Genomic DNA, 51,472 nt, shown 5'->3' on the forward strand with positions numbered 1-51,472 from the left:
AAAACTTCTTCGAGCTGGCGGTGGCGGCGGCCATCAGCCTGTTCGGCCTGGGCTCCGGGGCGGCGCTCGCCACCGTCGTCGGCGTGCTGGTCGAGGTGCCGGTGATGCTGTCGGTGGTGAAGATCGTCAAGGCGACCAAGCCCTGGTACGAGGGGCGGGCCGGCGCCTGATGGCCCGGCTCCGCTATGGGACCATCACCGGAGAGTGTCGGCATGTCTGAGCATGATAGCGAGAACGGCGCAGGCTTCCCAAGCCTGGACGAGCCCTATTTCGAGGCGCCGGACCTTGGCAAGCTGACGCCTGGGCATGTGTCCACCCACCCGCCACGCATCCTGCTGCTCTACGGCTCCCTGCGCGAGCGTTCGTACAGCCGCTTCCTCACCGAGGAGGCTGCGCGTCTGCTCCAGCGCATGGGGGCGGAGACGCGCATCTTCGATCCGCGCGACCTGCCGCTGCCGGACAGCGTGCCGGCCGACCACCCCAAGGTGGCCGAACTGCGCGCGCTGTCGCAATGGTCGGAGGGGCAGGTCTGGGTCAGCCCGGAGCGCCACGGCACCATCACCGGCATTCTGAAATGCCAGATCGACTGGCTGCCGCTGGAGAGCGGCGGGGTCCGGCCGACGCAGGGGCGCACGCTGGCCGTGATGCAGGTGTCGGGCGGGTCGCAGTCGTTCAACGCGGTCAACGCGATGCGGGTGCTGGGGCGCTGGATGCGCATGGTGACCATCCCGAACCAGTCGTCGGTGGCCAAGGCGTTTCAGGAGTTCGACGAGGCCGGCCGGATGAAGCCGTCGCCCTACTACGACCGCGTGGTGGACGTGATGGAGGAGTTGGTGAAGTTCACTCTGCTGGTGCGCGACCGCAACGACTATCTGACCGACCGCTACAGCGAGCGCCGGGAGGCCGGACGGGCCGTGGCCGGCGAAGCGCAGGCCCTCGTTGCTGCCGCCATGAGCGGAGAACGCACCGCGTGACATTGGGAAGCGTGGCGCTTCATGGTTGGGACGCTTGGCGGGCTCGCCACGTCGACACCAGGAAGGTCGCCACCGTCCCGGCGAGGTTCACCGCCAGCTCCGCATGCCGTGCCGACGGGCGGACCGCTTTGCGTCCACGGCCGTGGGCATCGCTCAGCTTGTTGCGGATGCTGGCCAAGCTGTTCACGACGTTCTGGCAGTTGCCGAGGATGGTTTTGAACACTTCCTCGGTGTGCTGGTCCGGGGCGAGCTGGAGGTGCTCGGCGGCCGTCCGGTAAAGCTTCGGCAACTCGTCCCGATCGCTGTAAGTGCCGCCGGCATCCTCAATGATGTGCTTGCAGACGGTCTCCAGCAGCGTCCGGGCCGAGGTGATCGCTCCCTCCGGATGGGTTGTCCGCCGCTGCAGCGCCCGGGTCCAGGCTTCGTGCACGCTGGCCTCGTCGAAGGCGGCAAGTGTTTCTGAGATGAGAGGGTCGGCCGGCGCCCCGGCGGAGCCGCTGATGGCTTTGACGGTGAACACTGGATAGCCCGATATGGAACTGGTCTCGGCCAGATGGAAGCCATCGCGTTGCAGGAGAGGATTCAGAATGGCAACCAGCCGGCGCTGCTCATCCTCCTCCCGGGTTCGTGGATGAAGCAGAGCCTCCAGGAAACGGAAGAACCGGCGTTGCGAGCAGGTATAGGCACCAACGGCCTCCAGGGCCTCATCGTTGTCCATGTCTGCGTTTCGGTGCATGTGGCGCTCAAGGTCATCCTGCACCGTTCCACCGGAATAGAGACGGGACGGCAGGCGGTCAATCGGCCAGATGTCCCGCAGGAACTCGAATATTGGCACATGGCCGGAAAGGTCGAATGGGATAAGCGCCCGGCCGATCGATCGCCGAAGGAGTTCGGAGATCAACCGCTCGCCAGCCTCCTCAACCCGCCCCACGGCCTCTTCCAGCTCATAGTTCGGGCCATCCTGTAAAAGCTGGTACGCAAGCTGAAGCAAACGCTCACGTGATAATCCGCTGATCCGCCCCTGCACATAGTTGCGCTTGCTGGCGAACGCCTCCTCGCGGTCGCCGGACGCGAGCCCCAGTCCCTCACACACCACCGGCAGGATGTTGGCGCTGGTCGGATACAGGGCTTCGACGATGGCACTGCGCAGCGGAGCAAGCGGGGCGGAGGGAGGCGGTGGCATCAGGACAGTCCAACCGTGAGGGGAATACGAAGCTTAAGCTGAAGCCATGCTACCAACAACGCCGAGGTATCAGCCCGTCATGACCGTGTCGCTTGGGAGATACGGTGAAGACGCTCGGGCTGCTCCCCTGACCACGGGATTGACTGTCACTGTTATGGAATGCTTTGCAGGCCTTTGAGCGATTTGGGCGGACGGCCGCGCCGGCGAGGCGCTTCCGGTGCAGGGAGCGGCCGATCTTCCAAAAGACCCTGTGCGACGGCCTGACCCAACAGGTTCTGAACCGACGAGACCGACCAGCGCGTTTCCCCGCGGGGCGTCCGGCAGTGCAGCTCTTCAAGATGCCGGGCAATGTTGGTCAGGGTTGGGTTGTCCAGCGTCTTTACCGCCGAAGCGACCAGGGTGACGAGGTCGTCGCTGTCCCGCCGCCGCGGCGTACGCTCCAGCACCCGGTCGTCCACGAACCCGTCCCGCGCGAGGCGACGCACGGCACGCGCCAGGGCCGGCCCGGTCCAGGGGCCACCGTCGGGGCGCCGCGAGCCATTTCTGGCCAGGCTGCGGGCCACGGTTGCCCAGGAATAGCCGGGCCGCATCGCGCGGACGTGCGGCAGAATGTCGTCAGCCACCCGCAGCACATCGGCGTCGCGCCGCGCCTCGCGGGCGTCGTTGACGGCGCGCACCGCCGCCGCGGAACGGAAGCGCAGGCCCGGATTGCCGCCGATCCGGCCACGCTCCCTGGCGGCCTTCAGCCCGGCCTTGGTGCGCTCACGAATGAGCGCGCGTTCGAACTCGGCCACCGCGCCCAGGATCTGCAAGGTGAAGCGGCCCTGCGGGCTGGTGGTGTCGATGGGATCGCCCAGCGAGCGAAAGCCCGCCCCTTGGGCGTCGAGCGCCTCAATGATCTCCAGGAGATGGGCGAGCGAACGGGCCAGCCGGTCGATGCGCACGACGACCAGCACGTCGCCGGCACGGCAGCGCGCGATGGCACGCTTCAGCTCCGGGCGCGACCGGTCGCCGCCGGACCCATGCTCCCGGTGAATCGTTGAGCAACCGGCCGCCTTCAGCGCGTCGAGCTGCGGGTCGGTGGTTTGCTCGTCGGTCGACACGCGGGCGTACCCGATCAGGGCCATGGACCTCTCCCAGCGCAGCGGTCCGGAAACGGTGCACGCCGCCGAATTTTACCCGATTAAGCTTCAGACACCCTCGCCAAGCGTCCGCCTGGGGTATTTTACCAAATATGCAGACGGTACGTAACGGCCGTTTGGTAAAATATATAGGCGTTATGGGCCGCCGTGCGCTCCGCTGATCGCCCGGAGCCGGCAGCCGGCACGAGACAAGATGCCAAGCCGCGCCGGCCTTCCTGACCGGCGGGACATCAGGCAAGGAAGGCCCGACAGGCGGACCGCGTTTTGATCTGTCTTCCTGAAAGGACGTCGGCTTTTCAACGACATGGGGCGATGCCCCCGCGCGCCGACGGGGAGCTTTTCGCATGAACCGCCCACATTTCGCACGATCCGGTCTGCAAAACGGGGCCAAGCAGGGCGTTGGAACCCCTGGAATCCGGCTTTTCGCACGAACCACCCGACAACGACAAACGACACCCGGGCGGAGGCTGCGAAAATCCGGCCTCTAAGCTGTAGCAGCAAGCCATGACAAACGGCAGCAAACGCTCTGTTTAGTATCATCTTTGAACAAAATCGATCAGAATCAACAACTTATCAGAACAGGGATAGAGTGGATGGAGTGCGAAAATCAGAAAGGGAGTCAGCACTTCCCCGGTGTTGTCAGGTTGCTGCCGGGGAAGGGAGGGCAGATCTCACCGATGGCATGGTTCTCCGCACCATGCCTGTTCTGAAGGTTCTTCGATCACGCCGACGCATTTCACCGCATATAGGAGTCGTATCCGTCGAGGAGCACAGCGACACGGAGACAAAAGGAAGGAAACATGAGAGCGACACGACGCGCCGTTCTGTATGGTGTTATGGCCGGGGCCGCCCTGATGACGCCGCGGCGCATCCTGGCACAGAGCGCAGAAACACCGGTTCGACGCATTCCATCCACGGGAGAGGCCATTCCTCCTGTGGGCCTGGGCACCTGGATCACGTTCAACGTCGGCGACGATTCTGAACTGCGCGCGGAATGCGCAGCGGTCATGCAGGCCTTCTTCGAGATGGGGGGCCGGATGATCGACTCCTCGCCCATGTACGGTTCCTCCCAGGCGGTGGTCGGGGATGGCCTCCGGAAGCTGGGGCACCCCCCTACCCTTTTCGCAGCGGACAAGGTCTGGATTTCTTCGGGCACGCGCGGGCCGTCGCAGATCGAAGAGTCGCGCCGCTTGTGGGACGTTCCGCGCTTCGACCTGCTTCAGGTGCACAACCTGCTGTCCTGGGAGGAGCATCTCAAGACGCTGTTCCTCATGAAGACAGCAGGTCAGCTCCGCTACGTCGGCATCACGACATCGGAAGGGCGGCGCCACGACCTGTTCGAAGAGATCATGCGGAGGCAGCCTCTCGATTTCGTGCAGCTTTCATACAACATCGTCGACCGCGAAGTGGAGGAGCGCATCCTGCCATTGGCGGCGGACCGCGGGATGGGCGTCATCGTCAACCGTCCGTTTCAGCAGGGCGTGCTGCTCCGCCGGCTGTCGGGCCATCCCCTGCCCTCCTGGGCCGCCGACATCGGGGCTTCCAGCTGGGCGCAGTTCGTCCTGAAGTTCATCATTTCCCATCCCGCCGTGACCGTGGCCATCCCGGCGACCAGCCAAGTCGCGCATGTGCGCGAGAACATGGCCGCGATGACCGGGCCGATGCCCGATGCCGCGATGCGACGGCGCATGGCCGATCATGTAAGGGCCCTCTGATGCCGGAATGGTGGACCTATTCGGCCGAAGACTTTTTGCTCTTCAGCCCGCGCACCTACTGGCGGCTGATCGAGCGGCACAACGAGGCGCTCTGGCCGGCGCATGTCCTGATGCTGCTGCTCGGCGCCGCCATTCTTCTGTGGCTCATCCGGCCTCGCCCCTGGTCGCATCGTGTGATCGCAGGAACCCTGACCGTCCTGTGGGTGTGGGTGGCCTGGGGCTTCCTATGGGAACGCTACGCCACCATCAACTGGGCCGCATCCTATGTGGCGCCGCTGTTCGCGCTTCAGGCTGTCCTGATGGCCCTGATCGGGAGCCGGCTCCGCTGGTCACTCTCATGGGCCGGTCGGGCGCCCGTGGGGCTTGCGCTGTTCTTCTATGCGCTCGCCCTGCACCCGCTTGCGGCGTTCCTCAGCGGACGGTCCCTGCGCGAAGCCGAGGTCATTGGCATCACACCGGACCCGACTGCGATCGCTACCATCGGCCTGGTCATGATGGCGGATGGACGATGGTCGTGGTTGCTGCTCGCCGTGCCGATGGCGTGGTGCCTCGCCAGTTGGGCGACCCTGCACAGCATGGGCGCACCGGAACAATGGGTGCTTCTTGGGGCGATGCTGTTTGCCCTCGTTCCGATCGCACGTCGGCGTACGGCCCGACCGGCGTCGGTGGAGCATCCTTGACGGATACCGTCGAGCAAAAGTTCCGGCTTATGCTCGACGGCAGGCGCCGCAACAGCACGCCCTTGCAGGCTCATGCATGCGAAGGCAAGCGGTCGTCCGGCCGCGCGGCGACATCTCCCGCCCTTCAAGGCGACAACGCACAAAGCCGCGCCGACCCTTGCTCCTGCACAGAAAAACCCGCGGGGTCCACGGATCTCGCGATCCAGCAGCCATACATAACCCCGCAAGCTTAGAAGCCCCGGTCCCAACAACGTCCCACGACCAAACATCCTGCAGGACGTGGCACATTGCGACGTCGCAACTCCGCTTTGGCCATCAGCGCTCCAAAACCTCACCGATCAGCCGGTGGAGGCGCCGCAGGCGTTCCACATGCTCATCCTCCAAAGGCACCTCTCGGAAACGCTCGACCTGCTGCTCGAACCGACCGACCACCTGCGAGAAACGCCGCACGGACGATCCTCCGGCATCCGCGTTGCGCGTGACGGACGGTGAAGCGGGCTTCGGTCGGTCGTTTCCACCGGCCTGCGCATCGGCAGGGGGTTTGCCCTCGCCGCCTTTGTCATGAGACGTCGCGGCAGCCTCGAGTTCCAGCTTGGCTGCCCGCAGCTCGCGTACGGTGGCTCCTTCTTGGGCACGCTGCCACAACGCCAGCTGCTGCTCCGTCGGAGCGTCCGCGATTTCGAACAGGACCGACCGTGAAATGGTTCGACCGCTTTGCGTGAAGCCGTTGCGGATCTCCGTCGGCAAAGCGTGCACCGCCATCAGACGGCTGACCTCGGCCTTCGAGCGTCCGATCAGCCTTGCGACGTCGGCTTGCGTGGCTCCGTCCTTGGCAAGCAGTTTCGCTATTCCGTCCGCCAGCTCGAAGGGATCGAGATCCTGACGTTGGGTGTTCTCGATCAGCGCGATCTCATCCGGATCGCCTTTCGTGATCACCGCGTAGACCGACGCCCTTCCGGCGAGCCGGCAGGCCCTCCAACGGCGCTCACCCGCCACAATGATGTATTGTTCCGCCCCCTCTCCTTCCCGGACCAATATGGGTTGCAGTTGCCCCTTGGCGCCGATGCTGTCCGCAAGCAGCCGAAGGCCTTCTTCGTCGAACTGCTTGCGCGGCTGATCAGGGTTCGGATGCACCTGCTCCAGAGGCAGTTCCCGAACTTCGGGAAAATCCGACGGCTGGCCGAACAGGGCCGCGACGTTTGGGACCGCTCCGGCAGCGCTCCGGAAGAGTGCGGCGTTCGGCGCGCCGAACTGTTTACGCGGCGGCATGGGCGCCTCCGATGGCCGGCGGTTGACGAAGTTCAATCAAGCTGCCGACGATTTCACGGTATCCGTCGCCGCCGACGATCTTGGGTTCATGCTCGAAGGCCGACCTGCCTTCGAACACCGCTCGGGCAAAGACCGTGGAGCGCGAAATCGGCGAGAAGATCCGGGTGTGCTCGCCGAACTGCTCGCGCAGCAGGCGCAGGCTCTCCGAATCCTGCAGCGTTTGTGAATGCATGGTGGGCAAGACGCCGAAAACGGTCAGGTGCGGGTTCACGCTACGACGCACTTGGGTGATGGTGGTGAGCAGTTGCGGCACGCCCACCAGCGCCAGCATTTCGGTCTGGCAGGGGATGATGACATATTGGGCGGCCGTGAGGGCCGCGATCGTCAACGGCCCCCGATTGGGCGGGCAGTCGATGACGATGAAATCGTATCGCGCGCTGACGTTGACGTCGGGATGCTCCTTGTTGAGCGATGCCTTCAAGCGCATCGTGCCGTACGGTACGGTCAGCAGTTCGATCTCCGCCTCGCCGAGGGTGATCGTCGCCGGCACCACATGCAGAGGCAGTTCGCCGACGGTCTGTGCGACGTCCTCGACGTTCTTCTCGAGGCGCAGCACCTGGTAGAGCGTGGTACCGGCCTTCTCCTGCTTCATGCCGTCGATGCCGAGATGGACCGTCGCGTTGCCCTGGGGATCGGCGTCGATGAGCAGGACCCGATATCCCTCGTTTGCGAGAAGCCATGAGACGTTGACGGCGGTCGTCGTCTTGCCGACTCCCCCCTTCTGGTTCGCGACGGCGAGGACGGTTGCCCCCTGCCCGCTCGTCGCCAGTTCCGTCGCACCGCTGGACAGGAACGTGGAGACGATTTTCGGCACCGGTTCGCGACCGCCTTCCCACCGGCTGATCCGTTGCCGGTCGTAGCTGCGGTGAAGCGCGGCATTGAGATGCTCCGCGAACTGTGCCTGTGTAAGGCCCCGAGCCTCACGATGATGTTTGAGGGATTCTCCGGCTGTCGTCATGACGGCGTTCCCCTGGCCCACGGTTGCTGCTGAGCTTCAGCGTGGCAGGGAGACGGAATACTGTCAACAAAAAGGGTATTCTCAGCGAGAAATGTCTACATCATCGTCAACATCCTATGGAGCGATGGCGTCTGAGACGGACGGTGCCGATTGCTGATGCGGCGCAATCAGACACAGTTGCGATGTCGCAACCGAGTGCATTCTCGAACACACCAGATGCTTGACGCCAATGCGACGCGCCCGGACACAGTTGCGATGTCGCAACCGGCCCAGGACGCGTGGGTGCTCGAAACCGCCCGGACCTCCATGCTGAAATCCCCCTGACCACGCGGGACCTCCGCCGTGGAAGACACGGCAGGGGCGGGAGAAAAGCAGCATGTTCGACCGGTATCGTGGGACGAGGCGGCGCACTGATCCCCTGAGCGGTCTGAACGACCAGCAGCGCGAGGCGGCCACGGCGCTGGACGGCGCCTTGCTGGTGCTCGCCGGAGCCGGCACCGGCAAGACGAAAACCCTGACCGCCCGCATCGCCCATCTGATCGCGCAGCGGCGCGCACGCCCCTATCAGGTCCTGGCGCTGACCTTCACCAACGACGCCGCGGAGGTCATGAAGGACCGGCTGTCGGAGATGATCGGCGAGGAACGCGCGAGCCAGATCTGGGTCGGCACCTTTCATTCCATCGCCCGCCGCCTGCTGGCCGAGCGCCCCTGGCTCGCCGGCCTCGCCAAAGGGTTCGAGATCGCCGACGCCGCACAGTCGCGCAGAGCCGTCCGCATCGCGATGGAAGACGCCGGCATCGAGGGTCACGACGACCGCGACGCCGTGCAGGCCGCCGCGGCCGCCATCGCCACCATGAAGGACGAAGGGATCACGCCCGACGAGGCGTCCGTCGCCGGATGGATCGGAACGAAGTACGGGGGAGATGAGGTTCCGGAGGATGTCGCCACGGCCGCCCAGGTGTACGCGGCGTACCAGGCGATCCTGCGCGAGGACAATCTGGCGGACTTCGGCGATCTGCTGCTGTGGGTGGTCAAGGCGCTGGAGGGCGATGAAAGCTACCGGCGCGACGTCGCGGGCCGCTTCCGGTACATCCACATCGACGAGTACCAGGACACCAACGTCCAGCAGGCGCTGTTCGTTCATTTGCTCGGGCGGGATCACCGCAACGTCTGCGCCGTCGGCGACGATTCCCAGTCGCTGTACGCGTGGCGTGGGGCCGATGTCGGCAACATCCTGGGCTTCCCCGACCAATGGACGCCCTGCCGCATGGTGCGGCTGGAGATCAACTACCGCTCGACACCGGTCATCCTCGCCTGCGCCAACGCCGTGATCGCCAACAACAAGCGCCGCTTCGCCAAGACCTTGCGGCCGGACCCCGCCCGCCGCCATGGCGGCCCCCCGGTCCGTGTGGTCGGCGCCGAGTCCCTTGAGGACGCCGCGGACTGGCTTGCCGACGACATCCGCCTGAGGCGGGCCGAGTGCGACGACGAACCCGGAACGCTGGTGCTGTACCGGGCGAACTGGTTGAGCCGGGTCGTCGAGGAGGCCTTGATCGATGCGGACCTCCCCTACACCGTCGTCGGGGATGTCGGCTTCTGGGGCCGTCTCGAGGTCCGCGACGCCCTCGCCTATCTGGCGCTCGCCGTGAATCCCGCCGACGCGGACGCCTGGGAGCGCATCGCGAATTTTCCGCCCCGCGGACTCGGCGACGTCGCCATGGAGCGCATCCGCGCCGCAGCCGGCGCCGGCGATCTGGTGGAGGCTGGGCGTCGCCTTGCCGACGCCGGGATGCTGCGGGGCGTCCAGGCGTCCGGCGCCCGCGCCCTCGCCGACGCCATGGCCGGGTGGCGGGACACGGCCTCCTCCGGCGGTTTCGCCGACCGCCTTCAAGGCCTTCTCGACGCCGCCGGCTACGAGGAACACTGGCGGGCCGCCGACGATCCGCGCGCGGACGAGCGCCTCGACAACGTGGCGGAGCTGCTGCAGGTGGCCAGGGAGGTCGGCAGTGCGGCCGCGCTGCACGAGCGGGCGCAACGGGCGGCCCAGGCCGAACGCGATGACGCGCCGGTGCGGCTGATGACCGTGCACGCCGCCAAGGGGCTCGAAGACGACGAGGCCTATCTCTTCGGTGTCGACGAGGGCATCTTTCCGTCGGCCCACGCCGTCCGCGCCGAAATGCACGATGGCGGCCGCGGCATCGAGGAGGAACGGAACGGCATGTATGTCGGCATGACCCGTCCGCACGAACGCCTGACGGTCGTCCACACCTCGACGGCCCCGAGCCGCTTCATCGACGAGATCCCCGGACAGGAGACGCTCCGCATCGAGGGACGGAGCTGGAGTCGGATGCGCCGGCGACGCCCTTCGGCCGACGCGCTCGCCGCGGCCCGGACCCTGGCCCGGACCCGGCGCCGGAGCATTCCAGCGGCAGTGCTGAATGACGCGGCGCTGCTCGCCGCCTGGACCTGCGAGGCGAATTCGGCGGCACCGGCGGAGCCCTGACGACCTCCCGGCCGGGGCTCATCGGTGCATCGAAGGGCGTGCTCCGAGCCGGGACGCCTGGAGTGTTGTCGCGCGACGGCGCGTTGACGCACGACCGTGCCCGGTCTATATAAGTGGGGACCTCCGATTTCATGGAAACATGAACGGAAGTCTCCAGCTCAAGGCGCGCCGAGGCCTCGGTCAACTACGCCCGGCGCGCCGCCTGCTGACCTCCCCACCGTCAGTTCGATAGGCGCTTCAGCCCTGCCCGGTCCAGTGCCGCGGCGATGAGATCGTCGGGCGGCCGTTGATGCGGGCCGATCGCCGCCATGAGGGATATCCGATCCCCGGCGGCGAGAGTACACACCTGCACGGATTTGCTGTCCCAGCGGCGCTCGGTCTCCTCGTCCGGCACGATCGTGCCTTCCGCCATCAGCACGATGGCTTGGCAGGAGGTGAGGCGGCTGGCGGTCTCCGGCGAACCGTCGATCGTCTTCAAAAGCTGCTTGAGCAGAATGTCGACTCCGAGGACGGGCGAGAGGCATGCGACGTCCGCCGCTCCCGTCCACCGGTCGCCGCGATCGATCCACGGACCAGGCCGCGTCCAGGCCAGAATGACGGCGATGCCCGATGCCCCGAGCGCGACGAAGCCGCGGTTCGATCCGTCGTAGCTGTTGAGTTCCCACACCGCGGTGTTGCAGGCCTGCAGCCCTTCCAGGAAGGGATTCATCCATTCCGGATCGTCGCAGGGAACGTCGGTGGCCAAGGCTGGCCGCTTGCCCTGCGCCTCGCAGATCCGGTCATGCTCCATCTGGGCGGCGGCCGACACGGCGACCACGGCGGTCATGGTCGCCTGGAGCTCGGGATCGACCCGGGCGATGGCGTCCCGCAGCTCGTCACGTTGCCGTTCGTCCGGGACCAGATCGAGGATCGCCGCCAGCTCGGCCACCGACAAGGGAGCCTCGAGATCGGGCGGCCGGTACTCGTCCGCGGGTGCGGGTGCGGGCGGCGGGATCGGTGGCCGTGGTGCCGCTGGGAACCGCTGCGGAGCGCCGGGGGACGCCGGCTGGGCCGGGACGACCGCCATCGCAGGCGCCGGCGGCAGAGGCGGCATCACCTTGTCCTCGCTCCGGGCAGCCTGGACCGGCGGCGGAGCGGGCAGGGCGGTCCCGAGACCGGCGAAGGGGGAGGGGAGGCCGTCGTCCGCCGGCGTCGGAGCTTCGTCGGCGTGATGCCGCCGGGCCCGCCGGTCGAGCCAGTGATCCAGCAAACGCGCGAAGACGGTCGGCAAGGGCAGAGCGACAAGGGTCGCCCAACACCACAGCAGAAGGGCAGGCCAGCTCAGCAGGAACAGGATCTGCGCCGGGGTGTGGAAACGGGCGCCGGCGAGGAAGGCGGCCCACACATAGGCATAGTGGCCGATGTTCAGGACGTCGAAGCCGCAGCCGATCCACAGCGCCGTTTTGAACGGCCATACCGTCAGCACGAGCCAGAGGAGCCAGCCGACCAGGCGCGAGCTTCCGGTCACGGAGCCACACCGCAGGACGCCCGGGCGAGAGCCCGAAGCTCGTCCGGGCCATGCAGATGGAAGGCGGCCCGAAGGACGCAATGGTCACCCTCGGGATCGAGACGCCAACCGCGCCGCGCCAAAGCGAACAGGCAGCCGCGATCGCCGGCGAGGAGCGCCAGGGCCTGCAGCGACGGCCGGTCCGGCATCGGCGGGTTGACGATGCGGGGAATTCCGGCGGCCGCTGAGCGCCATGCCGCAGACGAGATCCGGCCACCGTCCGGCAGTGTTCCCGATGGGCCTCCGGGCTGCCCCGCCAGAAGACCGTCGAGGTCACGGGCCGCGCCCGCGAGAATGCACGCGACGACCTGCCTACGGATCTGCCGCCGCCGGCTCCACATCAGCACCCAGAGCACACCGGTCAGCAGCGTTGCCACCGTAAGACGGCTTTCCGGCATTCGCTGTCCCTTTCCGCAGGCTCGAAACCGAAGTTCAAGGAACGGTACGATCGACCGTTTCCACAAATCGAGCACCGGCACGATGACCGAGCGGAAGACCAATGCTCCCTTCCTCATTCTGCCCCTGCTGGCCTTCGCCGCCGGCCTGATCCTGCTCAACGGGGTCCTCGAGCCATCCTGGATCGCATTCTGGATGATCATTCCGGCCATTCTCGCCGTCGTCGCCGCTTCCGGACTGGCGATGGGGTCGGGATCCGGCGCCCCCGTCGACGACGGCATCCCGGCCGATGATGCGGTGGAACGCGCGATTCCATCACCGGTGCCCGGGCCGAACTCATCCGGTTCCTCCCGACGTCTAGTCCGGCGAGGACGTGTCCTCCAACGGGCGGGATTGTGTCTCGCCGGATTCGGGCTGCTGTGGGGCGGCAGCCTCGGCGCTTGCGCGATTCTGCTGGCCCTTCTGGCGGGCATCCTGCACGAAACCGCTGTGCGCCGCCCGTGGCGCCGGCTCGCCAGGCGAAAGGCATCCGGGCGTTCGCAATCCCCGGCCTCCTAACACAAGAGCCGCTGTCCGGCGTCGACCGCCGGTTCCGCCGACCGTCGACCGGCCATGCCGAACAACGAGGCGAGCGGATTCAGGTCTTCCGACCGTTTCAGGTACATGCCGGCGAGCATCTGCGCGCGCGATGTTCGGATCTCATGCGCCGGACGATCGCCGGCGACCAGCGCGCACAGCGCCGCCCGGACTTCGCCGTGCCGGTCCACCGCCCGGCTCCACGAGACGTCCGACAGCCCCAGTCGCAGGGCGGCGATTCGCCCGACGATCCGAAGATCGTCCAGGTCGGCGGATTCCGGCCCGGATTTCCCGGTCCGATACTGCGCGAACAAGCTGGCGAAGGTGGGGCTGACGGAAGCGAGCAGGCGTCCGTTCCAGCGTGGAGGAGGCATGGCCGGCTTCTGCGATTCCGGAACGAACGGGAACAGGTCCGGGGACGCTCCGTCGTTCCCGCCCCCCTTCTCCCGGGTGGAGTTATCCACAGACCTGGACGCTACATCACCCGCATAGCCATACAGAATACCATCCTGCGGATGGTCTAAGCTTGTAGTGTTATGTGTCTCGTTGCTGGGATGCGCGCATATTGTTTTCTCGTCAAAAGCCTTGGAAACGATGGCTTCGGCAAGCGTTCTGGACCTCGTCTCGACCATCCGGATTTCGGTGTCGATCGCCGCGAGGCGGCCAAGATGCTCGGACTGCTCCTCCTCGTCGACCCTCGCATCGCGGCGCAGGATCGTCCTGGCCTCGGCGATCAGCGCGTCCGCGTGCCGTGCGTTGGCGGCCAGCTCGACGCACTCCGGCTCATCAGGTCCGGCGCCGGCGGCGGATGCGGCATCCTCGTGCTGGCGGGTCAGATCGGCCCGGCAACGGATGCCGGCGACGATGCTGCGCAGCGCCCGGCCGCGCTCGGCCTGGTGCCGGGCGACCTCGACCATGCGTCGATGAAGATCGACCAGGGGGGACAGGTCGAGCCCGTACAGCTCGACGATCCGGCCCGTACTGTCGCGCACGGGCTGACGCCGGTTGCCGGGACCGAGCTCCAGCTTCAGCGCGGAGGCCGCGCGCAGCCAGGCAAGGTGACGGTTCACCGTGGCGATCGACAGACCGGTGGCCTGGGCGATCCGCGCGTTGCCCGGCCAGACGACGGGGCGGCCGCCAGGGCGCCAGTCCTCGAGCCTGGTGTGGTCGAGCAGGAAGGTCAGCGTATCGAGAGCGCAGCGGGGGAAGGGCAGGTGACGTCCCGCGGCGCGGAGCGGTTCCAGCATTTGTTTTGGATGGGACAGCGAAGCAGGAAGCCCGCCGAACGAGGCGGCGGCGGCGGCGGCGCGGTAGTCGCCCGCACCGAAGCGCGCCCGGCCGGGAGGGGGCTTTCGGACGAAGGAAGATTCTTGCATGCACAACTCTCCCGTGGCGGGACCTTGTCCCGCGATCGGTGGAGCGCTCGGGCACAGAGGCAGCGTTACCGGAACCGTGAAATTCCAGTTGACGGGCACAAATGGCTGGTGCAGTGTCTAGGAGCTGATTACCTGACACTGCTGCCGGTCATGTGTTCATGTCGGCTCGTCCAAGCCCAGGCTCTCCGGAAGGGGGGCTTGGGCTTAGTCGTTTCTCGTGCGCGTTCGATTGGCCGTTGGCATGTCCTGTCCGATGGCGTGATCGGGCCTGCTGAAGACGCGCGCATGAATCGTCATGCAGACGCGCTTAAGGCGCGACCGTAATCAAAGGGGAGTTTGCGATCGACGAGCAGAGCCGTGGCGGGCGAATGTCAGCACCGCGTGAAACGACGAAGTTTCCGAACTGCCGGAAACCCTCGAAAGCTTCTGAATGGGTTGCTCGGAGAGAAGGGCGATTACACAGTCATTTGGGTTCTCCAGCCATTGCAGCTTCTGGTGACGGTCATCACCCGAATGCAACTATGGACTGGAGTCCCCACACAGCGCAAGCGTAAGAGTCTGTTCCGGCACCACCGCCTGGAATCCGCATGATCGGTTTCCCAGTTCAAGCGGAAAGCTCAGCCTGTCCCCCACTCGACAACGCCTTCCGCTCGCGCAAAAGCGATGTTTTCCGTCGCGGGCTCGCCGAAAGATCATGCCCTTTTTCCTCGAATCGGCCGGGCATTTCAAAGTCTCGAACATGTGCAACCGAATCAACGCAATCGTAGGGTTAGAAACCCTCGTGGGAGCGTGGGCGCTGGGGGACCGCTCCGACCAGGAGTCGCTTGCCTCGCCCGCCACTTGGTCCCTGCACCTCATAGCGGTGGCACCTGAACGCGCCACCGCCAAGCCCCTCTCGATCGACGCCATGGCATTGAATCACCGCAGGCTGGCCAGGACGCGGACGGGAGCGGCGCCATCCTGAGCGATGGACCCGGCGGACGAATTCGCCTCGGCGGCGGCGATCCGGACGCGCAGATCGGTGTAGCCGGATTGAACGGCGTTGGCGGCGAAGGTGATGGCGGCGACGGCGGCCAGAATGGCAATCGACTTCATGGTCAATCCTTTCAATTTGAGCGGCTGAGTGGCGGCTGGCTGTCCCGGTGCATCCTGTTGCACGACGCCGGGCGGCCTGTCTGACATCAACGATGCGCCACGCCCCCCGCCATTGCAAGAACTTTTTTCGCACTCCCCAAACAAATTATTCGCTTATATTTTAAATAAGCGGCCGTCGTCTTTGCTCAATGAAGATATTTACATGCGACATGACAGGACATTACATGAGTTATTCTATTATTCCGCCGCTCATCATCATGACATGACGGCGCATATCCTCCCGTCACGATGTATCGACATATCATGCTGACCGTTTCACAGTGGCCCGGCGGTTCGGCCGTTTTTTTGGGGGGGAGAATGGCGAATACATGAGGCCACAACGAATGCCGGCGGATGGACGAACAAGGACCGTGACGTGACTTATGATCAGAGGCCGACTCCGCGTTGCCGGGGCCCGACGGGCGGCAACCGGAAAAGCGACGTCGGCACCCTGCCGGCACCCTTCGGGCACCGACCTGGGGCACCACTGCCTCCGGCACCCTTCGGGCACCGGAGGCGACTGCGGCTATGGTTGGGCCTCAAACCTGCGCTGCCGGTGCCCGGAGGGTGCCGGCAAGCTGAAAGGGAACGCCAAATACTTGCGGCACCGAACGCAGCGTCCTGCCGGCGCCCTTCGGAACACCGGCAGGACGCGCCATAGGAAATCCGGACGCCCTCGGCACCCTTCGGGCGCCTGCGGGCATTCCTGGGCACCCTCTGGGCACCCAGGGACGGTGCAGGCCGCTGTCACCAAGCAGGCAAGGCATGCGCCGCCGACGCCCAACGGGTGAAGGCTGTGCGTGAAACGACTGAGGAGCGGCATGCGTCGCCATGGCCGGTATCGCCGACAGGAACGCGCGCCGCCGATCATGCGCTGCCGGTGCCCGGGAGGGTGCCGGCAGGAAGGATGAACGTCGGGACGGGCGTGCGACGCCGGCGCACCAGCAGACGCTTTTACCACCCCCCTTGCAGCACCCTTCGGGCGTCGCGCCGGGGAAACCGCCCCGCCTCCGGCACCCTTCGGGCACCGGAGGCGGGGACATTGAAGTCGGAGACAGGCCGACGGCACCGAAGGCACCGTCGGCCTGTCGGAGCATGCGTGGCCGATGGTCCGTCAGGGACCGTGCGTCGGCGCCCCATCGGCATGCCCGGGCACCACCACGAGGTGTTGGGCCAAGGCGTGGAACGCAACCCGATGGATCGGGGAGGCTATCGCCGCGGGGTCGATGCTCTCCGGTCTCCGGGCCGTCATGATGACGGGTCCGGCAAAACGCTCCACCTCGTTGGCCAAAGCAGCGGATCTGAGCAGATCTCCGTAGCCGGCCGGATAATCCGGCCGAAGCAGCAGAAGATCAGCCGCCTCCACCAGCAGCAATGCGCCGATCCGTTCGGCGCGGTCGATGAACGTCCGGAGATCCTGGTCGCGGAGCGTCCGCACCTGAGACGGCCCCAGTTCCACGACCGGCAGGCCATGGCGGTGGGCCAGGGCGCGCGCGCAGGTGCTCTTTCCGCTGCCGGCCGGACCGAGGAAGAGACAACGAGCAGAGCCGTGAAGCCACCGACGGCTCTCGAACCAGGGCTCGACCGCAGGCACCGTCCGCCAGCGGCTCTCGGAAAGTTTGTCCGGCAGGGGCCGCTGGGGGAGGGAGGCGGGATCGTGGAGCGCCAGCAGCCGTTCGGCACGCCCGAACAGCGACACGGCTTCCTCGTCGGCCCGGAGGTTGCGCCATTCCTTCGGCGAATGCCGGATATCGCTGAACTGACGGCCGAGATCGCCGAACGCCAACCGGTCCATCGACGTCGCCGCCCCGGCGCCGATCAGATCGCCCAGGCGGATGATCTCGGCGGCGAGATCGAGACTGGAGCGGCAATCCGCAAGGTCACCCATGCACGGCGGCTCGGCTGCGGCGCCGGAAGAATGCAGCGTCATCCTGCGGGGATCTCCTATTGGACGCGGGACGCCGAAACGGCAACGCCCCCTCGCCCCGATCATGCCGATGGCCCGGCCGGCCGGTCGAGCACGCCCATGAACGCCGTCGGCGACCTCGACCCGATGCCGCAACCTGGGCCGGCCGTTCGTGGAGGCTCGAATTGACGGCTTACCACCCGGTACCGTCGTGTGGAGCACACGCACGACGGAGACTCACAGGGCATGACCGACGGACTTCTCACCGAGGAGGAGGCACACACCGCAATCGCGGAGGACATTCTCGGCGCTGTCGAGCGCAACGCCACCGGGGAGTGGGTCATGCCTTGGGCCGGCTTTTCCGCCCGCCCGACCAACGCGTTCTCCGGCCGCCCCTTCAAGGGACAGAACACGCTCGCTCTGTGGGCGGCTGCGCGACGGAACGGCTACACGGCTCACCTCTGGGCGTCCCCGGAGGCATGGGAGCGGAACGGCGGCGTCATCCGGACCGGCGAAACCGGCACCCTCATCCTGGTCCCGATTTTCGATGAAGAGGCTCCGGCAGCGGCCTGGACCCGTGAGACGCCGGGCATCGCCAGGAAGCTTGGTCCCATCGGTGGGGATGCCCTGGGCGGGCAGCTCCGTCCGATGATCGGTTTCGAACGCCAGCGGTGGTTCAACGTTCACCAGGTCGACGGTGTGCCGATCGCGCCGCCGGCGGTGCCGTCACCGACGCAAGCCGCCCTGCAGCTGGAGGATGCGCTGCTGTCCTGGCGGCCTCTGCCGGACGATACCGTCGGCGGCCCCGCCCTCATCGAGGGGGGAGTCCGGGCGTTCTGGAACCCGGCGACCGACCGGGTCAACATGCCGCCGAAGGCCGCCTTCCAACCGCGCGGCGGGCTGAGCGGCTACGAATATTACGTGCTGACTTTCGCCCATGAATGCACGCACGCCACCGGGTCGGCATCCCGCCTTCGCCGCGACACGCTGCTCAACTACGGCAAGGGCAACAACCGCCCGAAGGAGGAGCTGGTGGCGGAGATCGGCGCGGCCTTCCTCTGCGCACAATTCGGCCTGCCGGCCCAACTTCTTTCCCACAACACGGCCTACATCGCGAGCTGGATGCAGCATCTCGGGACCCGCGGCAAACGGAAGAGCTTCTTCTGGGCGGTGGGGCAGGCGGAAAACGCCTGCGCCTACATCCTCCGCCGTGCCGGCGGCGGCGGCCATCGGCCTTTGGCCACCGCGGGAGCGTGACGGATGGAGAACGGAATCCACAGTCGGGAACGCAGCACCTTGCCGCCCGCCTTCCTTCAGTTGGCCGCCCAGGTGACGGCAACGGTCTTGCGCAGCCATCCCGGACCGGAGATCGGCACCTCGCCTGACAGCCGGATCGTCCGACTGACCCACGGTCCTCGGGCGCTTCCGCCGCCACCGCCGGCCGCTTGCGAGGGTGGGATGGCTCTCCACCTCGTCGACGTCGTTCTGCGAATGAACGGCGAGGACGCGCTCTACGGGATCGCCAATCTCGGCTGGCACAGATCCGCCCGGGACGTCCTCGACAGCGCCGTGGAGCATCTCCTCCAGAGCCTGCCCGTCCGGTTCGCCGGACCGGACGATCCGGTCGTGCAGCGGCGCATCGTCGGGCGGATCGATCTCTGCGACTGCTGCTACGGGACCGGGCGTCACCCCGTGTTCCAGCCGGACCGGCCGCCGGAGGCGTGCCTGCTGTGTTCGGGGACCGGCGAGAAGATCGTGCCCGACGACGTCTGGCGGTCGTTCCTGCGCAGCATGAGGCATGGGCACCATGATCCGGTCGGGGGAGACGCGCCCGCGCCGGTGCTCGAATGGCCGAGATGAGGAGCGGCATGCTGGTCGGCATGCGTTTTCCACCAGCGGAGTTGTCCTCATGACCGTCTCCACCTTTCCGATCGGACAGGCTTCACCGGTGTCGGCCGGCTTCTTCACCGGCCTTCCGCCTTCGGTCGAGACGGCGGCCCGTGCCGCCCATGCCCGCGCCTACGCGTCCGGCCGCACCCTCGGAGTGGATGAGGCCCATTGGAGGATCAAGGCCGAGCATTTCATCGCCGGCGTCGCGCTGCTGGCCGCGGAACGAAGCGACCGCGATGCCGGCGATGCGGACGACGGTCGGATCGCCGCGCTGATCGAGGGCATCGCGTCCGGCGCTTACAGCCTCGACGACCTCATCAAAGAAGGGCAGGCCCTTTCCTATTCCAAGACCGTGATCGATGGCCTTCAGCATGTCCTGCTTTTGCCGCTCGGTGAGCGCTCCGCGGTCATCGCCACCGCCATCTTCGCGTTGAAACACTCCTCCCGTGGTGGAGGCCATGCGCCGGCGACGGCATAGCTCTGCCGGTTCGGAGACTGCGTCCCCATGACCAGCCCTTCCGCCGCGCCGGGGCCGGACCGACACATGGCCCTCCTCACCTTTGCCGAAGGATGGTTGAGGATGGACGTGCTGATCGGGGGCTTGGCCACGTCCGAAGAAGCCGAATGGTTCGGCCGATCCGCTCGCGCTCTTCGCATCAGGCCCTCGCGGTGCGGTGTCGTGGCTGAGGTGGATCTTGGCGGCCGCTTGGTCGAGATCGATCCCGGCACGGTCCGCGTCAGCGCCATGGCGATCGATGAAGGTGCCCCGTTCGTACCCGACGACATCGAGACCTCGCCGGATGGCGGCGTGATCAGTCTTGCCTGGACAGCCGCCGATGCGTTCAACCGCCTGGGTGGCGCCGTCCGCCTCCTTCATAGACAGGCCGGCGTTGCGCCAGCCGTCCGAAACTGTCTTTCTAACCAGGATTACATCATGAAGCCGCAGCACCTCGTCACAACATCCGTCTGTCATGTGGCTGCCTTGGGCATCCCCTCCCGCATCGTGAAACTGGCCGAGGATGGGGACACTGACATGGCTACCCTGCGGGACCGGCTGCGTGCCGTATCGTCGGTCATCACTCTGCGCCCGGCGGACGCCGCTGAGGCTGAAGAGTAACGAGAACATACCCGATGCCGTTGTTCGACTTTATGGTTGTGGCCATTCTGCTGTTGCTGGTCGGCGTGAGCTATACCGTGTGGACGCTTTACCGTTGGCGCACAGGTGTGGGCATTACGGTTGCCGTCGTGCTCTGGTTTGCCCTGCTCGCATGGCCGCTTTTATCCAGCGTTGAGGGCGGCCCATGCCCACCGGGCCTGGACCCACTTACAAGCGGATGCACCACGACATTCAAGCCGCCAATGGCGGTTCGGTAAGGAGGGTTCGCCAATGCTCCGTCTGTTCCGACGCAACGAACAGAAACCTCCTGCCAGCATCGGCCCGCACGAGGGACGCGAGCTACAGCTCATGCTCGCCGGCATGAAGCCTCTGGCGCTCGTGTCCAATTCGTACAGGTGGAGCCCTTTCGACAAAGCTGTGGCCACGGGCCAATTGATCGCCGCTTCGGTGCAGGTCCCCATGCACCAGCTTCGCCGGGACCTGCTCGGGCGTCTCTTCGGACTTTTTGAGCCAGGACTGGCGGAGGTTCGGTTCTACGCGCTTCCGCAGCATGAAGCCCGGCTCAGGGCTCTGTGCGAGATCTACGCGCACCCGCGGCCTGCCTTCGGTGAATTCCAGCACGCCACCATCGGGTGGTTGCTCGGCTACACGGACGTCGAGATCGCCGCCTTCCTCGACCACTGGCAATGCCAGCCGATCGCCTGATCCTCAATTCAGAGTGGACCTGTTCCCAGGTCATCCGCTGCAACCCGACGAAGCCCCACCCTGATCACGCCGGACCGGCAAATCGGAGGGCCAGGGCATGCGCTCCAGCGCACCGCTCAAGTGTCTCCTCGATGCTGCCGGGCCGGGCAGAGATGGTGCCGATGCCGTCCAGATCGCCACCCGTTCCGACACCGGCGAGCATGCCCTGGGGCATCATGCTCACCAGTGAGGGACAGGCGCGTTCGGGAACCTCAAGGTACCAAATGCCGGTTGCCGCGTCGAAGCGTTGAGGGCCGCCCCACGGGTTGGCCAGCACGATCGGCCCGCCATTGTTCAGATGAACCGTGATCGCACCGTCCGGAGCCGTCTCGGCGCCGGCGACGTCGCCGCGCGACAGGGCGTAACCCACGGCCGTGGCCATCGCCGCTCCCGCCTGTTTGCGTGTCATCTCGCTTATGCCCTCGACGACCTTCTCGGTTTGCTGAAGGTGATGGGAGCTGAGGAAGCCAATCGCGAGGAGGGCTCCAAACAATGTACTCATCCCCATCAGGCACAGAACGGTGACCAGCTTCGAGGCAGCATCCAGAACAGGCCACGAGGTGCTGAAGCGCTTGGACATGCCGAACTCCGGTACGGTGCGTCGAAGCTGCAGCGTAGGGCCTGTGAAATGGCCGCTTCGAGCACCCACACGAGAAGGCACTCATGTGTCCGCGATTTTGCGCCGGCCGAGGTGCTCGCCCATGGGCGGCGATCGCCTGACCAGGGCCTGCTCGGCCTGCTCGAGGAGGCGTAGCTGGTCGATCGTGACGTAGAAGGCCAGGGTGCGGATCAGCCCTTCGATGTGGCGGTCGCCACCCCAGACGACGCCGCGGCGCCGGAGAAAATCGGCGCGAGCCGTGATCGACCCGAGGGTGCGGCCGGACCGGTCGAGCAGAAAAAGGGCGACGTCGACGGCGTCCGTCCGCCGAAACGCGACGTCGGCGATGCGGTCGCTGACCGCGTTGATCAGCGCTTCGGCGTCCAGCTCGATGCGATGATCATCCGGGCGGCCGTCGGGGTGCACATGCTCCATCCGGACATGCCGCCGGCCTTGCGGGAGCAGACTCAGAGAAAGATCGTCCAGCTCGGCCTCGGCCTGCTCGGTTGGGTGGTCGGGCATCGTAGCATCCGTGAAGGGTTGCGGAAACAGTTGGGTGGTGTGCGGCCCGAACGATGGGCCGAGCGGCAACCCGCGATCCGCCGCGMMCGCCGGCGCTCGCGGCGCGCCCGGGAAGAGCGCTATTCTCACGTCATGATCCCCCGTCATCGCATGCTCTCCGCCCATCTCATCGCCGCGGTGTGCGTGACCGCCGCCGCGTTGCCCTTCTCCTCGCGCGCGGGCGAACCGATCCGGCTCGTCCCGCGGGGAACTGCGGCGTCCGAGGACTCCGGAGTGCAGATCGGCCGCTGCGCGCCCATTCCCTTCGCCCCCCGCTCTGCGGCCCTTGATGGACAAGCCGAGACCATCCTGCAAGCCTGCGCCGACGCCTTGCACGGAACGACGCTCGATCTCGTCGTGCAGGCCTGGGCCATCCCCGTCCCGGACGCTCCGGACTACGCCGCCGGCCTCGCCGCTTCGCGGGCCGACGCGGTGAGGCGGTGGCTCACCAGCCACCGCGTGCCTCCGGCGCGCGTGACGGTCCGCGGGGAGGCCGGCGGCGTTCACCTCGCGCAGATCCGTTTGCGGCTGCCCGATCTGGACCGTGGGCGCCCCGGCCGCCGTTAGTTCTTTCATGCTCCCGGCGCTCCATTCCCGCGGGTGCCGTGGTACGCCGCTCTGAGACCCGCCGCGATTCCGCGGGCACCGGCCGCCGCGCCGGCGCCGGCCAGCCCGACGAGGCCACGCTGCGCGACGACGTCGGCCATCTGCTGTCCGCCTTTGGGCAGAGCGTTCAGAATGGCGCCGCTCATACCGCCCGTCGCGACATTGCCGGCGCTGTCGAAAATCGAATTGCGCGCGCCGCCGCCGAACAATTTCCCGTGGGCCATCCCCCCCGCTTTCGCCGCACCGGCCTGTCCCGCGGCGGTCACCATGGCGGCGCTGGTGGCGGAGTCCGTGACGCCCGCGATGTTGCTCGCGATGCGCGGAGCCGCGAGATGCAGCAGGACGGACACCAGCCCGACGATGAAGGTGTACCAATATTCCGGGTTGGTGACGTCGAGCAGCTTCTGCAACGCCTCGGGGGAAGGATCGCCGAGCGACACATTTTGAAACTGCGACTGCAGCATGGCCGATGTCGTGCCCATGGCCACCGCGGCGAACACGAGCGTAAAACCGCCGCCCAGCATGAACTTCAACGCTCCCCAGAGGTAGGATCGCGTCGTTCCCCAGGGAAGCCCGACGACGAGCAGCGGTCCGATCGCCGTCACGGCGGCCGTGTAGAAGATGACCTGCACCATGAACGCCATGAAGATGCCGAGGACGAAGCCGAACGGCGCGACGATCAACAGTGTGAGGATCAGGCGGGGAAGTGCCGCGATGTCGTACCAGGCGCCCGGAGCCCCCGCCCGTATCAGCTTCAGCACGAGCGGAAAGACCGTGCCCTCGACCTCGCGCCACAGAGCCGTGTACCAGGCGCTGTCACCAACCGGCGGCACGCTCGCCGTTCCGCCGAAGGCCGACTGCGCGGTGCCCAGCACGTAGGCGGCCACGCCCATGAAGGTTTGCTCGCCCGCCGTCACGATGTTGTCGAGTATCCACTGCGGCGCCGAGAGGATGCCGACCATCGCCAGCAGCCAGCCGACGCGGCCGAGGAACGTTTCCAGGAAGCGCGGGATCTGGCTCGGCTGGAGAAAGATCTGAACGGCGAACAGATAAATCCACAGGAGGCCGAGCATGCGTCCGAAGCTGGACGCCGGGCCGACGAGGTTCTTGAAACTCGCCTCACGGAACGTCCGGCTTGCCTTTTCGATGCGCTCGGTCAGGCCGCAGGCGATGCAGGACGGGTCGGAGCTCTGCGCCTGAGCGGTGTCGGGAAGCAGGATCACCAGCGCCACGAAAAAGGAGCAGGCGATGGCTGTGGCGAGGACCCGGTCATCGTTTTTCATGTCTGGCTTCCTTCGTCCGGCGGTGACGGGCGTGGATCGCGAATGCGGCGCACGGGCCGAATGATCCAGCGTTCGATGAAGGGCACGCGCAGCATGCCGCGGTCGACGGCGATGACGATGATGGTCAGCACCAGCAGCACGGCGAGCGTGATCGACGCCAGGTCGAAGATCCACTGCGCCATCCGGGTCAGACGGAGAAAACCGTCGGCGGGATCGAAAGGCCGGGGAATGGTGGTCGCGTCCATGGCGCCGTCATCCCACCAGTTGCCGGGTGAGATCCGCCACCAGCTGCGCATCGCCGGCCCTTTTGGCCGCCGCGAGGCGAAGCAGCAGATCCGCGCTGATCCCGACATCCTCGCAGAGGGCCGCGGCCTGCAGGCGATGCGCGTCGCGCCGACGGTCACGTTCGGCCTGCAGCTCGTCCATGGCCTTGCGCTGATCGTCGCGGGCCTGACGCAACGTCTCGCGGAACTGCGCCAGCTCATCCGCGAGTTTGCGCACGCGGCGGCTGGTGCGGTAAACGGCACGCTCGCGCCCGTCGGCCGGTTCGTCGCCGTCGAGATCGATTCCCATCACCCCCTTGTCTGCGTCTTCCTCGCGGTTCTTCGGTGGCCGGCCACGCCCCTGGCGCGGCCGGTCCATGAGCGTGCCGCCGCTCGGACGATCGTCCTCCTGGCCCGTCTCGTCGCCGTTGTTCCGGATGTCCATATCGCGGATGTCTCCTTGGTGCTGACCGATGCCCGGCCAGCCTACGGAGGTGTGCCCGGTGTTTTCGAGCACCGGCGGAACGCAGCGGGGCGCATCATCGGTTGGCGTTGATCCACGCGCTCATTTCCGCCCGGTCGAGACCATCCGGCACGGACAGGCCGCGACGCTGTGCAATTCTGCGCGCAAAGTTCATCTGATCGGCGCTGGGCGGCTGCCCCGGAAGCGCCCCTTCCACCGAACCGCGCCGCCGCTCCACCATGGGGTTCCGGTCCGGCGTGTCGCCGTCATGCCGGTTCCCGGACCGCCACCCGTCGCGCGGGGATTGCCCGCCATCGCCGCCGTCCAACGGTGTTGCCGAAAACCTCGCGGGAACTCCGGCATGATCGGCACGAGTGTTCTCATCCCCGAAGCCGTCGCCCAGCATCCGGCGCAGGCCGTCACGAAACTCGCGATCCTCCGGAGCGTTGCGCAGACGCCCGATCAGATGCGCAAGCAAGGGTCGGTCGTCCGGCCAGACCGCTCCTTCGAAACGCACAAGCCCCCCGGCTTTCGACCGTGCACGGTACCGCCGAACACGCGCGGCGTTCTTGGACAGAAACCGGTCGCCCATCACGCACCCCCGTTCCGCCAAGAACGCCACCACCGCATACCACTCCTCGGCCATCTCAAGGTCCCGGTCTGCGCGTCGCGATCCCCGTCCAGCGGCGGTGCCGATAGACTCGCCGCCGGCGCTTCCCCTCGGCCGGCTTCACCGGCACAATCGCTTTCGTTTCCGAAGCCGTCGCCCAGCATCCGGCGCAGGCCGTCACGAAACTCGCGATCCTCCGGAGCGTTGCGCAGGCGCCCGATCAGATGCGCAAGCAAGGGTCGGTCGTCCGGCCAAACCGCTCCTTCGAAACGTACAAGCCCCCCGGCTTTCATCCGTGTGCGGCATCGCCTGATGCGTGCGGCGTTCTTGGTCCGCGGCCGGTCGCCCATCACGCACCATGCCGATTGGTTTCAGGCCGACACGGTCCGCGGACCGCGCCTTTCCGGGGCGTCCATCGCACTCCGGCGGTCATCGGCGCCGACCGTGTATTACATGTCATACGGAAGCGAAATGGTGGCATGGGTGTCCTCCACGGTGAAACCTGGCCAGCCTACGGACATGCGACCTCCGTGTTCGAGCACCGGCGGTTTCGAACCGCATGCCGCATGTCGACGCCGAGCCGATGGCTACACCCAACGCCCGGCGGAACACGCCGTGATTTGCCTGTCATGACAGAGCCCAAAGAATTACCGGTAATGACATGATCGCCCCTTGAAGGGCCGTCATGTGTAATGTCAGGGAAGAGGTGTTTGCGCAATTAGCCATTGTCATACAAAGGCGCATTACCGGTAATGGCTTATCACATTACCGGTAATGTCACCGGTAATGGTTGGAAAGCGCGTGGGCGCCCACGTCCAAATTCTGGGCGCCCAACCCGTTTTTACTGGCGTGGGCGACGCATCGAGCAGCCACGGCACCAAGATGGCGAAGGGTAAGGACAACAGGCATGGTGACGTTCGCGAAGGCGTTGGCGCTGATCGGCGAAGCCGAATGGGACGACCGGCACCGGTCCGGGCGGCTGGACGAAGGCGACGCGGTGGAGCGCGGGCTGGCGACGGGACGCTACTTCAAGGTCGGTCTGCGATCCCTCCTGCTGCCGGCTCCCCGCGGCCGGAGCGGACCGCCACCGCGCGTCGAACCGCTCCACGTCCGGGTGTCGTCGGTGTCGAAGCGCCCGCCGTCGGGAAGCGGTGGCCTCTCACCGAAGGAGACGGAGGCACGCCGCGGCCGGGTCTATGTGAAGGCGAAGCGCGGACGGGTTCGTGACCTGCAGGCGGCGGGCGGCGCCTACGACCGCAAAGCGCGGAGCTGGTACGTTCCCGAGGCCCAGTTCGCCGCGGCGGCGCGGGCGCTGGGCCCGGCGATCCAGCGCAAGAGCGGCGGAGCGTCGCGAACCAGCCGCGGTCGGGTGCGCGCCGGAGCGGCGGCGTCGTTCCAGCGCTACGTCGAGCGCGCCGACCTGCCGCACGATGAGCGTGTTGCGGAATTGATGGCCGATGGCGACGGCGTGCTGATCAGCTTCGGCACCATCGGCGACGACGCCGACGAACGCGCCGCCTTCTGGGACGCGGTGGAGGCGCGGGAGCGCGTGGACGGTTGCGTTCAGAACCGCGCCATCATCGCCTTGCCCCACGAGCTGGACGGCGACGAGCTGGCGGCGCTCGCCCGCGACCTGATGCGGCCCCTCGCGGAGCGGGGGCTGCCCCATCACGCCGCGGTTCACCGCCCGGACGTCGAGGCCGGGTCCGATCCGCGCAACATTCATCTGCACGCGCTGTGGAGCGAACGTCCGGCGGAACGCACCGCCTCCCACTCCTGGACCTTCGCCGCGCGCAAGGACCGGACGGCGCGCGGGCCGTCCTGGGTCCGCGAATTGCGCGAGCGGTCGGCGGCGACGATCAACCGCCATCTCGACGCCGCCGACGAGCGGCGGCGGTCGGACGGACGGCCGCTTGTCGGCCGGCGGTTCGACGCCCGCTCCTACGCCGAGCGCGGCGAGGCGACCCTGCCCGGCGTGCATCTCGGACCGGGACGCTCGGCCCTGGAGCGGGCCGGCGTGCCGACGGCGGCCGGCGTGGTCAACGCGCTGCGCGCCGCGGTGAACGAGCGTGTCGAGACGGCGAGCCGCGCCAACGATCGGCGCGGCCGGGCGGCGATCCTGTCCGGGTCCCCCGGTGTGCCGGCGGAGGCGGCGGAACGTCTCGTCGGTGCGCTCGACCGCCTGGACGAGATCGAACGCCGCGCCGATCCGGCGCTTCGCGCGCGGCGGCGCGCGGCCTGGGCGCGCGCTGCTGCCACGTTCGCCGACGGCCGCCAGGAGCTGGCCGCATCCGCATTTTCCGAAGCGTCGCGGTTGCTCGGCCTTCTCGGGGATGACGCCCGCGCGCCCGACGCGGCGGAAGCTGCCGCGGCGGTGCGGGCCGCGGGCTGGACAGCGGCGCGCGCGGCGGCCGACCATGCCCGCCGGCGGGTCGAAGCGCACCACAACGAACGCGCCGCCGACGCGGATGCCCTTCGTGCCGGGCGGATGTCGCCGGCCGAGGCCATCGCCCGCGAAGGCGAGCGGCGCGGCGACGAGCGGGAGACCGCCCGGCTTCGCGTAGCGCTGCTGGAGATGATGGAGCCGGACGCCAACACTGCCCGCCGGCGGCGCGCGCGGCGCGATCTTGATCGGGCGGAGGAGCGGTGTGCCATGGTGGCGCGGATCTCCGGGCCGGAACCGCTTGAGCCCGCTGCCGTGCTGCGGGAGCTTGGCGCAACCCCAGCCGGTCCGGATGCGATGCCGGAACCGGTCCGGCGCCGCCGGTCCCGCGACGTGGAGCGATGAGCGGAAAAAAACGCATCGCCGGTGCTCGAAACCCGGCGACGCACCTCCGTAGGCTCTGGGGCACCTTCCATTCTTCTGCACAGGTGTCCCTCTCATGAACGAGCGTTTTCCTGATCGCCATGCGTCCATGGCCGCTCTGGTGATCCTGATCACCGTGGCTTTGCCGTCCGCGGCGTTCGCAGTGACCGCGGACCCGTTCGCACCGACGGTCAGCGCGGGCAATGCCGTCACAAACTTCGCGATCTGGGTGGTGCGGATGCTCGGGTTCGGCGGGCTCGTGGTCGCCGCGGTGAAGGCCTACTTCAAGAAATTCGATTTCGTTTTCCTGGCAAGCGTGGTGGCCGGAATCATGCTGGTCGCGTCGGCTCCGCTGCTGATCAACTATGTCTTCGGATTGGGCGGCTTGTCCGACGCGTCGTCGGTCGGCACCTACACGCCGATCAAGTAACGGCGATGGCCGCGGCCCGGCGCCTGACGACCCCGGTGTATACGGCGGTCGCCTATCCGCTCCACATGCTCTGGGTGCCCCTCCAGCTGTGGTGCCTGAACATCGTCGTCGGCACGGTTGCCGGGGTTGCCGTCGGCTTGGCCGACGCGCTGCTTCCGCCGCGACCGCCACATCGTCGCGGTGTGGCGCGCCCGCTTCGATCCCCGCGCGCCGATGTCTCCGGCCTCGCGCCCCCGCATGATCCTGATGCGGCGCGGACTCATAGGAGCCGATCCATGAGCGTCTCGCTGGCCGCCCTGGACGACCTGCTCCGCGGAGGGAGTTCCTGGTGGGAAGTTGCGGCGACCTGGGTGTCGGTCGTCGGCATCGCCGTCGGGTTGGGCATCGCCCTGGTGCCGCCTCTCGGGCGGCTGGCCGTGCCGCCGCTGCGGCGGACGAAGCTCAGCGAGTATGTGCTGTTCGACAAGATCCTGTCCGACGGCCGGACGCTGCGCAGCCGCAACGGCACGCTCAGCGTCGCGATCGAGCTTGCCGGCCTCGACTATTCCGGCGCCAACGAGGAGGTCCGCTACGAGCGGCGCGACCGGCGCCGGCAGATGTTCCAGCTCCTGTCCGAGATCGACGTGCATGTCCGCGTCTTCGACCTGCGGCAGCGCGTCCCGGCATCGCCGCCGCAGCGTAGGCCCGCCCGCGGCAACGCGGCGGGGCTGGCGCTGCGCAGCCGGGTGGTTGGGCGGTGGGAGGCGCAGTTCACGCGCGCCTACCGCAACCGCCACGTCGTCGTGCTCAGCGTGCGCGGCAACGGCGACGACGCGCGCGCCCGGCTCGAGCGCGCGCGCGCCCAAGTGTGGAAGGCGCTGGAGGATTTTCAGCCCATGGATCTGGGCGAGGCGGGCCTGGAGGAGGGAAGCCATCCGGCCAGAACCCTGCTCGAATTCTGGGGGCATCTGGTCAGCCGGGTGACGCGGCCGTCGCCGGTCGGGCGCCTGGACGTGGCGCGGCTGGTCGCGGTGGATTCGGTCGACCTGAACCCCGACAGCGGCCTGATGATCCATTCGCATGGCCAGAGCAAGGCTTACGCGCAGGTGATCACCCTCAGCAGCTGGGGCGGGGCGACGCCCGAGGAGTTGGTCGCTCGGCTGCAGGCGTTGGACGGCGAGCTGCTCGTGCTCAACGCCGCCTATGTGCATTCGGAGATGGGCGGGACGTTCACGCTGGACCAGCTCGAACGCGGCGCCGCCTCGACCTGGGTGTCCCAGCAGGCGGCGGCCGAGTTCCTGGAGGTCAAGGAAATGATCGCGCCGAATTCCCGGGAACGGGAGCGGCTGGTCCGCCATGCCCTGACCGTTTTCGCCTTCGGCGACAGCCCGGACGAAGCGGCCCGCGTCCAGAAGCAGGTTGAGGCGGTGTTCCAGACCTTCCATGCGGAAACCGTGGTCGAGCGGGACCTGGCCGGGGTGCTGTGGTGGTCGATGCTGCCCGGATGGGAAGACTGGAGCTTCATCCGCGAGGTTCGCGCCGTTTGCCAGAACGTCGCCGACCTCGTGGTCTTCGAAACGCCGAAGGCGGGGCTTCCCCGCTCGGGTTGGGGAAGCGGCGCCGGCGACAGCTGGATCTTGCGTGCTCTGACCGCGTCCGGAACGCCCTACTACGTCAACCTTCACGAGACGGCCAAGCGCGACGCGCTCGCCCACACCATCATCTTCGGGCGCACGGGGTCGGGCAAGACGACGGTGGCCGACCTTCTGGTGATCGGCGCCCTGGAGCACTTCCCGGGACTGATCGCCACCCTGTTCGATTCGCGGTTCGGCCAGTATGTCGCCACGACGATGTGCGGCGGGCGCTACGTCAGCTTGCTGTCGGATCGCCCGGGCGGGGAAACGGACGCGCAGCTTCAGCCGCTGCAGCGTCCGCCGACCACCGCGGTGCGCGCCCATCTGGCGAAGCTGTTCCGGCTGCTCACCGGCCTGTCGGACCCCGACAGCGAGCGGATGTACCAGAAGGCGGTCAACGCGCTCGTGCGCATGGAAAGCGCCGGCACGCCGATGGACGAACGGACTCTGGCCACGGTGGTGGAGGCGGGGTTCGATCCCGGCTCGCCGGCCTTCACCCAGATGCAGCGTTGGCTTCCCGGCGGGACCTACGGATCGGTGTTCTCGGGCACCGAGCGCGTGCCGATCGGTGAGAGCGACCTGCTCGCCTTCGACTTCACCACCGTCCTGAAGGACCCGGTGCTGGCGCCCCCGCTGGTCGAGGATGTGGCCTATCTGGTGACGGAGCGCGTGCGCCGGGAAGGCCGCGGCGGAATCATCCTGATCGACGAGACCGCGGCGCTGTGGAGCAGCGACGAATTCCTGAAGAACGGCATCGACTGGATGCAGCAGGTGCGAAAGGACTTCATCGCGGTGATGACGCTGTGGCAGCGGCCGTCGTCCCTGTCGGAGATCCACCCCAACCTGCCGAAGATCATGCGGTCGCAGACGGCGACATGGATCTTCCATCCCGACCGCGGGGCGAAGTACGCGGACTACGAGGAGTGGCTGACGCCGGAGGAGTTCGCCTTCGTGGACGGGTCGGACCGCAGCTACGACCACATGGAGCACCCGGTCCTTCTCAAGAAACCGAACGCCGGGGAATCGGCGGTGCTCGAATTCTCGACGGCCGCTCTGGGAGACTTGGCCTGCTGCTTCGCCTCCGACGTCGGGTGCGTCGAGCGGGCGCGGCATTTGAAGGACTGGGACCCGGTCGATTGGCGCGACGCGTATCTGGACGAATTCGGAACGGAGAGGGCGGCCTCATGACGGCGTGGTGGCGTAGAGCGGTCGGCGGTGCGGGCCGCCTGTTGATGCGGGCGGCCGGCGAGCCGCGGGGCGAAGTCGAGAAAGACCATGGCGGTGGGCCGCCCCAAAGCGGCATGGCGGGGGTCGGTCGGCGGGCCGTGCCGGCTCTGCTGCTCGGCGTCGGGGCAACGGCGCTTTTTGCGAAGCCGGCGCAGGCGGTGTGCTGCCCGCCGACCGTCTACGACCCGATGGTCGATGCGTCGGTTCAGGGCGTCAACGCGACCTTGAAGGGCGTGATCGACAAGCTGGCGGAAATCCGCGCCCTGCAGTCGCAGATGCTCGATGGCCAGGGGCGGGGCTCCAGCGTCGCCGACCTCGCGCCCGAGGTCCAGAGCATGTTGAAGAGCGTCCTGGGCGGGGCGGGCGCGGTAAGCCTGGGCGCGTTGGGTGGAACGGCGCGGACCGCGTCGGGCGCATCGATGCCGCTCAACCTGCAGCGTGGGCTGACGGCGTTTCAAGGCGAGCCCTCCACCGTCTTCAAGACTCCGGCGGATGGAGCCGTCCGTTCCCGCCAATGCTTCGCCCCGCCCGCCGGGTCCGACTTGGCGGGAATCGAACGGGTGCAGCGCCGACGGGTGGCCGAAGGGAGAAACGCGGCGTTCGACGGTCTGGGCACCGCCTATCACGGCATCGCCAGCAGTCAGGCCGGAAACGAGCGCTTGGCCCAGCTCAGCGACGGGATGAACAACGCGGCGAGCGAACGGGCGCAGAACGCGGCCATCGGAGCGGCGCTGATCGGGCTTTTGGAGGAAACGCAGGCGACGAACCGCCTGCTGGCGGCCCTGCTGCGGGTCCACGCCGCAGAGGCTCTGCGCCGGGAGGACATCGGGCCGGGCTACAAGCCCTTGTTGGAGGATGCGTGAATGCGACGCGCGCTGCTGGCGCTGAGCGCCCTGATCCTGGCCGGCTGCTCGTCCGGCGGGTCCGTCGACCTCCCCCGCCAGAGGATCGGCGGCGGTATGGATGATCGGCAACGCAGCCCCTGCGCCTGCGTCGAGTTGCCGTTGTCGCGGTCGCCGGCCGGGCTCCCGCCCGCGGCGTCCGCCGTCTGACGTCCGGAGATCCTCATGTTCGGCGCCGGTTCACGAAGCGATAGCGACCTCGTCGCGGTCGAGCGGGTGTGGGACAAGCACGACAGCGGCGACGGGATCGGCGTGATCGGCTGGGTCGCCCGCCTTCTCGGCATCCTGCTGTGCCTGTCGATGGCCCTGAACATCACGCTCGGCCAGGCGCTCGTCCGGCTCACGCCGCTGAAGGAGAAGATCCCCTACGCGATCACCGTCGCCCCAGCCATGGATGCGGTGGTCGAGGCGGCGCCCCTGCGGCGGCAGACCACCAGCTTCGCGGTCACCGAACGGGCGTGGGTCGCCCAGTATGTCCGCATCCGCGAGGGCGTGGTGGCCGACGAGGGGCTGATGAAGGTGCGGATGCGGCCGACGGACGGCTGGGTCGCCCGGCGGTCGACGACGGAGGTCTACGAGGGCTTCCGGGCGCGCAACCAGAAACTGGTGATCCAGGCCTTGGCGCGCGGGGCCGAACGCGCCGTCAAGATCGAGTCCATCAACCTGGCGTCTCCGGGGCTGTACTACGTCGACTTCACGGTGCGCGACACCGAGAAGGGCATGGAGCTGGGCACGCAGTCCCTGCGGGTGCTGCTCCGGATCGGCTATCCGGAGCTGGTGGAGCTGGACGGGACCATCGTGGAAGGCGAGGGGCTTCTGCCACAGGACAGCGACCTCGCCTTCGGATTTCGGGTGATTCAATATGACCTTTCGCGCCGTTCCTGACCGAGGGATGCCGGCAAGGCTCCGGCATGGCTTCGCACTCGGCCTCGCCGCCGTCCTGCTGGCCTCCTGGGCGCTTGCAGGCCTGGCCAACGCGCAGGCGGTGCCGCCGGGGCTGGCCACGCCGGACGGGGCGCCGCTTCCCGGGTTGATCGACAGCGTCGCGGAACCGGGAATAGCGCTGCCCAAGCCGAAGGCCGAACCCGCCGGATCGCCGGACGGCGGCCTCACCCTGCCGCGGCCCGCCGAACGCTCCGGAGGGGGTGCGACGGCGGCGGTGGCCCCCTCGACGCGGCAGCCGCGCGGCCTCGACGCCGACGCGCAGAACCGGGGCGACTATCCGGTGCTGCAGCGGTCGGGCGAGGCCGGGGCGGCGCCCGAGGGAACCGGGCCTTACCAGGAGGCGATCCTGCGGGGAGTCTCGCTCGGGCGCATCCAGCCGGCCTGGGACGACGCGGTGCCGGCGCCGGGGCAGATCGAGCCGGGCACCGTCCGCTTCGCTCACCGGGTCAACCGGGTCATGCCGCTGCGCCTGCGGCTGGGCATGACGACCTCCGTGGTGCTCCCGCCGTGCGAAACGATCAGCCGTGTCTCCCTTGCCGACGAGGAGAGCTTCCCGTGGGAGATCCCCGACGGGCATCCGAACCTGCTCCTCGTCCGGCCCGATCGGGCCGGCGTGGACACCGCGATGCAGGTGATCGCCCGCAGCGGCCGGCTCTACACCTTCTACCTGCGGTCGGAGACCGTGAAGGCCGCGCAGGTCACCGACCTGACGGCCTTCATCGACGACGACGCCTATTGCGCCCGCTCGGGGCGCACGGCGCACAGCCCGCTGAGCGTCGAGGTCGGACTCAACGGGGCAATGGGGGGAGGTTCCGTCCCGCCGCGCGGCGGCTACGACCGCGCCAGCCTGCGGCGGGAGGAGCGGGCCGAGGAGGGCGCTCCCGACGGCGGGGCGGGCGGGGGCGACTTCGCCACGGTGCATCCCTTCCGGGTCGAGGATCTGTCCTTCGACGACATCCGGGTGTTCGCTCCGGACGAGGCCTCGCGCGTGCTGGGTCCGCTGCGCGCCTTCCACGACGGTCGGCGGACCTTCCTCGACTACGGCGAGCGCCTGGGATCGACCCGCCTGCCGGCCGCCTTCCTGCTGGTCGGCGGCATCGACCAGCCGGTGGCCGTGCGCTGGGGCGGTTCGAAAGGCCAGATCCTGATCATCGACGCGGTCGGCGACCTGACGCTGAAATCCGGCGACCTCTATCTGTGCGTCCGCAACCGCTTCAAGCCGGCGGCGTCACCCGCCGCCACCGTGGACGCCGCCCTCGGCCGCGGGGGGAGCGCGCCATGAACGCCCCGGCGCCGTCCTGGCGCGCGCTCCTGGCCAGAACCTCTCCGCGGCGGCTCGGGCTGGCCGCCGGGCTGCTCGGTGCCCTGGCGGCCCTTGCCCTGTCGCTGGGCGGCGAGGGCGAGAAGCCCGCTCCGCCGCCCCCGCCGACGCCGCCACGGGCGGCGCCCGAACCGCTCGAGCTGTCCGCTCCTCCGGTCGCAGCCGCCCCGGCCCCTCCGCCGGCGCAGGAGCCGGCGCCGGCACCCGGGCGTCTGGTGTCCATTCCGTCGTCGGTCGAGACGATGCCGGGAATGGCCGCACCCATCGTCGTGCGCAACGTCGGCGGAACCGCGGTGGTGCTCGGTGAACTCGTCGTGACCGGCGGCGTGGCGACGGCGTCGGGATGCGGCGGCGCGCTCGAGCCCGGGGCCTCCTGCCGGATCGAGCTGGCCGCGACGGCCGCCGGCGCCGGCGCCGGCGAGGTGATTGGGGTGGGCTCCTCCGGCGTCGCGCTGCGCGTGCCCTACCGGGTCGCGGCCCCACCGGCCGATGCGGCGGCGCCGCGCGACCGCTACGCCGAGCTGGTGGAAGCGGCGCGCGCCGACCATCTCGCCGGGCTGGGGCGGAGCCGCATCGTGGACACGGCGGCGCCGCGAAGCGACGGCCGTCTGTCGCGCGGTCCGTCCATGTCGACGTCCGGGAAACCCGCAGGTGCGGCGTCGGAGGCGGCAAGCTACGGGGAAGATTATCCACGGGTGGTGTCCAGCCAACCGGTGGACCTCTCCCGGACGGTGCTCCAGGACACGCCGATCCCGCTCGTCCTCACACGGTCGGTGAACTCCCAGATCGGCGGGCCGGTCACCGCCATGGTCGAGCGCGATGTCTACGGCGCCGACGGAAAGACCGTGGTCATCCCCGCCGGCAGCACGATGCACGGGCGCTACGAGGGCATGCGTCGGGGCGAGACGCGGCTGCGCACGGAGTTCACCCGGTTGGTGCGGGCCGTCGACCACGCGCAGTTCGACCTGCGCGCCAGCCCTGCCGTCGGCGCCGACCTGATGGGCCGGGCCGGCCTCGTGGACGATCTCAACCAGCGCGTCGCCGAGCGGTACGGCGGGGCCGTGATCGCCGGGGCGATCGAGATCGCCGGCAGCGTCATCGAGCAGCGGTTGGCACGCCAGGGCGAGGGCACGGCCGATGGCCAGACGGTGGTGGTGGCGGGTGGCCAGGCCAACCGGAACGCCCAGTCGATCGCCCGCCTGCTGCTGGAGCGGAATCTCGACCTGACCGACGTCCACATCGTTCATGGGGGCTATCAGTTCCTGGTGTCGCCGTCGGTCGACCTGTGGCTGGCCCGCCCCGGCGAGCGGTCGGCGGACCAGGCTGTGCGCACCGCCGGGGCAGGAACCGCGACGGGCGCGGGCGCCGCTGCGACGACCAGGCCGGTCGCGCTGCCGCCGCCTCAGTGAGGAGAAGACCATGTCACAGCTCGTCCTTTTGCTCGCCGCCGTCACCGCCGCCACGCTCGTCCCGTCCGCCTCCCAGGCCCAACAGCGGACGTGGTTCGGGTGCGGTGACCAGATCGTCTACGAGAGCGGCGTGGCGCTCGGGCAGTCGCGGATCGTCGAGGCCGGGGCCGGCCGCACGGTGTGGAAGACGGCGTGCCAGGCCGACGGCCGACGGTTCGAGATCCGCCGGACGAAGGCGGGCTGTTCCTGGGTTCCCGACCCGGCGCAAGGGGTCGCCCGGCGCGAGGAGCGCGAGGTGTACCGCGACGCCGCCGGCGAGGAGATCGAGGTGAAGCCCTGTTCGCTGCGCGACGGCGCCGAGACGGTGCCGCTGCGGCTCACGGTGTCCGGTTGCCGGATGCGCAACGATTTCGAAGCCGGCGACACCATGGGGGAATCGCGGGCGGTCTTCAGCCCTCCGGAGGACGGCGGCGGCGCGGCCCCCCGTCTGGCGCAGGCCTGCGCCGAACGCCGCGACGCCCCGCTGGTCTGGAAGCACCGCGTGGAGACGTGCACCGCGCCGAAGGAGAGTGTCGTGGCCGGCGCTCCGGCGCTGAGCTGGACGCAGGTGACCGTCGAGTCCGATCCGCCGCGGGTCATCCGGTCCTGCCAGCCGCAGGGCGGCGGAACGCTGCGCACCACGACGGAGGGATGCGCGGGTGTGTATGTTCACGATCTGGCGAGCGCCACCTCCTACGGCACCCGCCGCTGGTATCAGGTGACGGTTGGAGAGGCCGGAGAGTCCTTCGCTGGTTGGGTCACCCGCTGCGTCCAGAGTCCGGACGAGTCCTACCAGCACCTGACCGTCAACACCGGCTGGCGCCATGATGACGCCGCGCGCACCAGCCTGCAGCTGTCGGACACGGTCGTCGACACCCCGACCGGACGGATCGTGCTGGAGACGGGCGTGGTGCGGGAGCGGGCCCGTCCTTACGCGCTTGAGGAGGACCCGGCGCCGCGGGCGGCAGGGGCGCCGGTGGCGATCGGCTGCGAGCGGTGGCAGGCGTGGCGCCGCATCGGCTTGGTCACCCGCGGCGACGGTTCGCGGATCGAGATCGACCGCGGGCCGTTGCCGGCCACCCGCGTCGCGGCCTGCGCCCCATGAGCGCCGTGCCGCCGATGAACGCCGCCCTGCGGGCCACGCTGGACCCGCTGGTGCCGCTGATCTACGGTCGCGACGACGTGGTGGAGGTCTCGCTGAACGGTCCCGGCGACCTCTGGGTCGAGATCGCCGGACGCGGCTACGTGCAAATGGATGGAGCCGGCCTCGATCTCGCCTGGAGCCGCGACCTCTGCGATCAGCTCAAGAACCTGTTCAAGCGGCCCTATGACCCGAACCGCTTCCCTCTGCTGGCTTCACCGCTTCCCGGCGGGCACCGCCTGCAGGCCGTGCTGGGGGCGAACACGCGCAGCGGCATGGTGCTGAGCATCCGCGTTCAGCGCCACAAGAGTTTCGATTTCAGCGACTTCGGTTTGCTGCCGGGCCGGCCGGTGGAGGGCGGGGCCGCCTACCGGGCGGCGCGGTTCGACAGCGGTCATCCGATCGGGACCGTCGAGGATCTGGAGGCGGTCGTGGCGGCCGAGCTGCCCGTGCTGGTGTCGGGTGGAACGAACAGCGGCAAGACCAACTTCCTGAAGCGACTGCTGCGGTGCGTCCGCTCCGACCGGCGCGTGGTGACGGTGGAGGATGTGGAGGAGCTGGTGGTGGCACAGCCGAACCAGGCCGGGCTCCTGGCGGAGGAATCGCAGACCGGGACCGCCGTCGAGCCGATGCATCTCCTGAAGGCGGTGCTCCGCCTCAACCCCAGCGTGGCGGTGCCGGGCGAACAGCAGCTCGAGAACACGCTGCCGAGCTACCGTCTGCTCAACACCGGCCACAGCGGCTGGATGTCGACCATCCACGCCGACAGCCCGCTGGACGCGCTGGAGGCGTGGCGCACGAACATGACCATGGCGCTGAAGTCGGCCGCCGCCGCCGATGCCGCGCTCCCCGTCCTGGTGCGCAAGATCGCCCGCATCGTGCAGCTTTCGGAGCAGCGCAAGGTGGTCGAGATCGTCCGGCCCGCCGATCTGCCCTGGCGGGAGTTGATCGGGCGTTCAGTGTAAAAAGGGCCTTTCACCGGCAGGCCGAAAAGTGTCCGTTTGCGAGCCCGCGGGTATCAGCAAGCACTCAGCGGACGTTGTCGCGGACGACGGCCATTCGGTCGGCAAAGCCTTGCATTTCATGCCCGTCACGCCCGATGAATTGGACCGGGTACCATCCCTTAATCGCTTCTCCGGTGATGTGAATACGTGTCCCTTCCGAAAGGCTCGCCATTTCGCTCGAAAGGTAGCTTGGCTGGGCGAGAATCTTCGCTTGGCGCATTATCCGCGCGTTTCCGAACGCCGCGGGCCTGACGGCTTGGGGTGGCGGCTCGGAGGCCTGTGGACAGACGGAAAGGGAAAGCACACGCATAAACCCGTTGATCTCGCGTCCTTGTCGACCACGGATAGTGACCGAGCACCATCCGTCTCCTGCGGCGCCGATGACGCGAAGGCTGACGCCTACCTGAAGCCGCACCAGCTGCTTGGAGCTGACGTCGCGGGCTGAATACATGCCATCTTCACGCGTAACGGTTGCGTTGCCGTACTGGCCCGGTGCGGTGGTGTGCGGGGAAGCGGTTTGCGAGGGTGTCAGGGCATCGGCCGGTTTGGCGAGTCTGTCGATCATGGCCTTCGCCTTCGCAGTGAAATGGCTCTTGGGGTAGGCCTTTAGGAAGTCTCGCAGAGGTCCCGCCCGCTTCTCGTTCTTCACCTTGTCCCAGGCCTTCGCTTCGGCCGGTTCAACCTCGCTCAATGCCGACGCGGGAGCCCAGCCGACAAGGTCCTTCTTCGCGACCTTCACCCATTTCCCGTCGTCGTGACGGACAGTCGCCTCTACGATGTCGTCCGCCTTCAATTGGCCAGTTCGTCGGGCTCCGGAAGACGGCCCATCTCGAAGCGTGACGGCGCTCCGCACGACGTAGGACCAGCTGCCGGTTTCGGTGTGGGCCGGCGACGTGGACGACGGCGGTTGCGATACCGTGGGAAGTTGGCCCGGCACGGATGGCGCCGGCTGTGTTGCAGGCGGGGGCGTGGCGGGTGCCGCCAAGCCAATCTTCGGTTTGGCCTCCAGCTCGTCGATCTTGAACCGCGCGATCTCGGCGAAGTTCCCCTTGGGATAGCGGTCTAGATAGGCTCGGAACGGTACGGGGCTGGCGCTGTCTTTGATGGAGTTCCAGTACGCAAGTTCAAATTGCCGCTCGTCGAAGCCGCCGGACTCCGCTGGCGGCTTCACATTGACCGTGAGGTTGAACACGAAGTCGCCCGTGAGAGAGGACGATTCCCAGGGTGTTTGCTTACCTCCCGTGCGCTGCACGACGTTGGCGCGGACTCGCTTGAACACTTCTTCGGCCTTGAGGTTGGGCTCACCCAAAGCCTTCAGCAACTCGCCGGTGTACAGGCCGTTGTCACCGTCGCCGTCGGCAGCCACCGAGCCTGGCGCGGTGGCGTAGGCGATCAGAGTGCCGCGGGCGGCGTCCATGGCCGCCAATCCGCGCAAACCACCGCGTAAGCGCCGTTCGAACGGGTTGTTGCGGCAGGCGTCGAGGATGACGACGTTCAACGCGTTGCCAGCGTCGCCCATCTGCTCGGTGACGAGATCGACGGGAACCGACGTCACACGCACTGCGGCCTCCGAAGCGATGTCCGCGTCGACCGGTACGAGGTAGTTCTGCCCCTTCACCTGCAGACCGTGGCCGGCGTAGTAGAACAGCCCAGCCCCGTCACCACGCAATGCCTCACCGAAGCTCAGGATAGCCTGCTGCATCCGCGGCAGCGTGGCATTGGTCACCAACGTGACCTCAAAGCCGAGCCGCTTCAAGGTTGTCGCCATGGCCTTGGCGTCGTTCACCGGGTTCCGCAGTGGCGATTCCTTGTAGTCTCCGTTTCCGATCACCAGCGCGATCCGCTTGTCCGCCAAAGCTGGAAGGGGCCAAAGAATGCAAAAGGTGGAAACGCACACCACAATGATCCGGCCCAGGAGCATGAAACACTCCGCAGTTGAAGCCAATGGCATGCCGCCTCAGTCTATGATTATTGGCCGTTCGCGACCGCGTGTTGAACGGAGCGGTGGTGACGCGCGATCCCTCTGACGTATAGGGCGCTTCGCCGTCGGAAGGCGACGGATCGCCGCTGATGGATGGAACCATTTCGGGCAAGGTCAATGATGAGCCGATCTGAGCCAGCCAGCAGTGACGGCGGCCCGAAGGCCGGCGTCCCCTTTCGCCACACTTACGTCGGCGATTTTGCCCCCAAGCGAACATGAAGACCCCAGTCGACTTCGAAATCAGGGCTACGGGAAAATCCGAAATGCGGCTTCCTGCCCCATGGCTTCAATGATCAGCGACACAGCGCGGAATGATCTGCTGTTCAGCCAAGCCATTTTGCACGCTTCTGGCCGTGCACAATGGCCGTCGAACAAGGGGCTTCTACATGTTCATGGGTAGTTGACCACGCCATCGTCTGCCGACACTTTCTCGGTTGGGTGACGAGCCGCCGCCACTTCGTTGATGCAGGCGGCGACCTGCTGCGGACGCACATAGTGGACCATGTGACCAGCCCCATTGATCAACTGCAGGCGGCTACCGGGAATCTGATCGTGAAGCCAAGTGGCATGGCTTTCGTGGCTCACGATCCGGTCTTCCGTTCCGGCCAAGATGAAGACTGGCAGACGCAGATGGCGAAACCGTTGGTGCATGTCGATCGCGGCCGGCATCATCGTGACGGCGTCTTGCGACTCGGCCCGGATCTGCCAAGGGCGGATTGGGAAACCGTATGGGAAATTGCGTTTGAACTGGGGCGGCACGGGTTGGGGCGAGAACATAGCCTTGATGTTCAGCGGCAACAGGGCGGCTCCCAGAACCGGCGACACGGTGTACCGTATGACATCGCCCACACCGGGAACTGTCGAAACTGCGACGAGCGGCACGTCGTAGCGAACCGTGACATCGTAGTAGCCCGATAGAACGACCAAACCACGGACGGCGTCCGGGTGGTTCAGGGCGAGTTCCAACGCAACGAGCGCCCCCCAGGAGTGCCCGACGACCACCGGGCGTTCGATACCCAATTCGCGGAAGGCGTGGCGAAGCAGCGTGGCCTGATGGGCCGCCGTCCACATCGAGCCGTGCGGCCGGCCGCTGTGTCCGAAGCCGGGGCGGTCGAAAGCGATCACACGGTGGTGAGCGGCGGTTCGGTCGAAGACGCCACTCAAAACCCAATCCCCCGCATCCACAACGTTGCCATGGATAAGGATGACCGGCGATCCCTCGCCCTGGTCGAGGTAATGGAGCCGCACGCCGTCCACCGTGACGAATCGTCCCTTGGGCGGGTGCTCGCGCTCGACCTTGCGCGCCCGGTAGGTGTTGAAGAGGGCTGCAGCGGCCACGGCAGCGGTAGACAGACCCAAAACGGTCCCCAGCCGCGACCGCTGTTGCTGCCGATGTGGTTGATTGGAAAGCCGAGGCTCGCGCGTGGGAGAGTTGTGAACCCGGATGCCGGTCATGCTTGGTCTCCCGCGTGGGGGGAGCGGGGCCATTGTGCTCCGCACCACGATGGGAGTGGAACCCAAGGGGGGGCGGTTGGTTCCAAACGCACAAGGCCCGGGCTGAAACGGCAGTTGGCGGTCCCGCCCCCGGTTGCCACCACCCGTTCAGGGCATCACAGGAGAGAACTCAAACTCTGAGCGGGGAATCTTGGGAAGCTGGTTGCGATACCTCGCGCGCTCGCGGCGCTTCGGGGTGGCCCCTTTTCGCCCCACGGCGACACGTGAATCGGTGGACCGTCACAGCGAGCGTGGCTGACGTGGCTCTCCGAGCGCGCATTCAAGACGTCCGCGGTCCCAGCCGCCGAGGTCGGCCGCCGCACGGTAGGTGCTCTCCAGAAACGCCATCAACGTCGCCTCCGGGTCAACCGCCCGACGCACGGCATCGTAAGGCAGCAGGAACTCGCCGAGTTCACGCTCGAAACGCGCGTCCTCCGGCTCGAACCTGGCCTCGGCGAAGCCCTCGGACGCCGGATAGGCATAGGAGTAGAAGGCGGGATACTCGACCATCCCGCCGCCCGGCCAGAAGCCCGCCGAGGACACCTCGTGGCTGTAAGCCTCGCGGGTGGCGTCATCCGGCAAGGCCGGGATCCCGCCGGGGTGAAGGGGCGCCGCGGCCCCGGAGAAGCGCGTAACCGCCAAGTCAAAGCTTCTCCAGAAGAGATGCACCGGGCTGACCTTCCCGAGATATCCCGTGCGGAACCGCCTCAGCACGCCGTCAACGGCCACCAGAGCGCCAAAGAACCGCCGCACTGCATCCGCATTGTAGGGGCGTTCAATCCGGTCCTCGGCGAACAGCACCGGGTCGGGCACCTCGTTGGGACGGCCGTTCAGCCGAGGCCTGGCCCCGAGCCACGTGAGCAACTCCATGAAGCGGGTGTAAAAGCTGGCGACCGTCGTCGCGCCGGAGGCGAAGCGGGCGGACCGGCCGTCGGTGGCGCACCCTACCACCGCGTGGTCGATCAGGTCGAAGGCGATCTCGACGCAGCCCGGCCCGTCGGGGACCAAGCCAGTCGTCAGCCCCCGTCCATTCACATAGAGCGTGGCGTGCCAGGAATGGTTCACCCAGGGTGTCCGCGCAAGGCGGTACTTGTCCACGATCTGCGTGTAGAGGTGCAGGGCGGTGCAGGTGTCCCCCCAAGGCTGATAGGGAATGTCCGGCCACATGCGGCACCTCCTCGCAGGATCGAGCGGACTCAGGGAACAAGGTGGAGGTTTGCACCTCGGCGTCCATCCCCCCGCGGGACTGCGCGGCCGCCCATCTTTGACGGCCGCGCCGCGGCAGCCATATTGCCAACAGCAGTTGATCGCATGACCATGGAGGCGCGGATGACCACACTGATCGGATTATCGGGCAGTCTCCGCCGAGGTTCCCTCAACACCGCTTTGCTGAAGGCGGCCGCCGCTGCGATGCCGAATGGCACGACGCTGACCATAGGCAGCATCCGTGGCATACCGCTTTACGACGGCGATCTCGAGGCCGCCGAAGGAATTCCGCAGCCGGTGGTGGAACTGAAGGACGCCATCGCGGCCGCCGACGGGCTGCTGCTCATCACGCCCGAGTACAACAACTCGATCCCCGGCGTGTTCAAGAACGCGATCGACTGGCTGTCCCGACCGCCGGCCGACATCCCCCGGGTCTTCGGCGGGAAGCCCGTCGCGCTGATGGGAGCTTCGCCTGGTGGCTTCGGTACCATCCTCAGCCAGAACGCTTGGCTTCCAGTTCTGCGCACGCTCGGTACAGAACTGTGGAGCGACGGTCGCCTTCTGGTCTCACGGGCGCACACGATCTTCGGTGAGGACGGCACAATTTCAGACCCGAAGGTGGAAGAGCAGCTGCGATCGTTCCTGCGGGGCTTTACCGCCTTCGCCCGAAGGTCGCAGGGAAAATAACGGCTATTCGCATTTCGCGGTTGGAGCCCGGCCAGGGACCGAGTGAGCACAATCGCATTTTGCGGTTGGAAAGCGAACAGGACGCGAACAAACGCGCGCGGCGTGTTCGTCCGTCTGTGGGCCTGCCGGCGACACTCACGGCGGCGCTGATTGCCACGGTGGCCACGACAGAAGAAGGATTTCGACCAGCGGCAGGTCAGCGTCGACGACAACGTTCAGATGCAGAGCTTGGCGACTGGGAGGCCGCGGCATTTGCTTCTTAGCCGCTACTTACTTCGGTCAGTTTCTGACAAGCGCTTGCTGATGTTACCTTTCCGCAAGGCGCGCAGGGAGGTTGACCATGGACGTCGGGACGCTCTGGGTCGGGGTCGGTTTCGAGACTGGCGGTGAGATCGTCGTGGGTGCGGGACAGCAACAAGGCGCGCTCTTGTGCTACGGCGATGCGCTCCGCACCCCCCGGCTCACCCGATACTGCACGATTGAGCAGCAATCCCTAACGCTGGGCGCGGGACTCGGCGGATCGGGTGGCCTGACTTTCCTGGTCGGGCTCAACGCATCCGATCCGCAGTCCTTCGGTCAGCCGGTGGACTGGTCGATTGATTTTTCACTCGACATGGGGATTGGTGGGCTTGCGAAGTACATCCGCACCATCCCCGAAGCGGTCGAACTGGCGGCGATCGGCGCCAAGTTCAACAAAACCGGGCTGGGCATTGCCGAAGCCCTGACAAAGTACGAGAAGAACCGGCGCTTGGTGAAGGATGTTGCCGATGGCCTCATCAAGAACCATGGCAGTCTGCTTGACACCCTCGGGAGTAAGGCCGGGATCATCAGCTTGCCAATGCCACTCTCGAATTATGGGATGCGGTTGTCGCTCAAGACAAAGTGGGAGGGTACGATCGTGACGAGCTGGGGCAGCTTCTCCTTCCTTCTAACCTGACCTCGTTTTCCGCCGTCCGTTCCGTATTTTTCCGTCCGTCTGTGAGGCTGGGACCCGGCCCGCGACACTCCGCCAGTAGCCCGGCCTGGGCGCCGATTGCAAAATTCCGTGCGAAATAAGGTTTCAGAACAGACGGGATTTTGAAATGGCCGGGCTGCTGATCGGTTACGCCTATGCCGGCAGGGTCGGCCCGTCCCTGGACGAGCAGCGCGCAGCGCTGATGGCTGCCGGCGTGGAGCCGGGCAGGATTTACGCCGACGATTTCACCCCGGCCAGGAAGCTCCGCCAGTGGCTCCCAGAGTTCGTCCGGTCGCTCCGGGCCGGGGACACCGCAGTGCTCCCCGGCCTCGACGTGTTGGGCGGCTGCCGGGCCGAGGCGGTGACAACGCTCCGGCAGATCGGCGGGGCCGGCGTGGGACTGGTGGTGATCGACAGTGGCGTGTCGCTGGCGCCGGCTGACGCGCCGCAGCTCGTGGCGCTGCTGGACGCCTTCGGCGCCTCCGAAGCGAGGTGGAACCATGCACAGTGGGAGCCCGGCCTACGAGCGGCCCGACGCCAGGCCAAAGGCGGAGGCCGCCGGCCAAAGCTGATCGGCCGGAAGAAGACCGCCATCCGCGCGCTGTACTTTGACCTGGCCGTCGCCCTGGAACAGATCGAGGAGCATGCCGGCGTGACACGCACAACACTCTGGCGCGAGTTCGGGCCACGCATCCGCCAGGACGGGGAATCGCTGGAGGACTTCAAAGCCCGTCAGGAGGGGCGGAAGCATTGGAAGCCGGAGGCACGAGGATGACGCCTGGGCCGGGCTCATGAACGAACGCTCACTCTGTCGGAGGATGATCTTCCGCTTTCGTCTTGCGTCGTTTCTCCCGTGCGATCCACAGCCGCAGCCCATCTTCTACCGCTTGGGTGAAGTTCTTGGTAAGCTGCTCAACCTCTTCGACCAAAGTGGCGTCGAGGCGGAACGACTTGTCACGGGTGCCAGCGGTTTTCGTTCTTGGACGGGCCATTATTGCGATACAAAACCAGTTGCGGGCCTTCCGTTTATGCGATACAAAACAAGGCAAGGCAACACCGAACTTTGAGCCCGCCATGACCGCCGCGGAACTCGCCTACGACATTGAAGCCACGCACTACCCGGACGACAAACCGGAGGCCGTTACGGTCCAGATCATGGGCCTGTTGGCCGAAATTGCGCATTGCCGACGCCAGATCATGGTTCGGCCGGAACCCGACCCGGATCATCCCGAGATTGGCCGCTATCTTGAACTTGGGCGCGCTGTGGAGTGCCTGATCGACTGCGCCGGCTATCCCTTCCCGGATTACCGGGAGAAGCTGATCGGGATCGCTGCCCTGGCTCTGGACGCGGCGATCGCGACCGAAGCCGCCACTGCGCCGGCCGGCGCATAGACCAGGAGAGCGCCATGCTGAAGCCGTCCGAGCCTGACACCTTCGTCGTCGCATTCCGTGGGCCGGAATACCTGCCCGATACGTGGCGGGTGTGCGGAGAGCATCCGGACCAGCCTGCGGCCGAGAAGGACCTTGCCGAGCTGGTGGCGACCGACGTTGCGGAGGGAGCCCCCACGGGCTGCGAATGGCGCCTGCACCGCGAGCGCGGCAGCTTCGCCCACTCCATCAAGCACATCCACATGACCGCCGCCGGCCCCGTCGAGCAACCGGTCAGCTAACGAGCCAAAGGGGAACTCGAAGATGACAATCGGCAATAAGCTCCCTGTCGAGCCATGGCGATTTGTTCGCCGCATAGACAGCAAAGCGAGCAATATTGAAACCTGCGCAGATGAAACATGCCGGGTGGAAACTCCCTTCCGAGCACTTCTTGTACTCGTGGGACATGATGACTCGCGCCATGAGTGCGTGGTCCCGCTGTGCCCCACGTGTCAAACGCGGAAAGGCGATATCACACTGAAAGCTGGCATCCCTCTGCATCGCCTGCCTGATACCGGCACACCGCGCGGGCGCGAATAGGAGGGACCTGACCCATGGAAGCCAACGCGCTGCGCGCCCTGCTGACCGACCTGGAGGCCCTGGAGGGTCCCGCTCTGCGGGCTGCTTGGCTGGCCGGGGAGACCGAGGTGCGTGCCACCCTCCGCAGTCTCGACGGCACGGCGCCGGCCACCGCTGAGGCCCTGTCGCGCCGCTGGGTCACTCTGTGCGGTCGCGTTGCCGCCGGCATCGACACCAGCGCCGCCGGGCGCGCATAGGAGGCTGGGGAGACTGACGCTATGACACCCAACATGGCCAAGAAGATTGCTGAGGCCCACAACGTCGGACTCTGGTGGGATAGCAGCGCCCAGGAATGGGTCGTGTCTGAACCCTTCGAAGCTGGTTGCGAGCACAAGCGGCTATCATCTGGGGCGTTACGTGACGCATCAGATGATGATTTTGTCCGCTGCTATATTGAGCCTGTGACGCAGGCGGCGCACGAGGCACGGCAGCAACGCCGGGCCAATGAGGCGGCGTTCTTTGGTCGCGATCGGTCCGAAATCAACGCACCCCTCAAGGGGCGCGTATAGGAGCCCAGGGAGAACAGCATGCTCATAACCGAAAGTGAAGCTAAGAAGCTCCATTGCCCCAAAATCAACGCCGCATGTCTGGCGTTCGAGTGCATGGCCTTCGCACCCGGCGAGCCCCTTGTTAAGGCGCCAGAGCCCCGGCATGACGACGCCATAAAGCAATGGATGCGCCAGCATCCGGTGCCCACCGAGCCGGTTGAAGGGGCGGTCGGCCAGGTGTGGCGCGACTACCAGGACAACATGGCCGATCACCGCCGTAACGGGGAAAGGTTTGCGAACAGCCTTCTGCCGCAGGCGCCGCTGACCTCGACCAATGGCGTGTGGACAACAGGATATGATGAAGAAGAGGAACGACCGTACGCGGCGTGGACCTTCCCCGAGATGCCCCGTGGCTACTGCGCGGCGTTCTATTCTCCGCCTGCCCCCGCCGCCTCATAACCGAGGCGTACAGAGCCCCCATCCTTACTTGCCGCGGCGTGCCGCTGCCTCGAACGCCACATCCGCAATCAGCCCCATCGTCAAGGATGACAGGGCAGACTTGATGGTCGGCCAGTGATTCATACCCGCCGCGTCTGCCGTCGCGGCAGTGCGCGTCTGGAGGACCAGACGGCGGACGCCATGCGCGACGTCCTCAACCCGCAACGGCGCCAGCTCGTTGAGCAGCGGCGCCGGCACCTTTCCTTTCAGCGCGTGCAGGGCAGCGGCCCACAAGGCGTTCACATCGTCCGCATCGGGGAGCGGCCCCGGCTCGATCGTTGCCGGGATGGCCAGACGTTCGACGGTTCCACTTCGGCGGGCGCGCCGACCAGCGCTGTGCCGCTCACGCTCCAGGAAGGTTTCCACCACCTCCTCCTCGTCCTTGGCGGCAAAGTCCAACGTCACGGCTTCGATTTTTCGCCCGCGCCGTTTGATCTTGTCCTCGGGCATGCTGACCCGGAAGGGAGCGAGATGGTTGACCTCCGCGATGGCGCGGTCGATGGTGCGTGTACGCAGAATGCCAAAATCTTTGTAGGCGCCGTCCGGTACGTTCAGAAGTTTGCGCAGAGTGTCGATGTCCAACTCCAGCGACGGGTAGTCCATCTGGTAACGCTGCATTCCGATTTCGTAGAGCTTCAGCGCGTAGGTGCTGGTCACCTTGACCATCGCCGGACCAGACAACTTGGCCCACAGTTGCGAGGTGCGCTGGATCTCCAAGAAGGCGTCGGTGAATTGAAAATGGATGTCCGCGGCGTCGGCGTCGTCCTCCTCTTCCGGACGGACGTAGCTGCTCAGTATCCGCAACTCCGCACGGGATCGGCGCCCACGAAATGGACCGATGACAACAAGGCTTGAGTCGAAAATTTCCTTCAACGCATCGAAGATCCGCTCATTGCCCTTGTGGTTGCCACGGACCACCCGTTTGGGCAGTCGGTACAGTCTGTTCGCGAAATTCTGGCTTCCTGCTAGATGAATCATGAAGTTCAGCATCTTCTGCGCCGGCAGCGACAATCGCGCGCCGTTTGCGGGATAGCTGTAAACGGCTTCCGCCGCCTTGATCAGATGCTTGTAGCCATCGCGCTCGAAGGTGGCGCTTGCGACACGCGCCGTCAGTCCCACCTCGGTCGGAACAGACGCTTCGCCCGAAACAGCAAGAGCGAAATGTGCGGAGCCGGGACCAGGCTCGGGGATTGCATCGATGATCGTTTTGCCGTCAAGGCTACCAGGTTCGACGATCAACATGGACGGACCGCCGGACTCCGTCCGAGGGGCTTCCGGCGTGTGCAGGTCCTTGGTCCGTCGCGCTTTCGGCATGCCCGTCCTTCCTGTCGGTCGGGCAATGGTAGGTCAATCCTTACGTCGATAACAAGTAAGGAAAGGATTTCCGAAGCAAGAATTCGCCATCCTTACGTCTTGGGGGCATTCCCTTACGCCCCGGGGGGTGTGGCAACCGCCCCCGCCAAGTAAGCGTTGTGCCCCCAAGCGGTAAGGATCAAAGCGCGCGACTCGCCGGAATCCGTGGGGTTTCAGGGTTACGAATCTCTTTTGAATCCGAACAGAGCAAAAATGACGTTTGTCGAGACGGGATGTGGGAGGTGCTCCGACATCATCCTGAGGCTCTGATCGACACACAGGCCTTACCGACCGCGACTCAGCCTCAAGATCCTTACCAGCTGGGGGACCATGGCCCGCCGTGCTTCTTTGGCCCGACGGCTCTACCCTTACGTCTTGGGGGCCGTATGACAAAGCAATGCCCCCAAGACGTAAGGATGGCGCTTTAAGCGCCTCGTCGGAAGCCCGATTCCTGACAGGTCAATGCGCGCCGCGTAGCCCCTCGCCCCCAAGCGGTAAGGATTGCGTCGACTTGGCTGGCCCTTTGCCCCCCGAGCGGTAAGGATTAGGAGAGGCTGGCCCCCAAGCGGTAAGGATCAAAGCGCCTCCCAGCGGGAGCTGCTTTGAGAAATCAGCGCATCGCTTGTTCTGCATTCGTTCCCATTGTAGCCTTGCGAACCCACGTCAAGCGCGGGGCGGAGGAGCAGGATGGGTTTGATACCGTTTCCGACCATGCGGATTCGCGACACGTTGCGGATCACGGCATCTGTCGACCTTTTCTGCCTATCCTGCGACTGGAGCAGGCCGCTGGACGTCGTCGCGCTCATGTGCCGATACGGCCCGAACTGTTCCGTCATGCGGGCCATGGTGGGAAGCGCCTGTCCGCTGCATGGCGCCGAGAGCATCCGCTACCGGACCATCGGAGCGCCTCCTGCGCCTTATTACCACCTTCACCTCGGTGCCATTGGCGAACCGGCATGCACCGTCGTCGCCCACTGCCGGGCTTGTCACCGGCAGCGTGCGATCGACGTCGTGGAGTTGTGCCGGCGCGGGCTTGCCGGGCCGGACGATCCGCTGACCACCCTGCCAGACCGCATGCGTTGTCAAGGTTGCGGTCAGTCGGGGTGGGTGCAGATCAGGCTCGGTCGGTAGCGGCGGACCAAGCCTCCACAGCCCAAGCCGGCTGAAAGCAGCCACGCGGCCCTGTGATAGGTCCCTGTTGCGCGGACGGTGCCGGTCGCGTTAACTCATTTTCGAAAAGCCGGAGGGGATCACACCGGCTTCTTTCGCATATTAAGGGGGCAAGAAATGACGAAGGCCGACCTCATCGACGCGATCGCCGGCAAGCTGGGCGGCACGAAGGCCGACGCCGGCAAGGCGCTGGACGCGGTTCTGGAGAGCCTGCAGGACGCGCTGGTCAAGGGGGAGACGGTCAAGCTGCCGGGCTTCGGCCAGTTCGAGATCGCCGAGCGCGGCGAGCGCACGGGCCGCAACCCGCAGACCGGAGCGGAGATCAAGATCGCCGCTTCCAAGGCACCGAAGTTCTCCGCCGGCAAAGCCCTCAAGGACGCCGTCAACGCCGAAGCCGTCTGATCCTGGGACGCTCCTTGGACGCCGGGTGCGCTGTCGGTCCATTCCTGGATGGGTCAGCGCTCTCGGACGGGTTGGGGCGCCCGCCGTCGGTGGAGTTCTGCCAGCACATATCCAACCGCCAAGATCACCATGCTAAGCCCCATCGCCCACCCGTTTCCAGCGAGCGCCGGCAGTGCCAGCACCGTGCCGAGGAACAGGAGCAGGAGCGATATTGCCTTTAAGGTCATGGCCTAAGCTTCCTATTCTGGACAGTTGAGGTCAATCAGGCGGCGGCTACCGCATGAGCGCTTGGCCAGTACAAGCGTTTGGATTCATTCTTGGCCCTCTCCAGGGGAACGTGGACCGCCTAGACTTGCCAGCACCTCCCTTCGGTCACGCCGCCGGAAGGCAACATCCGACATGGGGGCGCCGAAGGCTCCTGGGTGGCTGAGATGACAGAGCTTACCATTGCGATAGAATTCCACTGCTGCAATGGCAAGAACTGCGATCTCACAGAATAAAATCTGAGCTATGATTAAAGGACTGCAGCGTGTTAAGGAAATTTGCCGCAAGTTAATCGCATACGCCAAATGATGATGCTGAGTGCATGCCCACAAAATCTTAGACGGGTGTCCGGAACATCTATCCAGCAAGTTTTTGATGCCCCGTAGTAAATCAATCATCACCTCCTGTTCCGTACAGAGAGCTATATTGTTCGTCACTACCGGGAATGCAAAGGTAATAAAATTGCTCTATATATAAATCAGTCACTTGCCCGATACGCGGGAACAGCCTAGGCGATAAAGCCACATAAGGTTGAATCAATATGTTGATTGTCAGAGCAGCGCCGTTCCAGTAGGAT

General features: G+C 66.7%; 53 protein-coding genes and 1 pseudogene. 32 read left to right on the plus strand and 22 right to left on the minus strand.

What is annotated here, in order from left to right; genetic code table 11:
* A pseudogene (locus AC1DVI_RS28165) lies at window positions 1-170 on the plus strand (arsenical-resistance protein); the annotation flags it as partial.
* 42 nt (window positions 171-212) lie between these two features.
* A complete protein-coding gene (gene arsH / locus AC1DVI_RS28170) occupies window positions 213-974 on the plus strand; it encodes an arsenical resistance protein ArsH (RefSeq protein ID WP_103041017.1) in 762 nt (253 codons plus the stop codon).
* A gap of 19 nt (window positions 975-993) precedes the next feature.
* On the opposite strand, the gene AC1DVI_RS28175 is transcribed toward arsH, so the two are convergent.
* Both AC1DVI_RS28175 and AC1DVI_RS28180 read right to left on the minus strand, forming a co-directional pair.
* The gene (locus AC1DVI_RS28175) at window positions 994-2,157 is read right to left on the minus strand and encodes an abortive infection family protein (protein WP_040137400.1); all 1,164 of its coding nucleotides are present in this window, start codon (window positions 2,155-2,157) and stop codon (window positions 994-996) included.
* 152 nt (window positions 2,158-2,309) lie between these two features.
* On the minus strand, window positions 2,310-3,284 hold the full coding sequence (locus AC1DVI_RS28180; RefSeq protein WP_103041018.1) for a recombinase family protein: 975 nt from the start codon (window positions 3,282-3,284) through the stop codon (window positions 2,310-2,312).
* Window positions 3,285-4,153: 869 nt separating this feature from the next.
* Between AC1DVI_RS28180 and AC1DVI_RS28185 the strand changes: the two genes are divergently transcribed.
* Window positions 4,154-5,014: an aldo/keto reductase gene (locus AC1DVI_RS28185; RefSeq protein ID WP_476960784.1), complete on the plus strand. Its 861-nt coding sequence runs from the start codon at window positions 4,154-4,156 to the stop codon at window positions 5,012-5,014.
* Window positions 5,014-5,694: a DUF6064 family protein gene (locus AC1DVI_RS28190; protein ID WP_476960785.1), complete on the plus strand. Its 681-nt coding sequence runs from the start codon at window positions 5,014-5,016 to the stop codon at window positions 5,692-5,694. Before AC1DVI_RS28185 ends, AC1DVI_RS28190 begins: the two co-directional genes overlap by 1 nt.
* Window positions 5,695-6,009: 315 nt before the next feature.
* Here AC1DVI_RS28190 and AC1DVI_RS28195 read toward each other — a convergent pair whose 3' ends face one another.
* Window positions 6,010-6,963: a ParB/RepB/Spo0J family partition protein gene (locus AC1DVI_RS28195; RefSeq protein WP_476960786.1), complete on the minus strand. Its 954-nt coding sequence runs from the start codon at window positions 6,961-6,963 to the stop codon at window positions 6,010-6,012.
* Window positions 6,950-7,981, minus strand: coding sequence for an AAA family ATPase (locus AC1DVI_RS28200; RefSeq protein ID WP_041814736.1), 1,032 nt, complete (start codon window positions 7,979-7,981; stop codon window positions 6,950-6,952). Before AC1DVI_RS28200 ends, AC1DVI_RS28195 begins: the two co-directional genes overlap by 14 nt.
* A gap of 376 nt (window positions 7,982-8,357) precedes the next feature.
* On the opposite strand from AC1DVI_RS28200, the gene AC1DVI_RS28205 reads away from it, so the two are divergent.
* Entirely contained in the window at window positions 8,358-10,484 is a 2,127-nt protein-coding gene (locus AC1DVI_RS28205) for an ATP-dependent helicase (protein ID WP_476960787.1), read from the plus strand.
* Between the two features lie 220 nt (window positions 10,485-10,704).
* Here AC1DVI_RS28205 and AC1DVI_RS28210 read toward each other — a convergent pair whose 3' ends face one another.
* Both AC1DVI_RS28210 and AC1DVI_RS28215 read right to left on the minus strand, forming a co-directional pair.
* A complete protein-coding gene (locus AC1DVI_RS28210; RefSeq protein ID WP_476960788.1) occupies window positions 10,705-11,991 on the minus strand; it encodes a hypothetical protein in 1,287 nt (428 codons plus the stop codon).
* Window positions 11,988-12,530 carry a hypothetical protein gene (locus tag AC1DVI_RS28215; RefSeq protein ID WP_476960789.1) on the minus strand — a complete coding sequence of 181 codons (543 nt, stop codon included), beginning with the start codon at window positions 12,528-12,530 and terminating at the stop codon, window positions 11,988-11,990. Before AC1DVI_RS28215 ends, AC1DVI_RS28210 begins: the two co-directional genes overlap by 4 nt.
* Between AC1DVI_RS28215 and AC1DVI_RS28220 the strand changes: the two genes are divergently transcribed.
* Window positions 12,511-12,984, plus strand: a complete 474-nt coding sequence (locus tag AC1DVI_RS28220) for a hypothetical protein (RefSeq protein ID WP_476960790.1) — start codon at window positions 12,511-12,513, stop codon at window positions 12,982-12,984. The genes AC1DVI_RS28215 and AC1DVI_RS28220 overlap by 20 nt on opposite strands.
* On the opposite strand, the gene AC1DVI_RS28225 is transcribed toward AC1DVI_RS28220, so the two are convergent.
* The 3 genes from AC1DVI_RS28225 to AC1DVI_RS28235 all read right to left on the minus strand — a co-directional run bounded on the left by AC1DVI_RS28225 (window position 12,981) and on the right by AC1DVI_RS28235 (window position 17,442).
* Window positions 12,981-14,378 (minus strand): helix-turn-helix domain-containing protein, encoded by a 1,398-nt coding sequence (locus AC1DVI_RS28225; RefSeq protein WP_476960791.1) that lies wholly within the window; start codon window positions 14,376-14,378, stop codon window positions 12,981-12,983. The two genes, AC1DVI_RS28220 and AC1DVI_RS28225, sit on opposite strands and share 4 nt — an antisense overlap.
* Before the next feature lie 918 nt (window positions 14,379-15,296).
* On the minus strand, window positions 15,297-15,473 hold the full coding sequence (locus tag AC1DVI_RS28230) for a hypothetical protein (RefSeq protein ID WP_201043827.1): 177 nt from the start codon (window positions 15,471-15,473) through the stop codon (window positions 15,297-15,299).
* 1,153 nt (window positions 15,474-16,626) lie between these two features.
* Complete coding sequence (locus tag AC1DVI_RS28235; protein ID WP_476960792.1) at window positions 16,627-17,442, minus strand: AAA family ATPase; 816 nt, start codon at window positions 17,440-17,442, stop codon at window positions 16,627-16,629.
* A 222-nt stretch (window positions 17,443-17,664) separates the two neighbouring features.
* Between AC1DVI_RS28235 and AC1DVI_RS28240 the strand changes: the two genes are divergently transcribed.
* Genes AC1DVI_RS28240 through AC1DVI_RS28265 form a run of 6 tightly spaced genes read left to right on the plus strand, consistent with a single transcriptional unit; the run spans window position 17,665 to window position 21,130 of the window.
* Window positions 17,665-18,675: a zincin-like metallopeptidase domain-containing protein gene (locus AC1DVI_RS28240; protein WP_476960793.1), complete on the plus strand. Its 1,011-nt coding sequence runs from the start codon at window positions 17,665-17,667 to the stop codon at window positions 18,673-18,675.
* Between the two features lie 3 nt (window positions 18,676-18,678).
* Window positions 18,679-19,278 (plus strand): hypothetical protein, encoded by a 600-nt coding sequence (locus AC1DVI_RS28245; protein ID WP_476960794.1) that lies wholly within the window; start codon window positions 18,679-18,681, stop codon window positions 19,276-19,278.
* A 49-nt stretch (window positions 19,279-19,327) separates the two neighbouring features.
* A complete protein-coding gene (locus tag AC1DVI_RS28250; RefSeq protein WP_476960795.1) occupies window positions 19,328-19,786 on the plus strand; it encodes a hypothetical protein in 459 nt (152 codons plus the stop codon).
* Window positions 19,787-19,813: 27 nt separating this feature from the next.
* A complete protein-coding gene (locus tag AC1DVI_RS28255) occupies window positions 19,814-20,425 on the plus strand; it encodes a hypothetical protein (protein WP_476960796.1) in 612 nt (203 codons plus the stop codon).
* Between the two features lie 14 nt (window positions 20,426-20,439).
* Window positions 20,440-20,682: a hypothetical protein gene (locus AC1DVI_RS28260; RefSeq protein WP_476960797.1), complete on the plus strand. Its 243-nt coding sequence runs from the start codon at window positions 20,440-20,442 to the stop codon at window positions 20,680-20,682.
* 13 nt (window positions 20,683-20,695) lie between these two features.
* Entirely contained in the window at window positions 20,696-21,130 is a 435-nt protein-coding gene (locus AC1DVI_RS28265) for a hypothetical protein (RefSeq protein ID WP_476960798.1), read from the plus strand.
* Window positions 21,131-21,194: 64 nt separating this feature from the next.
* Here the strand turns inward: AC1DVI_RS28265 and AC1DVI_RS28270 are convergent, their stop codons facing one another.
* Together AC1DVI_RS28270 and AC1DVI_RS28275 are read right to left on the minus strand one after the other, a co-directional pair.
* Window positions 21,195-21,749, minus strand: coding sequence for a hypothetical protein (locus AC1DVI_RS28270; protein WP_014242620.1), 555 nt, complete (start codon window positions 21,747-21,749; stop codon window positions 21,195-21,197).
* An 81-nt stretch (window positions 21,750-21,830) separates the two neighbouring features.
* Window positions 21,831-22,289 (minus strand): hypothetical protein, encoded by a 459-nt coding sequence (locus tag AC1DVI_RS28275; protein WP_476960799.1) that lies wholly within the window; start codon window positions 22,287-22,289, stop codon window positions 21,831-21,833.
* A gap of 132 nt (window positions 22,290-22,421) precedes the next feature.
* Here AC1DVI_RS28275 and AC1DVI_RS28280 point away from each other — a divergent pair, with 132 nt between their 5' ends.
* Complete coding sequence (locus AC1DVI_RS28280; protein WP_476960800.1) at window positions 22,422-22,895, plus strand: OmpA family protein; 474 nt, start codon at window positions 22,422-22,424, stop codon at window positions 22,893-22,895.
* A gap of 5 nt (window positions 22,896-22,900) precedes the next feature.
* On the opposite strand, the gene AC1DVI_RS28285 is transcribed toward AC1DVI_RS28280, so the two are convergent.
* The 4 genes from AC1DVI_RS28285 to AC1DVI_RS28300 all read right to left on the minus strand — a co-directional run bounded on the left by AC1DVI_RS28285 (window position 22,901) and on the right by AC1DVI_RS28300 (window position 25,589).
* On the minus strand, window positions 22,901-24,166 hold the full coding sequence (locus AC1DVI_RS28285) for a type IV secretion system protein (RefSeq protein ID WP_476960801.1): 1,266 nt from the start codon (window positions 24,164-24,166) through the stop codon (window positions 22,901-22,903).
* 47 nt (window positions 24,167-24,213) lie between these two features.
* On the minus strand, window positions 24,214-24,462 hold the full coding sequence (locus AC1DVI_RS28290; protein ID WP_014242617.1) for a hypothetical protein: 249 nt from the start codon (window positions 24,460-24,462) through the stop codon (window positions 24,214-24,216).
* A 7-nt stretch (window positions 24,463-24,469) separates the two neighbouring features.
* Complete coding sequence (locus tag AC1DVI_RS28295; protein WP_476960802.1) at window positions 24,470-24,925, minus strand: hypothetical protein; 456 nt, start codon at window positions 24,923-24,925, stop codon at window positions 24,470-24,472.
* A 94-nt stretch (window positions 24,926-25,019) separates the two neighbouring features.
* Window positions 25,020-25,589 carry a hypothetical protein gene (locus AC1DVI_RS28300; protein ID WP_476960803.1) on the minus strand — a complete coding sequence of 190 codons (570 nt, stop codon included), beginning with the start codon at window positions 25,587-25,589 and terminating at the stop codon, window positions 25,020-25,022.
* An 871-nt stretch (window positions 25,590-26,460) separates the two neighbouring features.
* Between AC1DVI_RS28300 and AC1DVI_RS28305 the strand changes: the two genes are divergently transcribed.
* From AC1DVI_RS28305 to AC1DVI_RS28350, 10 genes are all read left to right on the plus strand, one after another.
* Entirely contained in the window at window positions 26,461-28,341 is a 1,881-nt protein-coding gene (locus AC1DVI_RS28305) for a MobA/MobL family protein (protein WP_476960804.1), read from the plus strand.
* 94 nt (window positions 28,342-28,435) lie between these two features.
* Window positions 28,436-28,789 carry a hypothetical protein gene (locus AC1DVI_RS28310; protein WP_247877194.1) on the plus strand — a complete coding sequence of 118 codons (354 nt, stop codon included), beginning with the start codon at window positions 28,436-28,438 and terminating at the stop codon, window positions 28,787-28,789.
* A gap of 275 nt (window positions 28,790-29,064) precedes the next feature.
* Window positions 29,065-31,590, plus strand: coding sequence for a VirB4 family type IV secretion system protein (locus tag AC1DVI_RS28315; protein ID WP_476960805.1), 2,526 nt, complete (start codon window positions 29,065-29,067; stop codon window positions 31,588-31,590).
* Entirely contained in the window at window positions 31,587-32,492 is a 906-nt protein-coding gene (locus tag AC1DVI_RS28320) for a hypothetical protein (protein WP_476960806.1), read from the plus strand. Before AC1DVI_RS28315 ends, AC1DVI_RS28320 begins: the two co-directional genes overlap by 4 nt.
* A complete protein-coding gene (locus AC1DVI_RS28325) occupies window positions 32,493-32,681 on the plus strand; it encodes a hypothetical protein (protein WP_476960807.1) in 189 nt (62 codons plus the stop codon).
* A 15-nt stretch (window positions 32,682-32,696) separates the two neighbouring features.
* On the plus strand, window positions 32,697-33,416 hold the full coding sequence (locus AC1DVI_RS28330) for a VirB8/TrbF family protein (RefSeq protein WP_476960808.1): 720 nt from the start codon (window positions 32,697-32,699) through the stop codon (window positions 33,414-33,416).
* A gap of 7 nt (window positions 33,417-33,423) precedes the next feature.
* Entirely contained in the window at window positions 33,424-34,758 is a 1,335-nt protein-coding gene (locus AC1DVI_RS28335) for a TrbG/VirB9 family P-type conjugative transfer protein (RefSeq protein ID WP_476960809.1), read from the plus strand.
* Window positions 34,755-36,206, plus strand: coding sequence for a TraB/TrbI/VirB10 family type IV secretion system protein (locus AC1DVI_RS28340; protein WP_476960810.1), 1,452 nt, complete (start codon window positions 34,755-34,757; stop codon window positions 36,204-36,206). The genes AC1DVI_RS28335 and AC1DVI_RS28340 overlap by 4 nt, the downstream gene beginning before the upstream one ends.
* Before the next feature lie 10 nt (window positions 36,207-36,216).
* Window positions 36,217-37,350: a hypothetical protein gene (locus tag AC1DVI_RS28345; RefSeq protein ID WP_476960811.1), complete on the plus strand. Its 1,134-nt coding sequence runs from the start codon at window positions 36,217-36,219 to the stop codon at window positions 37,348-37,350.
* The gene (locus tag AC1DVI_RS28350; protein ID WP_476960812.1) at window positions 37,347-38,351 is read left to right on the plus strand and encodes an ATPase, T2SS/T4P/T4SS family; all 1,005 of its coding nucleotides are present in this window, start codon (window positions 37,347-37,349) and stop codon (window positions 38,349-38,351) included. The genes AC1DVI_RS28345 and AC1DVI_RS28350 overlap by 4 nt, the downstream gene beginning before the upstream one ends.
* A 64-nt stretch (window positions 38,352-38,415) precedes the next feature.
* Here AC1DVI_RS28350 and AC1DVI_RS28355 read toward each other — a convergent pair whose 3' ends face one another.
* The 3 genes from AC1DVI_RS28355 to AC1DVI_RS28365 form a co-directional block, all read right to left on the minus strand.
* On the minus strand, window positions 38,416-40,311 hold the full coding sequence (locus AC1DVI_RS28355; protein WP_476960813.1) for a caspase family protein: 1,896 nt from the start codon (window positions 40,309-40,311) through the stop codon (window positions 38,416-38,418).
* 450 nt (window positions 40,312-40,761) lie between these two features.
* Window positions 40,762-41,826, minus strand: coding sequence for an alpha/beta fold hydrolase (locus tag AC1DVI_RS28360; protein ID WP_476960814.1), 1,065 nt, complete (start codon window positions 41,824-41,826; stop codon window positions 40,762-40,764).
* A gap of 279 nt (window positions 41,827-42,105) precedes the next feature.
* Window positions 42,106-43,032 carry a DUF5996 family protein gene (locus AC1DVI_RS28365; protein WP_476960815.1) on the minus strand — a complete coding sequence of 309 codons (927 nt, stop codon included), beginning with the start codon at window positions 43,030-43,032 and terminating at the stop codon, window positions 42,106-42,108.
* 162 nt (window positions 43,033-43,194) lie between these two features.
* On the opposite strand from AC1DVI_RS28365, the gene AC1DVI_RS28370 reads away from it, so the two are divergent.
* The 3 genes from AC1DVI_RS28370 (at window position 43,195) to AC1DVI_RS28380 (ending at window position 45,488) form a co-directional block, all read left to right on the plus strand.
* Window positions 43,195-43,758 carry an NADPH-dependent FMN reductase gene (locus tag AC1DVI_RS28370; protein WP_476960816.1) on the plus strand — a complete coding sequence of 188 codons (564 nt, stop codon included), beginning with the start codon at window positions 43,195-43,197 and terminating at the stop codon, window positions 43,756-43,758.
* A gap of 340 nt (window positions 43,759-44,098) precedes the next feature.
* The gene (locus tag AC1DVI_RS28375; RefSeq protein ID WP_476960817.1) at window positions 44,099-44,695 is read left to right on the plus strand and encodes a hypothetical protein; all 597 of its coding nucleotides are present in this window, start codon (window positions 44,099-44,101) and stop codon (window positions 44,693-44,695) included.
* A 145-nt stretch (window positions 44,696-44,840) separates the two neighbouring features.
* A complete protein-coding gene (locus AC1DVI_RS28380; RefSeq protein ID WP_476960818.1) occupies window positions 44,841-45,488 on the plus strand; it encodes a recombinase family protein in 648 nt (215 codons plus the stop codon).
* A 28-nt stretch (window positions 45,489-45,516) separates the two neighbouring features.
* Here AC1DVI_RS28380 and AC1DVI_RS28385 read toward each other — a convergent pair whose 3' ends face one another.
* Window positions 45,517-45,789, minus strand: coding sequence for a type II toxin-antitoxin system CcdA family antitoxin (locus tag AC1DVI_RS28385; RefSeq protein WP_476960819.1), 273 nt, complete (start codon window positions 45,787-45,789; stop codon window positions 45,517-45,519).
* On the opposite strand from AC1DVI_RS28385, the gene AC1DVI_RS28390 reads away from it, so the two are divergent.
* The 5 genes from AC1DVI_RS28390 to AC1DVI_RS28410 all read left to right on the plus strand — a co-directional run bounded on the left by AC1DVI_RS28390 (window position 45,788) and on the right by AC1DVI_RS28410 (window position 47,667).
* Window positions 45,788-46,105: a hypothetical protein gene (locus AC1DVI_RS28390; protein ID WP_476960820.1), complete on the plus strand. Its 318-nt coding sequence runs from the start codon at window positions 45,788-45,790 to the stop codon at window positions 46,103-46,105. The genes AC1DVI_RS28385 and AC1DVI_RS28390 overlap by 2 nt on opposite strands.
* 14 nt (window positions 46,106-46,119) lie before the next feature.
* Complete coding sequence (locus AC1DVI_RS28395; protein ID WP_476960821.1) at window positions 46,120-46,383, plus strand: hypothetical protein; 264 nt, start codon at window positions 46,120-46,122, stop codon at window positions 46,381-46,383.
* Window positions 46,384-46,695: 312 nt separating this feature from the next.
* The gene (locus tag AC1DVI_RS28400; protein ID WP_476960822.1) at window positions 46,696-46,917 is read left to right on the plus strand and encodes a hypothetical protein; all 222 of its coding nucleotides are present in this window, start codon (window positions 46,696-46,698) and stop codon (window positions 46,915-46,917) included.
* Between the two features lie 33 nt (window positions 46,918-46,950).
* The gene (locus AC1DVI_RS28405; RefSeq protein WP_476960823.1) at window positions 46,951-47,229 is read left to right on the plus strand and encodes a hypothetical protein; all 279 of its coding nucleotides are present in this window, start codon (window positions 46,951-46,953) and stop codon (window positions 47,227-47,229) included.
* Window positions 47,230-47,247: 18 nt separating this feature from the next.
* A complete protein-coding gene (locus tag AC1DVI_RS28410; RefSeq protein WP_476960824.1) occupies window positions 47,248-47,667 on the plus strand; it encodes a hypothetical protein in 420 nt (139 codons plus the stop codon).
* 24 nt (window positions 47,668-47,691) lie between these two features.
* Here AC1DVI_RS28410 and AC1DVI_RS28415 read toward each other — a convergent pair whose 3' ends face one another.
* Together AC1DVI_RS28415 and AC1DVI_RS28420 are read right to left on the minus strand one after the other, a co-directional pair.
* Window positions 47,692-48,948, minus strand: a complete 1,257-nt coding sequence (locus AC1DVI_RS28415) for a replication initiation protein (protein ID WP_476960825.1) — start codon at window positions 48,946-48,948, stop codon at window positions 47,692-47,694.
* Between the two features lie 686 nt (window positions 48,949-49,634).
* Entirely contained in the window at window positions 49,635-49,904 is a 270-nt protein-coding gene (locus tag AC1DVI_RS28420; protein ID WP_476960826.1) for a hypothetical protein, read from the minus strand.
* A 364-nt stretch (window positions 49,905-50,268) separates the two neighbouring features.
* On the opposite strand from AC1DVI_RS28420, the gene AC1DVI_RS28425 reads away from it, so the two are divergent.
* The gene (locus tag AC1DVI_RS28425) at window positions 50,269-50,631 is read left to right on the plus strand and encodes an HU family DNA-binding protein (RefSeq protein ID WP_456511629.1); all 363 of its coding nucleotides are present in this window, start codon (window positions 50,269-50,271) and stop codon (window positions 50,629-50,631) included.
* 654 nt (window positions 50,632-51,285) lie between these two features.
* Here the strand turns inward: AC1DVI_RS28425 and AC1DVI_RS28430 are convergent.
* The coding region (locus AC1DVI_RS28430) for a hypothetical protein (protein WP_476960827.1) at window positions 51,286-51,472 on the minus strand (187 nt) is incomplete at its 5' end.

It is taken from the genome of Azospirillum sp. P4_B5 (genome assembly GCF_056402275.1).

Coding starts and splice junctions, on each gene's coding strand:
- AC1DVI_RS28280 (WP_476960800.1), top strand. CDS start 22,422: ATGATCCCCCGTCATCGCATGCTCTCCGCCCATCTCATCGCCGCGGTG.
- AC1DVI_RS28305 (WP_476960804.1), top strand. CDS start 26,461: ATGGTGACGTTCGCGAAGGCGTTGGCGCTGATCGGCGAAGCCGAATGG.
- AC1DVI_RS28390 (WP_476960820.1), top strand. CDS start 45,788: ATGACCGCCGCGGAACTCGCCTACGACATTGAAGCCACGCACTACCCG.
- AC1DVI_RS28230 (WP_201043827.1), bottom strand. CDS start 15,473: ATGAAGTCGATTGCCATTCTGGCCGCCGTCGCCGCCATCACCTTCGCC.
- AC1DVI_RS28245 (WP_476960794.1), top strand. CDS start 18,679: ATGGAGAACGGAATCCACAGTCGGGAACGCAGCACCTTGCCGCCCGCC.
- AC1DVI_RS28370 (WP_476960816.1), top strand. CDS start 43,195: ATGACCACACTGATCGGATTATCGGGCAGTCTCCGCCGAGGTTCCCTC.
- AC1DVI_RS28300 (WP_476960803.1), bottom strand. CDS start 25,589: ATGGCCGAGGAGTGGTATGCGGTGGTGGCGTTCTTGGCGGAACGGGGG.
- AC1DVI_RS28360 (WP_476960814.1), bottom strand. CDS start 41,826: ATGACCGGCATCCGGGTTCACAACTCTCCCACGCGCGAGCCTCGGCTT.
- AC1DVI_RS28345 (WP_476960811.1), top strand. CDS start 36,217: ATGTCACAGCTCGTCCTTTTGCTCGCCGCCGTCACCGCCGCCACGCTC.
- AC1DVI_RS28185 (WP_476960784.1), top strand. CDS start 4,154: ATGACGCCGCGGCGCATCCTGGCACAGAGCGCAGAAACACCGGTTCGA.
- AC1DVI_RS28385 (WP_476960819.1), bottom strand. CDS start 45,789: ATGGCGGGCTCAAAGTTCGGTGTTGCCTTGCCTTGTTTTGTATCGCAT.
- AC1DVI_RS28190 (WP_476960785.1), top strand. CDS start 5,014: ATGCCGGAATGGTGGACCTATTCGGCCGAAGACTTTTTGCTCTTCAGC.
- AC1DVI_RS28325 (WP_476960807.1), top strand. CDS start 32,493: ATGCGACGCGCGCTGCTGGCGCTGAGCGCCCTGATCCTGGCCGGCTGC.
- AC1DVI_RS28310 (WP_247877194.1), top strand. CDS start 28,436: ATGAACGAGCGTTTTCCTGATCGCCATGCGTCCATGGCCGCTCTGGTG.
- AC1DVI_RS28335 (WP_476960809.1), top strand. CDS start 33,424: ATGCCGGCAAGGCTCCGGCATGGCTTCGCACTCGGCCTCGCCGCCGTC.
- AC1DVI_RS28235 (WP_476960792.1), bottom strand. CDS start 17,442: ATGACGCTGCATTCTTCCGGCGCCGCAGCCGAGCCGCCGTGCATGGGT.
- AC1DVI_RS28225 (WP_476960791.1), bottom strand. CDS start 14,378: ATGCAAGAATCTTCCTTCGTCCGAAAGCCCCCTCCCGGCCGGGCGCGC.
- AC1DVI_RS28400 (WP_476960822.1), top strand. CDS start 46,696: ATGGAAGCCAACGCGCTGCGCGCCCTGCTGACCGACCTGGAGGCCCTG.
- AC1DVI_RS28175 (WP_040137400.1), bottom strand. CDS start 2,157: ATGCCACCGCCTCCCTCCGCCCCGCTTGCTCCGCTGCGCAGTGCCATC.
- AC1DVI_RS28250 (WP_476960795.1), top strand. CDS start 19,328: ATGACCGTCTCCACCTTTCCGATCGGACAGGCTTCACCGGTGTCGGCC.
- AC1DVI_RS28180 (WP_103041018.1), bottom strand. CDS start 3,284: ATGGCCCTGATCGGGTACGCCCGCGTGTCGACCGACGAGCAAACCACC.
- AC1DVI_RS28320 (WP_476960806.1), top strand. CDS start 31,587: ATGACGGCGTGGTGGCGTAGAGCGGTCGGCGGTGCGGGCCGCCTGTTG.
- AC1DVI_RS28350 (WP_476960812.1), top strand. CDS start 37,347: ATGAGCGCCGTGCCGCCGATGAACGCCGCCCTGCGGGCCACGCTGGAC.
- AC1DVI_RS28365 (WP_476960815.1), bottom strand. CDS start 43,032: ATGTGGCCGGACATTCCCTATCAGCCTTGGGGGGACACCTGCACCGCC.
- AC1DVI_RS28355 (WP_476960813.1), bottom strand. CDS start 40,311: ATGCTCCTGGGCCGGATCATTGTGGTGTGCGTTTCCACCTTTTGCATT.
- AC1DVI_RS28405 (WP_476960823.1), top strand. CDS start 46,951: ATGGCCAAGAAGATTGCTGAGGCCCACAACGTCGGACTCTGGTGGGAT.
- AC1DVI_RS28290 (WP_014242617.1), bottom strand. CDS start 24,462: ATGGACGCGACCACCATTCCCCGGCCTTTCGATCCCGCCGACGGTTTT.
- AC1DVI_RS28420 (WP_476960826.1), bottom strand. CDS start 49,904: ATGGCCCGCATGACGGAACAGTTCGGGCCGTATCGGCACATGAGCGCG.
- AC1DVI_RS28195 (WP_476960786.1), bottom strand. CDS start 6,963: ATGCCGCCGCGTAAACAGTTCGGCGCGCCGAACGCCGCACTCTTCCGG.
- AC1DVI_RS28270 (WP_014242620.1), bottom strand. CDS start 21,749: ATGTCCAAGCGCTTCAGCACCTCGTGGCCTGTTCTGGATGCTGCCTCG.
- AC1DVI_RS28200 (WP_041814736.1), bottom strand. CDS start 7,981: ATGACGACAGCCGGAGAATCCCTCAAACATCATCGTGAGGCTCGGGGC.
- AC1DVI_RS28295 (WP_476960802.1), bottom strand. CDS start 24,925: ATGGACATCCGGAACAACGGCGACGAGACGGGCCAGGAGGACGATCGT.
- AC1DVI_RS28395 (WP_476960821.1), top strand. CDS start 46,120: ATGCTGAAGCCGTCCGAGCCTGACACCTTCGTCGTCGCATTCCGTGGG.
- AC1DVI_RS28205 (WP_476960787.1), top strand. CDS start 8,358: ATGTTCGACCGGTATCGTGGGACGAGGCGGCGCACTGATCCCCTGAGC.
- AC1DVI_RS28315 (WP_476960805.1), top strand. CDS start 29,065: ATGAGCGTCTCGCTGGCCGCCCTGGACGACCTGCTCCGCGGAGGGAGT.
- AC1DVI_RS28375 (WP_476960817.1), top strand. CDS start 44,099: ATGGACGTCGGGACGCTCTGGGTCGGGGTCGGTTTCGAGACTGGCGGT.
- AC1DVI_RS28380 (WP_476960818.1), top strand. CDS start 44,841: ATGGCCGGGCTGCTGATCGGTTACGCCTATGCCGGCAGGGTCGGCCCG.
- AC1DVI_RS28265 (WP_476960798.1), top strand. CDS start 20,696: ATGCTCCGTCTGTTCCGACGCAACGAACAGAAACCTCCTGCCAGCATC.
- AC1DVI_RS28220 (WP_476960790.1), top strand. CDS start 12,511: ATGACCGAGCGGAAGACCAATGCTCCCTTCCTCATTCTGCCCCTGCTG.
- AC1DVI_RS28330 (WP_476960808.1), top strand. CDS start 32,697: ATGTTCGGCGCCGGTTCACGAAGCGATAGCGACCTCGTCGCGGTCGAG.
- arsH (WP_103041017.1), top strand. CDS start 213: ATGTCTGAGCATGATAGCGAGAACGGCGCAGGCTTCCCAAGCCTGGAC.
- AC1DVI_RS28340 (WP_476960810.1), top strand. CDS start 34,755: ATGAACGCCCCGGCGCCGTCCTGGCGCGCGCTCCTGGCCAGAACCTCT.
- AC1DVI_RS28415 (WP_476960825.1), bottom strand. CDS start 48,948: ATGTTGATCGTCGAACCTGGTAGCCTTGACGGCAAAACGATCATCGAT.
- AC1DVI_RS28255 (WP_476960796.1), top strand. CDS start 19,814: ATGACCAGCCCTTCCGCCGCGCCGGGGCCGGACCGACACATGGCCCTC.
- AC1DVI_RS28240 (WP_476960793.1), top strand. CDS start 17,665: ATGACCGACGGACTTCTCACCGAGGAGGAGGCACACACCGCAATCGCG.
- AC1DVI_RS28260 (WP_476960797.1), top strand. CDS start 20,440: ATGCCGTTGTTCGACTTTATGGTTGTGGCCATTCTGCTGTTGCTGGTC.
- AC1DVI_RS28275 (WP_476960799.1), bottom strand. CDS start 22,289: ATGCCCGACCACCCAACCGAGCAGGCCGAGGCCGAGCTGGACGATCTT.
- AC1DVI_RS28410 (WP_476960824.1), top strand. CDS start 47,248: ATGCTCATAACCGAAAGTGAAGCTAAGAAGCTCCATTGCCCCAAAATC.